This is a genomic window from Pseudomonas putida, assembly GCF_028682635.1.
In the GTDB taxonomy this organism is placed as follows: domain Bacteria; phylum Pseudomonadota; class Gammaproteobacteria; order Pseudomonadales; family Pseudomonadaceae; genus Aquipseudomonas; species Aquipseudomonas putida_AE.
This window is the reverse complement of record NZ_JANHLK010000030.1, coordinates 1-57,504: the sequence shown is the minus strand read 5'-3', so window position 1 is coordinate 57,504 and position 57,504 is coordinate 1. Positions and strand designations below refer to the sequence as shown.

At 57.0% G+C, this 57,504-nt stretch carries 50 protein-coding genes and 7 pseudogenes (1 of these 57 only partly in view); 19 read left to right on the top strand and 38 right to left on the bottom strand.

The annotated features are described in order from the left end of the window. The 4 genes from NPS56_RS26520 to NPS56_RS26505 all read right to left on the bottom strand — a co-directional run. Nucleotides 1-798: the 5' portion of a thiolase family protein gene (locus tag NPS56_RS26520; RefSeq protein ID WP_274077383.1), read on the bottom strand. The gene continues 444 nt to the left of window position 1, outside the view; the window shows 798 of its 1,242 coding nt (coding positions 1-798); the start codon lies at nt 796-798; the stop codon falls past the left edge of the window. Beyond that, complete coding sequence (locus NPS56_RS26515) at nt 795-2,678, bottom strand: feruloyl-CoA synthase (protein ID WP_274077382.1); 1,884 nt, start codon at nt 2,676-2,678, stop codon at nt 795-797. The genes NPS56_RS26520 and NPS56_RS26515 overlap by 4 nt, the downstream gene beginning before the upstream one ends. A gap of 115 nt (nt 2,679-2,793) precedes the next feature. After that, on the bottom strand, nt 2,794-4,242 hold the full coding sequence (locus NPS56_RS26510) for an aldehyde dehydrogenase (RefSeq protein WP_274077381.1): 1,449 nt from the start codon (nt 4,240-4,242) through the stop codon (nt 2,794-2,796). Between the two features lie 96 nt (nt 4,243-4,338). After that, a complete protein-coding gene (locus NPS56_RS26505; protein WP_274077380.1) occupies nt 4,339-5,169 on the bottom strand; it encodes a p-hydroxycinnamoyl CoA hydratase/lyase in 831 nt (276 codons plus the stop codon). Nucleotides 5,170-5,378: 209 nt separating this feature from the next. Between NPS56_RS26505 and NPS56_RS26500 the strand changes: the two genes are divergently transcribed. Continuing rightward, on the top strand, nt 5,379-5,867 hold the full coding sequence (locus NPS56_RS26500; protein ID WP_274077379.1) for a MarR family winged helix-turn-helix transcriptional regulator: 489 nt from the start codon (nt 5,379-5,381) through the stop codon (nt 5,865-5,867). A 46-nt stretch (nt 5,868-5,913) separates the two neighbouring features. Here NPS56_RS26500 and NPS56_RS26495 read toward each other — a convergent pair whose 3' ends face one another. Continuing rightward, complete coding sequence (locus NPS56_RS26495; protein ID WP_274077378.1) at nt 5,914-7,236, bottom strand: OprD family porin; 1,323 nt, start codon at nt 7,234-7,236, stop codon at nt 5,914-5,916. 332 nt (nt 7,237-7,568) lie between these two features. Here NPS56_RS26495 and mhpT point away from each other — a divergent pair, with 332 nt between their 5' ends. Continuing rightward, nucleotides 7,569-8,786 (top strand): 3-(3-hydroxy-phenyl)propionate transporter MhpT, encoded by a 1,218-nt coding sequence (gene mhpT / locus NPS56_RS26490; protein WP_274077377.1) that lies wholly within the window; start codon nt 7,569-7,571, stop codon nt 8,784-8,786. A 123-nt stretch (nt 8,787-8,909) separates the two neighbouring features. On the opposite strand, the gene NPS56_RS26485 is transcribed toward mhpT, so the two are convergent. From NPS56_RS26485 to yecR, 5 genes are all read right to left on the bottom strand, one after another. Next, nucleotides 8,910-9,638 carry a polyphenol oxidase family protein gene (locus NPS56_RS26485; RefSeq protein WP_274077376.1) on the bottom strand — a complete coding sequence of 243 codons (729 nt, stop codon included), beginning with the start codon at nt 9,636-9,638 and terminating at the stop codon, nt 8,910-8,912. Nucleotides 9,639-9,678: 40 nt separating this feature from the next. After that, complete coding sequence (locus tag NPS56_RS26480) at nt 9,679-9,921, bottom strand: hypothetical protein (RefSeq protein ID WP_274077375.1); 243 nt, start codon at nt 9,919-9,921, stop codon at nt 9,679-9,681. Next, nucleotides 9,915-10,106, bottom strand: a complete 192-nt coding sequence (locus NPS56_RS26475) for a hypothetical protein (RefSeq protein ID WP_274077374.1) — start codon at nt 10,104-10,106, stop codon at nt 9,915-9,917. Before NPS56_RS26475 ends, NPS56_RS26480 begins: the two co-directional genes overlap by 7 nt. A 312-nt stretch (nt 10,107-10,418) precedes the next feature. Further along, a complete protein-coding gene (locus tag NPS56_RS26470) occupies nt 10,419-11,621 on the bottom strand; it encodes a PD-(D/E)XK nuclease family protein (protein WP_274077373.1) in 1,203 nt (400 codons plus the stop codon). 190 nt (nt 11,622-11,811) lie between these two features. After that, complete coding sequence (gene yecR, locus NPS56_RS26465; protein ID WP_274077372.1) at nt 11,812-12,282, bottom strand: YecR family lipoprotein; 471 nt, start codon at nt 12,280-12,282, stop codon at nt 11,812-11,814. Between the two features lie 223 nt (nt 12,283-12,505). Here yecR and NPS56_RS26455 point away from each other — a divergent pair, with 223 nt between their 5' ends. Next, nucleotides 12,506-12,709 (top strand): hypothetical protein, encoded by a 204-nt coding sequence (locus NPS56_RS26455; protein WP_274077396.1) that lies wholly within the window; start codon nt 12,506-12,508, stop codon nt 12,707-12,709. 39 nt (nt 12,710-12,748) lie between these two features. Here the strand turns inward: NPS56_RS26455 and NPS56_RS26450 are convergent, their stop codons facing one another. Next, on the bottom strand, nt 12,749-13,135 hold the full coding sequence (locus tag NPS56_RS26450) for a hypothetical protein (protein ID WP_274077371.1): 387 nt from the start codon (nt 13,133-13,135) through the stop codon (nt 12,749-12,751). 1,136 nt (nt 13,136-14,271) lie between these two features. Between NPS56_RS26450 and NPS56_RS26445 the strand changes: the two genes are divergently transcribed. Then, nucleotides 14,272-15,687, top strand: coding sequence for a tyrosine-type recombinase/integrase (locus tag NPS56_RS26445; protein WP_154862909.1), 1,416 nt, complete (start codon nt 14,272-14,274; stop codon nt 15,685-15,687). A 318-nt stretch (nt 15,688-16,005) separates the two neighbouring features. Here NPS56_RS26445 and NPS56_RS31440 read toward each other — a convergent pair. Further along, a pseudogene (locus NPS56_RS31440) lies at nt 16,006-16,452 on the bottom strand (LysR substrate-binding domain-containing protein); the annotation flags it as partial. 730 nt (nt 16,453-17,182) lie between these two features. Here NPS56_RS31440 and NPS56_RS26435 point away from each other — a divergent pair. Continuing rightward, a pseudogene (locus NPS56_RS26435) lies at nt 17,183-17,401 on the top strand (IS5/IS1182 family transposase); the annotation flags it as partial. On the opposite strand, the pseudogene NPS56_RS26430 reads toward NPS56_RS26435, so the two are convergent. Beyond that, nucleotides 17,395-17,889: pseudogene (locus tag NPS56_RS26430) on the bottom strand (transposase); the annotation flags it as partial. The pseudogenes NPS56_RS26435 and NPS56_RS26430 sit on opposite strands and share 7 nt — an antisense overlap. Nucleotides 17,890-17,960: 71 nt before the next feature. Between NPS56_RS26430 and NPS56_RS26425 the strand changes: the two are divergent. Continuing rightward, nucleotides 17,961-18,280 (top strand): annotated as a pseudogene (locus NPS56_RS26425) (hypothetical protein). A 195-nt stretch (nt 18,281-18,475) separates the two neighbouring features. Here the strand turns inward: NPS56_RS26425 and NPS56_RS26420 are convergent. The 5 genes from NPS56_RS26420 to NPS56_RS26400 form a co-directional block, all read right to left on the bottom strand. Continuing rightward, nucleotides 18,476-19,288, bottom strand: coding sequence for a hydroxypyruvate isomerase family protein (locus NPS56_RS26420; RefSeq protein WP_274077369.1), 813 nt, complete (start codon nt 19,286-19,288; stop codon nt 18,476-18,478). A gap of 81 nt (nt 19,289-19,369) precedes the next feature. Then, on the bottom strand, nt 19,370-21,772 hold the full coding sequence (locus NPS56_RS26415; protein WP_274077368.1) for an efflux RND transporter permease subunit: 2,403 nt from the start codon (nt 21,770-21,772) through the stop codon (nt 19,370-19,372). Next, nucleotides 21,769-22,893, bottom strand: coding sequence for a WD40/YVTN/BNR-like repeat-containing protein (locus tag NPS56_RS26410; protein ID WP_274077367.1), 1,125 nt, complete (start codon nt 22,891-22,893; stop codon nt 21,769-21,771). The genes NPS56_RS26415 and NPS56_RS26410 overlap by 4 nt, the downstream gene beginning before the upstream one ends. An 88-nt stretch (nt 22,894-22,981) precedes the next feature. Continuing rightward, a complete protein-coding gene (locus tag NPS56_RS26405) occupies nt 22,982-24,331 on the bottom strand; it encodes a DUF1329 domain-containing protein (protein ID WP_274077366.1) in 1,350 nt (449 codons plus the stop codon). 24 nt (nt 24,332-24,355) lie between these two features. Further along, nucleotides 24,356-26,008, bottom strand: coding sequence for a DUF1302 domain-containing protein (locus NPS56_RS26400; protein ID WP_274077365.1), 1,653 nt, complete (start codon nt 26,006-26,008; stop codon nt 24,356-24,358). A gap of 487 nt (nt 26,009-26,495) precedes the next feature. Between NPS56_RS26400 and NPS56_RS26395 the strand changes: the two genes are divergently transcribed. Beyond that, nucleotides 26,496-27,182: a GntR family transcriptional regulator gene (locus tag NPS56_RS26395; protein WP_274077364.1), complete on the top strand. Its 687-nt coding sequence runs from the start codon at nt 26,496-26,498 to the stop codon at nt 27,180-27,182. A gap of 73 nt (nt 27,183-27,255) precedes the next feature. Here the strand turns inward: NPS56_RS26395 and NPS56_RS26390 are convergent, their stop codons facing one another. From NPS56_RS26390 to NPS56_RS26380, 3 genes are all read right to left on the bottom strand, one after another. After that, nucleotides 27,256-28,902 carry a bifunctional 3-(3-hydroxy-phenyl)propionate/3-hydroxycinnamic acid hydroxylase gene (locus NPS56_RS26390; RefSeq protein ID WP_274077363.1) on the bottom strand — a complete coding sequence of 549 codons (1,647 nt, stop codon included), beginning with the start codon at nt 28,900-28,902 and terminating at the stop codon, nt 27,256-27,258. A 103-nt stretch (nt 28,903-29,005) separates the two neighbouring features. Next, nucleotides 29,006-29,566: a VOC family protein gene (locus NPS56_RS26385; protein WP_274077362.1), complete on the bottom strand. Its 561-nt coding sequence runs from the start codon at nt 29,564-29,566 to the stop codon at nt 29,006-29,008. Nucleotides 29,567-29,606: 40 nt separating this feature from the next. Then, nucleotides 29,607-30,458, bottom strand: coding sequence for a fumarylacetoacetate hydrolase family protein (locus NPS56_RS26380; RefSeq protein WP_274077361.1), 852 nt, complete (start codon nt 30,456-30,458; stop codon nt 29,607-29,609). Between the two features lie 126 nt (nt 30,459-30,584). Between NPS56_RS26380 and NPS56_RS26375 the strand changes: the two genes are divergently transcribed. The 4 genes from NPS56_RS26375 (at nt 30,585) to NPS56_RS26360 (ending at nt 33,565) form a co-directional block, all read left to right on the top strand. Further along, nucleotides 30,585-31,166 (top strand): amino acid synthesis family protein, encoded by a 582-nt coding sequence (locus NPS56_RS26375; RefSeq protein ID WP_274077360.1) that lies wholly within the window; start codon nt 30,585-30,587, stop codon nt 31,164-31,166. A gap of 69 nt (nt 31,167-31,235) precedes the next feature. Continuing rightward, nucleotides 31,236-32,351, top strand: coding sequence for an alcohol dehydrogenase catalytic domain-containing protein (locus NPS56_RS26370; RefSeq protein ID WP_274077359.1), 1,116 nt, complete (start codon nt 31,236-31,238; stop codon nt 32,349-32,351). A 70-nt stretch (nt 32,352-32,421) separates the two neighbouring features. Further along, nucleotides 32,422-32,973, top strand: a complete 552-nt coding sequence (locus NPS56_RS26365) for a cupin domain-containing protein (protein ID WP_274077358.1) — start codon at nt 32,422-32,424, stop codon at nt 32,971-32,973. A 34-nt stretch (nt 32,974-33,007) separates the two neighbouring features. Next, a complete protein-coding gene (locus tag NPS56_RS26360; RefSeq protein ID WP_274077357.1) occupies nt 33,008-33,565 on the top strand; it encodes an NADPH-dependent FMN reductase in 558 nt (185 codons plus the stop codon). A gap of 745 nt (nt 33,566-34,310) precedes the next feature. Here NPS56_RS26360 and NPS56_RS26355 read toward each other — a convergent pair. The 8 genes and pseudogenes from NPS56_RS26355 to NPS56_RS31435 all read right to left on the bottom strand — a co-directional run. Then, nucleotides 34,311-34,745 carry a RidA family protein gene (locus NPS56_RS26355; RefSeq protein ID WP_274077356.1) on the bottom strand — a complete coding sequence of 145 codons (435 nt, stop codon included), beginning with the start codon at nt 34,743-34,745 and terminating at the stop codon, nt 34,311-34,313. An 11-nt stretch (nt 34,746-34,756) separates the two neighbouring features. Then, complete coding sequence (locus NPS56_RS26350) at nt 34,757-36,340, bottom strand: flavin monoamine oxidase family protein (protein ID WP_274077355.1); 1,584 nt, start codon at nt 36,338-36,340, stop codon at nt 34,757-34,759. 22 nt (nt 36,341-36,362) lie between these two features. Next, a complete protein-coding gene (locus tag NPS56_RS26345; protein ID WP_274077354.1) occupies nt 36,363-37,310 on the bottom strand; it encodes an ABC transporter substrate-binding protein in 948 nt (315 codons plus the stop codon). A 29-nt stretch (nt 37,311-37,339) separates the two neighbouring features. Beyond that, nucleotides 37,340-38,125, bottom strand: a complete 786-nt coding sequence (locus NPS56_RS26340; RefSeq protein ID WP_274077353.1) for an amino acid ABC transporter ATP-binding protein — start codon at nt 38,123-38,125, stop codon at nt 37,340-37,342. Further along, nucleotides 38,118-39,089, bottom strand: a complete 972-nt coding sequence (locus NPS56_RS26335; protein WP_274077352.1) for an amino acid ABC transporter permease — start codon at nt 39,087-39,089, stop codon at nt 38,118-38,120. Before NPS56_RS26335 ends, NPS56_RS26340 begins: the two co-directional genes overlap by 8 nt. Nucleotides 39,090-39,144: 55 nt before the next feature. After that, nucleotides 39,145-39,390 (bottom strand): hypothetical protein, encoded by a 246-nt coding sequence (locus tag NPS56_RS26330; protein ID WP_274077351.1) that lies wholly within the window; start codon nt 39,388-39,390, stop codon nt 39,145-39,147. Between the two features lie 795 nt (nt 39,391-40,185). Continuing rightward, nucleotides 40,186-40,368: pseudogene (locus NPS56_RS31220) on the bottom strand (sulfonate ABC transporter ATP-binding protein); the annotation flags it as partial. After that, nucleotides 40,357-40,535: pseudogene (locus tag NPS56_RS31435) on the bottom strand (ABC transporter permease); the annotation flags it as partial. The pseudogenes NPS56_RS31435 and NPS56_RS31220, both read right to left, overlap by 12 nt. A gap of 225 nt (nt 40,536-40,760) precedes the next feature. Here NPS56_RS31435 and NPS56_RS26320 point away from each other — a divergent pair. Continuing rightward, a complete protein-coding gene (locus NPS56_RS26320; protein WP_274077350.1) occupies nt 40,761-41,849 on the top strand; it encodes an LLM class flavin-dependent oxidoreductase in 1,089 nt (362 codons plus the stop codon). A gap of 143 nt (nt 41,850-41,992) precedes the next feature. Here the strand turns inward: NPS56_RS26320 and NPS56_RS26315 are convergent, their stop codons facing one another. After that, the gene (locus tag NPS56_RS26315) at nt 41,993-42,787 is read right to left on the bottom strand and encodes a class II aldolase/adducin family protein (protein WP_274077349.1); all 795 of its coding nucleotides are present in this window, start codon (nt 42,785-42,787) and stop codon (nt 41,993-41,995) included. Nucleotides 42,788-42,902: 115 nt separating this feature from the next. Next, nucleotides 42,903-43,808, bottom strand: a complete 906-nt coding sequence (locus tag NPS56_RS26310; RefSeq protein ID WP_274077348.1) for a LysR family transcriptional regulator — start codon at nt 43,806-43,808, stop codon at nt 42,903-42,905. 229 nt (nt 43,809-44,037) lie between these two features. Here NPS56_RS26310 and NPS56_RS26305 point away from each other — a divergent pair, with 229 nt between their 5' ends. The 6 genes and pseudogenes from NPS56_RS26305 to NPS56_RS31430 all read left to right on the top strand — a co-directional run. After that, entirely contained in the window at nt 44,038-44,637 is a 600-nt protein-coding gene (locus NPS56_RS26305; RefSeq protein ID WP_274077347.1) for a cysteine dioxygenase, read from the top strand. Between the two features lie 5 nt (nt 44,638-44,642). After that, nucleotides 44,643-46,241: a rhodanese-related sulfurtransferase gene (locus NPS56_RS26300; protein ID WP_274077346.1), complete on the top strand. Its 1,599-nt coding sequence runs from the start codon at nt 44,643-44,645 to the stop codon at nt 46,239-46,241. A gap of 109 nt (nt 46,242-46,350) precedes the next feature. After that, entirely contained in the window at nt 46,351-46,848 is a 498-nt protein-coding gene (locus NPS56_RS26295; protein ID WP_274077345.1) for an FAD-dependent oxidoreductase, read from the top strand. Between the two features lie 36 nt (nt 46,849-46,884). Further along, nucleotides 46,885-48,072: an acyl-CoA dehydrogenase family protein gene (locus NPS56_RS26290; protein WP_274077344.1), complete on the top strand. Its 1,188-nt coding sequence runs from the start codon at nt 46,885-46,887 to the stop codon at nt 48,070-48,072. Beyond that, nucleotides 48,069-49,028: a D-isomer specific 2-hydroxyacid dehydrogenase family protein gene (locus NPS56_RS26285; RefSeq protein ID WP_274077343.1), complete on the top strand. Its 960-nt coding sequence runs from the start codon at nt 48,069-48,071 to the stop codon at nt 49,026-49,028. The genes NPS56_RS26290 and NPS56_RS26285 overlap by 4 nt, the downstream gene beginning before the upstream one ends. A gap of 205 nt (nt 49,029-49,233) precedes the next feature. Next, a pseudogene (locus NPS56_RS31430) lies at nt 49,234-49,293 on the top strand (hypothetical protein); the annotation flags it as partial. On the opposite strand, the gene NPS56_RS26280 reads toward NPS56_RS31430, so the two are convergent. The 3 genes from NPS56_RS26280 to NPS56_RS26270 form a co-directional block, all read right to left on the bottom strand. Beyond that, nucleotides 49,281-49,631, bottom strand: coding sequence for an AAA family ATPase (locus NPS56_RS26280; RefSeq protein WP_425313649.1), 351 nt, complete (start codon nt 49,629-49,631; stop codon nt 49,281-49,283). The pseudogene NPS56_RS31430 and the gene NPS56_RS26280 overlap by 13 nt on opposite strands. A 246-nt stretch (nt 49,632-49,877) precedes the next feature. Continuing rightward, nucleotides 49,878-50,351: an ATP-dependent nuclease gene (locus tag NPS56_RS26275; RefSeq protein ID WP_274077341.1), complete on the bottom strand. Its 474-nt coding sequence runs from the start codon at nt 50,349-50,351 to the stop codon at nt 49,878-49,880. Between the two features lie 630 nt (nt 50,352-50,981). After that, nucleotides 50,982-51,971 carry an aldo/keto reductase gene (locus NPS56_RS26270; RefSeq protein WP_274077340.1) on the bottom strand — a complete coding sequence of 330 codons (990 nt, stop codon included), beginning with the start codon at nt 51,969-51,971 and terminating at the stop codon, nt 50,982-50,984. A 511-nt stretch (nt 51,972-52,482) separates the two neighbouring features. Here NPS56_RS26270 and NPS56_RS26265 point away from each other — a divergent pair. Beyond that, nucleotides 52,483-52,920: an Lrp/AsnC family transcriptional regulator gene (locus NPS56_RS26265; protein ID WP_274077339.1), complete on the top strand. Its 438-nt coding sequence runs from the start codon at nt 52,483-52,485 to the stop codon at nt 52,918-52,920. A 363-nt stretch (nt 52,921-53,283) separates the two neighbouring features. Here NPS56_RS26265 and NPS56_RS26260 read toward each other — a convergent pair whose 3' ends face one another. The 4 genes from NPS56_RS26260 to NPS56_RS26245 all read right to left on the bottom strand — a co-directional run. Continuing rightward, nucleotides 53,284-54,717, bottom strand: a complete 1,434-nt coding sequence (locus NPS56_RS26260; RefSeq protein ID WP_274077338.1) for an NAD(P)(+) transhydrogenase (Re/Si-specific) subunit beta — start codon at nt 54,715-54,717, stop codon at nt 53,284-53,286. Further along, the gene (locus NPS56_RS26255) at nt 54,714-55,064 is read right to left on the bottom strand and encodes an NAD(P) transhydrogenase subunit alpha (protein WP_274077337.1); all 351 of its coding nucleotides are present in this window, start codon (nt 55,062-55,064) and stop codon (nt 54,714-54,716) included. Before NPS56_RS26255 ends, NPS56_RS26260 begins: the two co-directional genes overlap by 4 nt. An 11-nt stretch (nt 55,065-55,075) precedes the next feature. Beyond that, a complete protein-coding gene (locus tag NPS56_RS26250; protein WP_274077336.1) occupies nt 55,076-56,197 on the bottom strand; it encodes a Re/Si-specific NAD(P)(+) transhydrogenase subunit alpha in 1,122 nt (373 codons plus the stop codon). A 773-nt stretch (nt 56,198-56,970) separates the two neighbouring features. After that, on the bottom strand, nt 56,971-57,504 hold a 534-nt coding region (locus NPS56_RS26245), incomplete at its 5' end, for an ABC transporter ATP-binding protein (RefSeq protein WP_274077335.1).

Genomic DNA, 57,504 nt, shown 5'->3' with positions numbered 1-57,504 from the left:
GCTGTTGCCGGCGGTTTGCACGCCATCAGCATGAATCGCCTGCAGCCTGGCCAGCGCGGATAAATCGGTGGGCCGGGGATGGCTGTCCTGGGTCACCGCTTCACATCGACGCGCCAGGGTAATCCCCCGTGGCTGATAGCCCTCCAGTTCAAACACCTCAATATCCACCGGGACGATTTCATCGCTGAACCAGCCGCTGGTCTGCGCGTGCAGCGCCCTTTGGTGACTGTCGAAGGCATAGGCATCCACCGCCTCGCGGCTCAGGCCGTGACGCCTGGCGAGGTTTTCCGCCGTGGCGATCATGTCCAGGCCCGGCGCCGGGTCGTACAGCGCTTCCCAAAGGAAATCCTTGAAATCCACCGGCGCCCCGAGGCGAAACCCGCCCCGATGGGTGTAGGCGGCAATCGGGTTGCGCGACATGGATTCGGCGCCCACACACAGCGCCAGTTGCGCGCCCCCTTGAAGCTGCTCGCCGGCCTGGCGCAACAGCTCAAAGCCGGTCGCGCAAATGCGCTGCACCGCCAATGCCGGCACCTGTTGCGGCACACCGCTGTACAGACCGATATGGCGTGGCAGCATGTAGGCGTCGAAGCTGGCCTGGGCCATGGAGCCGGCCAGCACCGTGTCAACTGCCCGCGGATCGAGCCCGGCACGGGCCAACGCTTCGCGACCGACCTTGATGCCCAGATCAATGGGCGATACCTGGGCCAACGCGCCGCCGACATCAATCCAAGGTGTTCGCACGCCTTCAAGAATCGCCACATCGCTGAAGGACGAGTATTGCCCCGGGCCACTCATGACCGTGGCCCTGCACGCAGGATCGACGGGTCTTCACCGCGATACAACGCCTCGACCTGGGCCGCACGGCATTGCAACACCGCACGCTGGTTGATCGAGCCTTTGTCGGTAATTTCACCGCGATCGATGGACGGGGCCTCGTCGAGCAACGCGATCCATTCCAGGCGACTGGCGTTGCCGCTGGCGTCGCGATTGAGCCGCTGCAACCAGTCGGCGAACCACTGCCGCACCGGCGCGCTGGCCAGCACCTGGGCATCGTTGGCACTGGCACCGAGCCCCGCCAGGCGGCGGCATTCGTACATTCGTGGGAACACCAGCGCGCCCAGGCATTCACGATCCGGCGCGGTCACCACCAGGTCCTGAACATAGGGCGAGCCCTCCAGTACCGCACGATTACGCAGCGGCCCGACACTGACGAAGACCCCGGAAGACAGCTTGAAGTCTTCGGCAATGCGCCCATCGAACATCAGCCCCAGTTGCGCGTCATCCGGGTCAGCCAGCTTGAGCGCGTCACCGGAACAGTAATAGCCTTGTTCGTCGAACACCTCGGCGGTCTGCTTTGGTGAGCGCCAGTAACCGGGCATGATGTGCGGCCCACGGAAGCGCCCTTCCAGCTTGCCCTCCCTGGGCACCAAGCGGACCTCACAACCCGGTGCCGGCAGGCCGATGTAACCGGCCATGGACAAGGGCCCGGTGGTAAAGGTGCAGGAGGGCGCGGCCTCGGTCATGCCCAGCCCCGCCATCATCCGGATGCGTTCGCCACAGTGTTGTTCGGCGACCCGGTCAAGCCGATCCCAGACGCTTTGCGACAGCCCGGCAGCGGCGAAGAAGAACAGGCTGACGCGCTTGAAAAAACACTCCCGTAATTGCGCGTCCTGTTCCAGGGCCGAGACCAGTTCTTCCCAGCCCTTGGGCACGGTCAGGTAGGCGGTGGGCGACACTTCCTTGAGGTTGCGCAGGGTCTGGGCAAATCCCTGGGCGGTCGGCTTGCCGTCGTCCAGGTAAAAACTGCCGCCGTTGTAGAGCACGATGCCGAGGTTGTGGCTGCCGCCGAACGTGTGGTTCCACGGCAGCCAGTCCACCAGCACCGGAGGTTCTTCACCGAACACCGGAAAGGTCTGCAACAACATCTGCTGATTGGCGCAGAGCATGCGTTGGGTGGTGATCACGGCCTTGGGCAGCCGGGTCGAGCCGGAGGTGAACAGAAACTTGGCGATGCTGTCCGGGCCGGTGGCGGCGAAAGCGGCTTCGGCCTCGGCGCCGCCCGATTGTTCGAGCAGGCTGGCAAAGCTCACCTGCCGGCGCCCCGCGACCTGGCCACGGACGATAATCAGTGGCGTATCGGCCGGCAGCACGGCGTCAATGGCGCGCTGGTACGCCGGGGCATCACTGACGAACACCAGGCCCGGTTGCAGCAGGTCGCACACGTGGCGCAGCTTGGAGAAATCCTGGGACAGCAGCGAATAGGCCGGCGACACCGGGCAGTAGGGAATGCCCGCATACAGGGCGCCGAAGGCGACTTGTAAATGCTCGATGTCATTGCCCGAGAGCAACACCAGGGGCCTGTCGGCCGACAGTCCATAGCTCAGCAGGCTTTGGGCGATCGCCCGGACGCTGTCGAGCATTTGCGCGTAACTCACCCGACGCCATTCACCGTCGTCCTGGCGGGCGGCGATAAAGGTCTGCTCGGGACGCACCCGGGCCCAATGTACCAGACGGTCGAGCAAGCGCCTGGGCATCTCGGCCAAGGGTTCCAGGGAGCGCATGTGCAGTTCGCCCTGCTGCTCGGTCACCTCGACCGCCGCGCAACCGATGGACACGGGGCGATAGCGCGGTGCGCTGGCCTGGGCTTGGGCTTGTAAACTGAATTCGGAACTCAAGTGCATGTACTCCGTCGAGGCACGCTAAACCCAAGTCACCCACAGGTGACTCAGCGATAGCGTGGCAGCCGTTGGCTGCAGCCTTGTTATTGTTATTTCGGCCTTGCCCGCCTGTTCAGATCGGGTAGTGCCGCGGTCCGTTCTGCAAGGTGACCCAACGCAGCTGGGTGAAATGCTCGATGGACGCCTTGCCGCCGAAACTGCCGTAGCCGCTGGACTTGACCCCGCCAAAAGGCATTTGCGCCTCGTCGTGCACGGTCGGGCCGTTGATATGGCAGATGCCCGACTCGACCCGTTGGGCCAGGGCCAGGGCACGCCCGGTATCGCGACTGAAAATCGCCGCCGACAAACCGAACTCGGAGTCATTGGCCAGCTGCAGCAGCGCTTCATCTCCCTCGCCGCGCAGCAGGACGGCCACCGGCCCGAAGGACTCCTCGCGGTACAGGCGCATGCTCGCGTCGACACCGTCGAGCAGGGTCGGCTGCAAAATGCTGCCATCCAGTTGCCCGCCGACCACCAGGCGCGCGCCCTTGGCCAATGCATCGTCGATCAAGCCCTTGATGCGCGTGCCGGCGCTGGCGTCCACCAGCGAACCGAGCACCGATTGCGCATCTGCGGGGTCGCCCGCGCGCAGGGTGGCGACCTTGGCCGCCAACTTGGCGACAAAGGCATCGGCCACCTTGGCATCGACGATCAGGCGCTCGGTGGACATGCAGATCTGTCCTTGATTGAAATAGGCGCCAAAGGCGGCCGCCTCTACCGCAGCATCCAGGTCGGCATCGTCGAGCACCAGCAGCGGCGCCTTGCCGCCCAATTCCAGCAACGCCGGCTTGAGGTGGCGCGCCGAGAGCTCGCCGACGATTCGTCCGACATGGGTCGAGCCGGTGAAATTGACCCGGCGCACCGCCGGATTGGCGATCAATCGCTCGACAATCGCCGGGGCATCCTCAGGTGCGTTGCTGATGACATTGACCACGCCATCGCCCAGGCCGGCGTCCTGCAGTACCTGACCGATCAAGCGGTGCACCGCAGGACTGAGCTCGGAGGCCTTGAGCACCACGGTGTTGCCGCAGGCCAATGGCATGGCGATAGCGCGGGTGGCAAGAATCACCGGGGCGTTCCAGGGCGCGATGCCCAACACCACGCCGCAGGGTTGGCGCAGGGCCATGGCGAAACTGCCAGGCACATCCGAGGGGATGACTTCGCCATTGATCTGCGTGGTCATCGACGCCGCTTCACGCAGCATGTTGGCCGCCAGCCGCACGTTGAACCCGTACCAGTTGGCCATGGCGCCGGTCTCCCCAGCCGCCTCGATGAACTCGGCACTGCGCGCCTGCAATTGTTCGGCGGCCTTGAGCAAACGGGTGCGACGTTCATTGGGGGCCAGGGCAGCCCAGACGGGAAACGCCTTCTGCGCAGCGGCCACCGCGGCGTCGGCATCTTCCAGGGTGGCGGCGGCAACCCGCGACACCAACTCGCCGGTCACCGGGTTGCGGCGCTCGAAGGTTCGACCGTCGCGGGCGGGGCACGACTGGCCGCCAATCAGCAGGGGCACGTCCAGCATGGTGATTCCTCTTTATAGTCTTTGTCGGGAATACATTAAGAACGATGTAACCGCAGTACCGGGACGCAACTGCGCCCGGCTACCTACCGCAGAACCTCAGCGTTTGTACGCTTGCAGGCCGGGCTTGATGCTCTTGTCGTCGAGGAATTGTTTCATGCCCTGCTCACGGCCGCCTTCGGTGTCGAGCAGGCGCGACTGATCGAGCTTGGCGTACAGGTAGTCCTCGTTCTGCTCCCACGTCAGTTCGCGGCAACGTTTGAAACCATGCTTGGCCGCACGCAGCACCACTGGGTTTTTCTCCAGCAGGTTACGCGCCAGCTCAACGGTGGTTTCACGCAGTTGCGCCAACGGGACGCTTTCATTGACCAGGCCCATCTCGGCGGCTTTCTGCCCGCCAAAGGTCTTGCCGGTCATGATGTAGTACAGCGACTGACGGTGGCCCACGGTGTCGGCCATGGCCTTGCTGACCAGGTTGCCGGGCGGGATGCCCCAGTTGATTTCCGACAGGCCAAACGTCGCTTCGTCGGCGCAGATCGCCAGGTCACACGCCACCAGGGGGCTGAAACCGCCACCGAAGCACCAGCCGTTGACCATGGCAATGGTCGGCTTGGCGTACATGCGCAACAGTTTCCACTGCCATTGCGAGGCTTCGCGACGGATTTTTTCCTGAAGGATCTCCGGGCCGGCGTCCACTTCGCGGAAATACTCCTTGAGATCCATGCCCGCCGTCCAGGCTTCGCCCGCACCGGTCAGCACCAGGACACCGGCGTCCGGATCCTGCTCGAGGGTTTCCAGGACATCGATCATCTCGCGATTCAGGGTCGGGCTCATGGCGTTGCGTTTTTCCGGGCGGTTGAGGATGACCCACGCGATGCCTTCCTCGATTTCCACTTTGACCGTTGTCCAGCGACCTTCGTAATTGCTCATGACGATGCTCTCTTGTTCTTGGTTTGAAGATGACTGGAAATTAAACCGGTAAATTAGTTATGTCAATTAACTATTAATAAAATTAACCAGTTTCCCGCTGCGCAGCGCCCTGCTGTCCGAACGCCAGCGATTTTGGCCATAGCAATCACCGGTCAACGCCGGCAAAATAGATAGTCTTGTTAACCCAAAATCCCCAGGACTCACCCGCAATGGCCAAGCCCTCCCCCCTCGCCGAGTCGATCGAGGCACCGTCGAACAACGCCGAGATGCAGGCACCACTCGATTCGGCCTTGAACGACCTGATCGGCTACGCCATGCGCCGCGCACAACTCAAGCTGTTCCAGAACCTGATTGGCCGCCTCTCGGCCCACGATCTGCGACCTGCCCAGTTTTCGGCCCTGGCGATCATCAATCAGAACCCCGGCCTGATGCAGGCCGATCTGGCCCGGGCACTGACCATCGAGCCGCCTCAGGTGGTGCCGCTGCTCAATAAGCTGGAAAGCCGGGCGCTGGCAGTGCGCGTGCGCTGCAAGCCGGACAAGCGCTCGTACGGGATCTTCCTCAGCAAGACCGGCGAGACCCTGCTCAAGGAACTGAACCAGATCGCCGCGCAAAGCGACCTGGACGCCACCGCGGCGCTGGACACCCAGGAACGCGAGGAGCTGCTGCGCCTGCTGAAGAAGATTTATCAGGAGTGACGCACGCCCCCCCCAAGGGGCGTGCCGGTGAGAAGCTTGCAGGCGGTTACCAGATCGGCAAGGTGTAGGTCACCAGGAAGCGGGTCTGGTTTTCATCGCGAAATGCCGCGCCACTCGGGAAATCGTTGCGGTAGATCGCCTTGCGCGCCACCAGCGCGACGTTTTTCAGCGGACCGCTCTGCACCACATAGCCCAGCTCCATCTGGAATTCTCGCTCCTTGCGGTCCTCGGCGTTGAAGGCTGCCAGCTCGATATTATCACCACGCAAATAACGCAACCGCCCCCTCAGCCCGGGCACTCCGGACGCGACGAAGTCGTAGTCATAGATGGCCTGCCACGTACGCTCCTTGGCGTTGAGAAAGTCCGACGCCATGGTCAGCTCACTCATCCCCATCAACTCTGTCCCGGAGATGTAGGGCGTCGCCGAGTCGCCACTGGAATGCATATAGCCGATGCCCAACTTGTGTCCGCCGTAACGGTAGCTGAACAGCCCCGAGACGTTGCGGTTATCCACTTCACCGCCCTTGGCGCTGCCATCCTCGCGACTGAAAAAACTGCGCAGGTCGCTGGTCAATGTCCCGCCGCCCAGGGGCAGGTCATGCAGCAAGGCAAAGGTGTCCTGTTGGTACAAGTCGGCCACTTCCGCGTGGTAGGCCCGCAGGCTCAGCGTCTTGCTGACCTGATAATCGCCCCCCAGGTAGGCCATGTGCGAGGTCGTGGCAGTGGCGTTGAAGCGCCGGTTGGGCGAAGCGATGGTCATCGCCTCATAGTTGGTGGAATTGCGCTTGTCGATGCGATCGATGTACCCGGTGTTCAGCGTCAGGCCATCGAAGTCCCTGGAACTGAGGGTGGTGCCGCGAAAGGTCTGTGGCAGCAATCGCGAGGGGCTGGCAAAGGCAAACGGCAGGAAGATTGACACGTCCCCGGACTTCACCGTGGTCTGGGCAAAACGCAGCTTGGCGGTCGGGGCCAGGCGCGAGTACTCATCCGCCGCACGATTGTCGCTGGCCGACACCGGCAGCAACTCGGTGCCGCTGCGATCCGGCGCGGAGTCGAGCTTGACCCCCAGCAGCCCGCGAACGTCCAGGCCAAAACCCAGCGGCCCTTCGGTAAACCCAGACTCCATGTTCATGATGAAACCCTGGGCCCACTCCTGGGCGGCGGTCTTGGCGCCATCGTCCTTGTATTGACGGTCCAGGTAGTAATTTCGCAGGGTCAAGGTGCCGTGACTGTCTTCGATAAAACCAGCGGCGCGAAGCTGGGTGGGCAGGACGCTCAAGCCGAGCAGCGCCAGGACCAACCCTCGGTTGATACCGGGCACACAGGTGGCTGACGCCGTCGCAACGTCGTGCGTGGGGAGATTTGGCATGTTCGATTTCCATTTTTTATTGTTGTTTGTGCTGCCGGGGGAGCGCACTGCAGCCGGCTTCGCGAACAGAGAATGGAAACAGCCGATGACAGCTGTCAACGGCGAATGACCGATAATCGAACATTAATATTATTATCTATTTTCCAGTTAGCCGCTTCATCATGATCTTAGTAGTTGATTTATAAGCCTTATCGGCTGATTTTTCGGATTTTCATGAGGCAGTTCATTTTTTAGTTATCTTTGTTATCTTATTCATCGGCAGTCATCTTCCGCGTACCCTGTGCGATGGGACGGCTCGACTCCACAACAAAAACAACAATGAGGTTTCACCCATGGACAGCCCATCGCGTCGTTCGACGCTGACAATCGCTTTGTGCTTTATCGTTGCGCTGATCGAGGGTTTCGATCTGCAGGCTGCCGGCACCGCTGCCGCCGGGCTGCGCCAGAGTTTTGCCCTGGACCCGAAGATGATGGGTTGGGTGTTCAGCGCCGGGATCATCGGCCTGCTGCCCGGAGCATTTTTTGGCGGCTGGATCGCCGATCGCATCGGCCGCAAGAAAATCCTCGTCAGTGCCGTGCTGCTGTTCGGCGTGTTTTCCCTTTGCACGGCCTACGTCGAGAGCTACTCCAGCCTGTTGCTGGTGCGCTTCATGACCGGCCTGGGCCTGGGCGCCGCCCTGCCCAACCTGATCGCCCTGTGCGCCGAAGCCGTCAGCGAACGCAACCGCGGCACCGCCATCAGCGTCATGTATTGCGGAGTTCCCCTGGGCGGTGCACTCGCGGCGGTGGTGGCGATGTTTTCCAGTGAACACTGGCAGACCACCTTCATCATCGGCGGCCTGGCACCCTTGCTGGTCGTACCGCTGATGGCCCTGCTGCTGCCCGAATCCAGCGCCTTCCGCCAGCAACATTCAGCCACTGGCAACCTGCGCCCCTCCAGCGCACAGGCACTGTTCGGCGAAGGTCGCACACGCAACACCCTGGCCTTGTGGCTGAGCTATTTCTTCACCCTGACCGTGATGTACATGCTGCTCAACTGGCTGCCTTCATTGCTGCTGGAACAGGGCTTCAGCAAACCCCAGGCGGGCATGGTGCAAATGCTGTTCAACATCGGCGGCGCCCTCGGCTCGCTGCTCGGCGGCCTGCTCCTGGACCGTTGCAACGGCGTCAAGGTCGTGCTGTTCGTCTATGCCGGGTTGCTGACGGCGCTGGCCGGGGTCGGCTTGGCCGTGGGTATCGTACCGATGGCGATCGCCGGGTTTGCCGCCGGGTTGTTCGTCATGGCGGCGCAACTGGTGCTCTACGCCCTGGCGCCACCGTCCTACCCAACCGCAGTGCGCGCCACCGGTGTCGGCGCCGCCGTGGCCATCGGCCGCCTGGGCTCGGTGGCAGGCCCCTTGGCCGCCGGGCAGATCCTCGCAGCCGGTGCAGGCACCACGGGCGTGCTTCTGGCGACCTCACCAGGGTTGGTGATTGCTGCCCTGTCGATCCTGACCGTGATTGCGCGCACCGGATCGAGCGCGCAAGGGCAACTGAAGACCGCCAACTAAGCGGTTGATCCCATACTAGTGTTGCCTTCACTGGTACGAGATCGAGAATTGAAGCGAGGGTCCTGCTAAGGGCCCTCGATCCTCCTTTGCATTCCCACGACCTTCGCATTCATGATGACGCCTTCAAGCATCAACATCCCCTAGGCAGATCCATGAGTACTGATAGGTTTTTTCCTCTACTCGATGAGTTCGTCGCCTGTAACTGCCCCAGTTCTGCCCTGCGCAATAAGTGCATACGCCTGCTGTCTGCACTTGAGCACGATCCACTCCCGACGCCTCCAGCAAATAAAGACAATAAAGAGTGAGATCAAACCAGGCCTCGCCGTGACTGGCGGGCGCTTGACGGAAATTGGAGGTCATCCCTGACATTTCGCGAGTGGTTGACCAAGGGGCCTGCCTCCCGCGCCACAAGTACCCATGCACCTGTTCTATCTTGTCGGCAAGGGCGCTTCCAACCTCATAGCAACATGTCTGTATGGCTGGGCCTATTGCCACCTGCAAATTGTCCAAAGAAATGCCAGCTAGACGGAAGGCATTGAAGGAGTTTTCGATTATCCCTGCCGTTAATCCCTGCCAGCCGCCATGTATGGCTGCAACGAACTGATCCGTTGTAGAACCAATGAGTATGGGCAGGCAATCTGCCGTCACGATGCCTATTGGACGTGTTGTGCGGGTGAACACCGCATCCCCAGCGATGATTCCAGCCAGTTGCTCATCACCGACCTCAATAACGTTGGCACCATGCTTCTGGGCACAATAAAACAGGCCCGCGGGTGTGCGGGTATCGCAGGCTTCGTCGAATGCATGCGCCAGCCCCGGCAGAGCGTTCAAATTGTCGGAAAAATAGGCCATTCAACCCTCATCAATAAAGTTGGCTGCTCGATTTCCGAGCTCATTTGGCAGGATGAAAGCTCGCGAACATCATACCGAACAGCCAACCACCGATCATGGCCAGGTAAAGGGACTTGTATACAGGGACTGTATAGGCCAACGAATAGGTGACCGCGGTGACCGCGATGCCAGCAAAGAAAAACTGCTTGCGGGTAAACCTGCTGAGAAAACGTTCTGAGGCTGCGTTCAGGGCCTTGAGTATTTCATTGGCTTCCTCCTTGAAAAAACGCAGCCATCCTAGCAATCCTTGATATTGTCGCCCCTGTCCTCTTGATCAATCGAATCAAGAAAATCAAGGTCATCATCTTCTTCGTCTTCATCGTCAAGAATGCCCTGGGCGTCTTCTTCAACCCAGGGTTCATCATCGTGGAATTCATGATCGAGCAGATGGTCGTGCTCGGGCTCAGGAATATCAATCTCATCGCTCATTTACGTTTCCTGCGTTGACTAAACTGTGCAAAGGGCACCTGTATATGCGTGCCCTGCCCCTCAGTCAATGCTCAGGCGATGTCCTGGACCTTGAGTCGCGTTTCGCTGCTTCTCTTCCTTCCAATCCAGTTCACTGTTGAGCGGGCGCATCGACGTATGGCAAAAAATCCGCTTGTTTACCCTTATCCAAATGGTAAATCGTGGTCTCCAGCGGAGGTTTTGCACAAACCGTCTTTGTCCTGGCTGACAATTGCCCCTCGATATAAGCCTTCCAGAACAAGACCGTTATGGCTTACGGATTCACGTGCCCAATCAGGCAATTGACAATTCGGCGGGCAAGGAATGCGTCGCATTTAGTGCATCGTTGATCTCCACAATGCATTCACGTACACGAGTAAGGGCCGCGTTGTAGTCAGAATCTGCAGCGCGATTGCCGTTCTCGCTCACTGCCCGATCAGTTTTCAGCTGAAACCTGAGGGATGCATACTTGTGACCAATCCAGTCCGGCACATCGCGTGACGATGTGCAGAATTGCTCAAGGCGTTGAGAAACCATTTCGCTATCCTGTGCAAGAAAAAACGGAAACACCCCGAGCCAGTTGTGCTTGTAGAGCTTTACCCACACACCATCAGGCCAAGACTTTAGCCTGACATCTAGATCGAAATAGGGGTTATCGCCCTTGCTGGCCTCTACGATCCGTGTCTGGATCTCGTTGCCCCATTCTTTGAACTGGCTGCCTTGCCTTATCTCGAGTTCTAGAGCGGTGAATCGCGTTGCGAACTTACGTTGCCGGCAATAAAAAAGGTGTTTTGCCATATGCTCGTACGCTTCTTCGCTCTTTTCGAAGACACCCCAGCAGAGGGCCTTGATTTCGGAACTGTCGGTCATGGAGCGCTCAATATGGCTGGTGAACTGGTCAATAAAAACACCGGCCGGTGGACTAGCCAAGGGGCGGCACCCCCTAAGCAAGGCTGCGATCATTGCATAGGACTGGTAGTAAATAGGGACACGCGAGCAATCCAGGTTTGCAGTTGGGGAGTCACGCCCGGTGGGTGTCAGATAGACTATTGCTCGGTGCTCGTAATACGGGAAGAGTTCACACAGTGATTCTTGATAGCGTTTCAGCTGTTTGGGTTGATCAATCGCGTGAATTTTGTTCTCGATTGCAAGGACCAGTCGCAAGTCGGGAAAGTCGAGGAGGATATCGATTCCCGCTAGTTCTCTAGCGACCTTGGCATGAGCGCCGACAGCGTTTACCAGTATTGTTGCATTGATAGGTCGCGCAGCCCCTACCTGACGGCAGTTCATTAGTGACGCCACGTACTCGTCACGAAAAGTGCTCCCTAGACCATGAGGTTCGTTGGCGCTGAGAAACGCTGCTATAACCCTGGAGTGCAGTAGCTCCTTGGTGCTTACCCCCATCACCCTAAACGGGTCGAATGCCCGCGTGTATTGAGTTAGTGCCAAGAACTCATCGCACGCAAATAGCTCATTGAGCTGCGGTGTGACTTCCATGTGTTGTGACCTGCGGATTCGGATTTGATTGCTGAGTATGTCTCGAAGCACCTTGAACCACCACGTCGCCTCCATTTCACGCTGTTGCGGAGAGGCAGTTTGTTTCGAATGAAGAACTGGCTCAGTTCCCAAACGGCCGCAAAGAGATGCTGAGAAATTGAGCCGAACAGTAAAACCAGCGTTGTTAAAATTACTCAGCCATTATCACCTGATACTGCTTTTGGTACTCGGCGTAGAGGAGATTTTGATCCATTAACGCTTTGACGCGTGATTCTTTGTACTGAGCAGGGGTCAGCAGTCCAACCGGAACAGTGGTGAGCGTAGGAACTGTGGTCTGGTTAGATGGCGTGATGTTTCCAATGCATTGATATTTGACGATCATCTGGCCAGCCGTGCAGTTACCCCAGCCATCGCGAACCTGGCAATTCTGGGTTTGCCCGCCGAAAGGTTCGGCTCGGTTGTAACCCCAAACCGCACATTTACTATTTGCAATCGATTCTGCTTGCTTATAGTCAACGATCGGAGTCTCAAAGGGTTTGAAGTCGTAAGCCATGTCGATCGAACCATCCGCCCGGCTCCCACCGGTTGCGTAAAAGTCTTTACGGCTGGAGCAGCCGGTTACCACAACAGCCAGCATTACAAGAAAAAGTAGCTTACGCATGGAAAAAATCCGGTTCAGGTACAAGACGCGTGATAGTGGCAATTAGACATGAGAGTGTCTACAAAAACGATGCGCGCCAAATGTATCTGTGGTCTGTTATGAATGCCTGGAGTGTCGGATTCAATCTGGCCATTACGAGTCACGTTACGAGATAGTGGCTTCCACTATCTCCCCGCTGCGCCTGTGGCACACGCTTAAAATCGAGCACGGAGCAATATTGAAAATGCCAAAGAAGCGGCAGACAGACACACCCGCAGCAACCGCTGCAGACATTGAAAGGTCTATCCAGGCCCTGAACAAGATGGCGGAAAGACTGTGGGGAGATGGCCGGGAAGCTGAGGCGAAAGCTCTCCTCGATGCCTTGGACGCATTAAATCGGGCGCTTGATCGGATCAGGATTGGAGAGAGTCGCAGGGTTTTGCATTGAGGTCAGTTTTGCGTTTTGCACCCCGCGACGGTTTTCGCTTCACTGGGGAGACCGGGTGAACTGATAACGCACCTCGCCGCTGTCTGTACTGACAAACCAGTAGTCATCTTTGTCCGCTTTCACTCGCGCACATTCCATGGGGTAGCCCGGGGATTCAATACATAGAATTCCGTCTTTGACTTTCCATCGTTCCGTCAGAGGCTCAGCCCCAGACCTTTTGAAGATTTCCGACCCGTCAGCGTTAAAACTCAACGATGATGGTTTGTTGACATTGTTCAGTTTATATCCGGTCAAGGCCGCTCGAATCTGCGCGTCGTCCAGGGTCACCGCAGAAGGCGGTACAGGCTTCATGGGCTCGCTGCCGGAATTGACGCAGCCTGATAACACAAGGACAATGATCGTAAAGCTAGTGCTTTTGATACTCACGCTGCACCTCGGCCTTTAATTGTTATGGAAGCTGGGTTGAGCTTAGGCGCGTTTCCCTTGCATCGTCAGAAATCAGGTCTGCACCTGATATGCGCACTCCCGTCACGCCTTCGTCACACTTGCCAAGCACAATGCAGTCAGCCAAAAGGAATTGGCTACGTGATTGGAAAGCCCGACCCAGTGTCGGGCTTTTTCATTTGCGGTCAGCGCCGGCCCTGCGCCGTGCAGTACTGTTGACGCCATGCAACCCTCGCATATGTCCGAGAAGCTGTTGGCAAGACATGATCCTCCTGTCTATAGCAGCCCCGCTCTACTTGCACCGACTCATCTACAACGGGCCATAAATCAGGCGACCCTTAACGACTCGACACTTACTCGCCCATCAGCCATGAGCTGAAGATACTCTCGCCATTTTTGGAAGGCTTGCTGCTGCCTGGTGGAAGCCGCCAGCCACTCTGTGCCACCGATTAGTTCGACCGGGATGGCCATCATCTGCCCGATTGCAAGATCAAGTTCATTTGCGAGCTCACGCCCATTCGGCAAATCGAGGATTAGTGGTCGCATAAGAACCTGTCTTTTTTTTGGGCTACTTCATCGACTTGGCAATTTGTTGATCGTGCGCGAGCGCCGACGAACGGTCCCCCCACTTGGGGCGCCTGATTGGAGACAACGCCAATTACTGCCTGGATTACATCACCAATCCAACGATCCACGCGCAGATCATGCGAGCGAGGGCATGACCAAAAACTACCAGCGCGACCACGAGGAGGCCATCTGGGGGCCGAGGCAAATCGGGACCTGAATATCAGCGAAATCACCGGCTAGTTTTGCGCGGGTTTTGCGCAGGCACAAAAAAGCCGATCTAGATGATCGGCTTAAGTGTCTGATTTTAATCAGGAATAATGGTCGGGACGGAGTGATTCGAACACTCGACCCCTAGCACCCCATACACTTAAGGTCTGGAATTCCATGGACGAACGTACACTCTCATGGAACGCTTTAACCTGGAATTTACGGGGATTCAGGCTATATTAACGTCTATAATGATCCACTAATATCCATCGACAGCCAAGTGATTCGGTGGGGCAAAAGTGGGGCAAAATTTCAAGACGCTGGAATCAGACATTAGGTCGACAGTGGCAAAACTAACGGCGAAGCAACTGGAGGCGCTCACCTCCGCGGATGACGGGAGGACGCTACGCGAAGACGGTGGCCTGACTGCCAAGGTTCGCGCCGGTGTACGCGGCATTACTCTCCTATTTCGCTACGAGTTCAAACTGCACGGAACCAAACGTGATCACCGTTTGGGCAGTTGGCCGAAGAAATCGCTGGCGCAAATTCGTGCCGAGCGTGACGAAATGAGAGTGAGCATCACTAAAGGCATAGACCCCATCACCGCCCGCAAGGCCGCCAGAATCGAAGCCCAGGCTGCCATTGTCGCCACCATTGCCGAGGCCGAACGTCAGGCGGGAGAGAACAAGACAGTCACTGATCTCTTCGAGGAGTGGATTCGCGACGGCGTATCCCGCCAGGACGGAAACGCTGAACTGCGCCGCAGCTTCACCAAAGACGTGTTACCAGTCATTGGCGATAAGCCGCTGCGCAACCTCACCGAGAAAGATCTGCTCACTGTCCTACGCTCGGTCAAAGCCCGCGGCCTGAACCGCGCCGTTGTGATTCGCAGTAAGGACATCGGCCAGATGCTGCGCTGGGCTGAGAAACGCAAGCCGTGGCGCACCCTAATGGTCGATGGAAATCCGGCCTACTTGATAGACGCCAACAAACTGCTCGATCACGACTACCAAGAACAACGCGACCGCGTACTTTCTCCTGATGAAATTCGCGAGTTGCGCGACATCTTCGCGCGTCTGGCACACGACTATGACGCCCTACCCGCCGGCCAGAAATACTCTGGTATCCGCCCAGTAAACCCACGCGTGCAATGCGCAGTCTGGATCTGTCTGGGTACCCTCTGCCGCATCGGAGAACTGCTCAAGTCTGAATGGAGACACGTGGATCTGGAAAAAGGGACCTGGCTCATTCCAGCCGAATCCACCAAAGGACATATGGGCAGACGTCAGGATCACCACGTGTTTATGTCCTCTTTCGTGCTGACACAATTCAAGCTATTGCAAAGGGAAAGCGGACATACACCGTACTGCTTCCCCAGCAAAGTCGAGAAAAGCCATGTCGATACGAAGACAGTTAGCAAGTTAATCGGTGACCGGCAGTGCCGATTCAAAAAACGCAGTAAACCACTTATTGGCCGCCACCACGATGACTCATTGGTGCTCAACAAGGGAAGCAAAGGTGAATGGACCCCTCACGATTTGCGCCGAACAGGCGCAACTATGATGCAAGAGCTCGGTATAACAATAGAGATAATTGATCGCTGCCAAAATCATGTACTTGGTGGATCAAAGGTTCGTCGACATTATCTTCATCATGATTATGCCAAGGAAAAAACCGAGGCTTGGAGATTGCTAGGGATACGTCTTGAAAAAATTTTCGCAACTACTTCTAGCGATCAATTGCCTCTGTTCCCCAATTAATTAGCATTCAGTGGAGCTCCGAAAAATAATATCTTGAACAGATACATTTCTGGCGTCTACTTGGGGAGTCATCCACCAGGCGCCATCCATCGATGACATCGCCTCCGCCATCTTTATACGACAAAGCCCTGATTTTTCGGGGCTTTGTCGTTTCTGGGGTAAAAGTCTGCTAGCCCACACTACAGCCTACACCCTGGATAAAGTCTTGCTTTTAGCCGGACGGATGGATTTTCAAATTGCCTGTCCCCTTCACCTAGATTCCGGACAAACGGACTCGCAGGTAGCAGATTGCTAGGACTGCTCAGTATTAAACTCCAGTCTGCCCGGCAAGAAACGGTGTTCAGCGAAATAGATAGAAATGTAGTTTCATCGAGATTTCATTCCGGCAATACCGTCTGCAATGTCCCCCGCCTCCAGATAACCTGCGGCAAACGTCATGCTCACCAGCGCGATGCCTAGGCCTTGGATCGCCGTGGCACAGACCGCTACCGAGTCGCTCATGGTCATCCGAACCTTCAGCGGCAACGGACTGACCAGTCTGCTTGGAACGATTGAGGGTGCAATCGTGAAGTTTCAGATCTTGGTGTCCGACGATGGCCTAACGCGCTGCCCAATAGTCAGTTGAAACCTTGAACACAATTGGTCGGTGTCGGATTGCGGGCTTCCACGCCATGGGACGTTCGAATCCGCCGTAAATCGCGGAATCGCCCCCCTGACAGATCAGGTCAACCCGTAGTTCGTGAAATGACAGTCCGGGTTTATCGCTGAAATTATTGCGAAAACTCTAAAAAAACGAGCGATCGAAGAATAGCCCAAGAGTTTTTCTCCACGTCAGTCATCCGAAATAGCCAAGAGGCACCCTGCTGGGTCTCATGATCGAAACTGACTATTTAATAATCAAAATGCTCAACGCACCCAGGCAAGCGTCGGATTGTGCCCTGCCGGGGACATAAACCAGCCATGAGTTTTCACTACGATTGGAATTCTTTTCATTAAGAATGGAATCCGCCAACCATAGCCAGCCGTGTCGCGGGAACGTTAAAGGCCAGCATAGGCGCCGTATGTGAAATGTTTTATGTCGTGATGTCGGGCCGTTGCTAGAGGAATATCCGCGGTGCGGTGCTAAACACCCGCACTCCGAAGCACACCTCCAGCTTGGCGACACTGTTGGCCCCGCAGTCGGTATCGCGCTTGCATCAAGCGGCCTTCGCGACACTGCCGACCCCGGCACTGCGCACAAATCATTCGATACTCCTGAAGGTTTCCATAAAGGTCACTATAAACTTTTGGTTTACACAGCTTATTGCAATTACCGCCTACCTTCCCTTCAGTGGTCATTAGAAAATAAAATGAAGTCATTAGTTCTTAAAAACGGTAAGCGTGTTCGTCCCCTTTTTCGACAGGCAATAATCGGCCGATTCTGTTGAAAAAGTAGCTCTCCTGTCTGGCCTGCGGCAAAACCCTCGCATCGGCCAGCAGAGAAGCTCGCAGCACGATGGGACAGTTATCGAGTGGGCAGGAGCGGCTGTTCTACTCGTTCAACCTTGAAAATCACATCCCAGCCAATCACCTTCTGCGCAGCATTGATTGGTGTCTCGATCTGAGCGACCTGCGCCCTCAGCTCGCCGATTTCTATAGCCCGATTGGGCGTCTGTCGATTGATCCCGAACTGATGATTCGAATTCTGATCGTGGGTTGTTGCTACGGCATTCGCCCGAAGGGATGCTCAACTGTCCGTTCTCGGACGCGCCATCTCCGGTGCTTTGCTCAGCCGAAGATGCATTTCCTCCAATACAGATTCATGCTCCCAGCGTCGAACTCGTTGTTCTGTATTCGGAGTGCACTGCGATTTCAACTCGCAGCCTTGGCATTTCGAACTCCAATAACGATGCAACTTCAGGACTTTTTCAACCTAGGAGTAGTGCCAGATCAGCGCCTCGCCAGCTGGACAAAGGTATTCGTTTTTTGCCGCATCATAGATGAAGGCATCGTTATTGGAACGCCCGTCAGCCTTGGCTCCAGAGGTCATCGGCTTGGGCACATAGGCGGTAATGCCTGCATTGTGACAACCCAGGATTTGTTCGCTTTTGAAGTAACCTCGGTCAGCACTACCGACAACGTATCTGACGCCATCGCTTCGCGGGCCTGCTTGTCCATCTAGCTTAGTTGATCGTGGTCGGAACCGACGTTAGTCACCTCGTGAGGGGGGCATGCGGTCCGGCCATGTTGGAGTTGTTTTTGAAGCTTGCGATAAAGGCTTTGGAGATTCAAAGATGAATCCGACAATACCTGACGGTCGCTACTTCGTAGTCAAAAGGCAGCTGTGGCGTTGCGCCAATCCATATCTGGATGAGGATGCGTGACAGCTCCTGGTCAACGACTTGATGGTTGCACGTCGCGAGGTAAAGGCAGCGAGGCTTCTGATGATCATGGGTTGTTGTTGTCGGCGGCAAGGGCGAAGGTACAGAAGGGGAAGATAGCGCTCGGCGAGCGCGGGTCAGTCTGGTGGGACGACGGGAGCCCTGACTTTAATAAACGACAGGTCACCAATACGCCCTATGTTGATTGGTACCTTTCCATACGGCGTCGGTAGATTTCTACCGTCGCCTTTAGATTTATCGACGCGCAGAAATACGATAAGCGTCCTTTCAAATGCACCTGATCACTGATCACGGCCTGTACGCCTTCAATCAAAGCCTCTATGCCACAGCTGGCGTGTTCATGCAACCGCATCCTCGAATCATTGAGTTACCCGGCACATTGTTGTGAGCCACGAACCTGTTCCAGATTAGTGCAGCGCTGTTAATCGTGCCAGCAACCTACTTTCACTGGCATCTTGAACTCCACAAAAACTATCAAGCCAGCCAATACCTTCGAGAGTCCCAATAGCAGGCTGATACTCACATCCAACCCAGCCTGTATAAGGATGTGCATCTATCGAATCTAGAACTCTAGCCAGGTTCAAATTACCGATATTAGGCTCGTGCCGTCCTGGGTAGCCGGCAATCTGTAAATGGTCGGCTTGAGGAAGAAGGAGATCGAGGCAAGCAAGAGGATCCAACCGCTCCATCGCAGCATGATAAAGATCCAGAATCAGGCCTAGCCCTTCAAGTCTTTGCGTCCAGCTGACGGCTCCCGCCAGTGTCCGAATAAAATAGCCTGGCACTGAAGTTTGATTGATGGCTTCAATCACAACCTTTACGCCATGACGGGCAGCCTCCTGGATGGCCCAGCGCATGTTGTCGTCAAATTGCCCTCCTGATACAGCGTAATTTTTCTGCTCAACCACTCCAGATAGCACATGAAGCAGTGGACTTCCTCCTTCGACGGCATATTCAAGTCCCAGGTTGAAATCCTCACGAAAGTCACGAGCCTTTCCGGACTGAGCAGCTAGCCCCTTACTACCAGGTCGTAGAGGTACTGTTGCCAATACTTGTTGAAGGCCTGTGCGACGTAAAGTCCCAGCTATTTCTGCTGCCGCCATGTCGCGAGGAAAACTGAACTCAACAGCCTCAAAGCCAGCGTCCCGTGCGGCGCTAAATCGATCCTCGAAAGACCATTCGGTGAAGAGCAAGGTGAGGTTCGCTGCATATTTGATCATTCAGTTAATCAAGCCATCGTGTTTGAGATACACAACGAAGAGCGGATTCAGCGCTACTGAATCCGCACTCGTATTTGGAAATTACGCTGTTGCAGGAAAAGATTTTGGCTTGAGCAGAAAGTGCGCCAGTGCCGGAACCAGTACAAGCGCGCCCACCATGTTCCAGATGAACATGAACCCGAGCAAGATGCCCATGTCAGCTTGGAACTTGATAGGTGACAGCACCCAGGTGAGGACGGCAATGCCCAGCGTGATCCCGGTCATCACCACCACCTTCCCCGTAGAAAGCAGGGCCAGGTAGTAAGCATCCGACAGGCTTGAGCCATTTCGCAGATTGGTGAGTGTTACGCTGAGGATGTACAACGCATAATCCACACCAATACCCACCCCCAACGCGATCACGGGCAACGTCGCGACCTTTACGCCGATGTTCAGTCCCACCATCAAGGCCTCACACAGAACGGAGGTCAGCATCAGCGGCAGTACCGTGCACACGACCGCTCGCCAGGATCTGAACGTAATGAAGCACAGCGCGATGACGGCCGCGTACACCATGAACAGCATCTGCACGTTCGAACGGTTCACCACGATATTGGTGGCCGCTTCGATGCCGGCATTGCCCGCCGCATTGAGGAACTGGATCTGATCTGAGTTATGGGACGCCGCGAACTGTTCGACGGTTTGAACCACGCTGGTGAGCGTGTCTGCCTTGTGATCCTTCAGATAGACATACACCGTCAGCAGATCGCAATTCTGGTTGAACAGCTCTCGCGGCGCCCGGGTGATGATTGCATTCAACAATCCCTGGTTAAGGGGTATCTCGTACCAGGTCATGCTGCCTTCATTCATGCCCGCTGCGGCCTGTTTGCTCAGTGCCGCCAACGATGTCGTGGATACCACCCCTGACAGCTGTTGAAGCTGCGCTTCCAGTGCATCGACTGACACCAGCGTCTGGTAATTGGCGCAGAAGTACTGCGGCGTTTTCACCATCACCACATACTTGTCGCTGCTGGCAGAGAAGTTGCTGACCATGAAGCGGTTGTCGCTGTTGTAGCGAGATTCCGGACGCAGTTCTGGCGCCCCGGGATTGAGGTCACCGATCTTCACATGCAGGCTGACCGTAAAGCCTGCCGCCCCCAGCAGGACGGCGATAATGATCGCACTGCTCGCCCATTTTCGCTCGGTAAAGCGATCCAGAAAAGCCCAGAATGGATGCCGGGTATGCTGAGCGTCCAGCTGCGAAAACTTGTCGTTCGCCGCTTCACGTTGCGCCGCCGCTTTGCTGACACCGGTGTACGACAACAGAATCGGCAACAGAATCAGGTTGGTGAAAATCAAGGTCAGCACCCCTATCGTCGCGGCGACCGCCAGATCCTGGATCACCGGAATCTTGATGATCATCAGCACCGCGAAACCCACGGCATCGGCCACCAGCGCCATCAAGCCGGTCAAAAACAAACGACGGAAAGTGAAGCGGGCCGCCACTAGTTTGTCGGCGCCGCGCCCGATGTCCTGCATGATGCCGTTCATTTTCTGCGCGCCATGGCTCAACCCGATGGCAAACACCAGGAACGGGACAAGGATCGAGTACGGGTCGAGGTCAAAGCCCAAGGTTGGCAGCAAGCCGAGCAACCAGACCACGGCAATGATCGAGCACAGCAGCACCAACAATGTGCTGCGCACGCACCGGGTGTACCAGAACAACACGATGCCACAGATCACCAATGTCGCTGCGAAGAACAGCTGCATCTGCCGCATGCCGTCAATCAGATCGCCCACCACCTTGGCGAAACCGGTAATGTGGATTTTGATGTTGTCGGTTTCATACTTGGCCCGAATCTGTTCGAGCTGGCTTGAGAGCGCGTTGTAGTCGAGCGGCTGACCGTCGTCAGAGGCAGTTTCCTGAAGAGGTAACAGCACGATGCTGGACTTGAAATTAGAGGCAACGAGCCGGCCGATTTCACCCGATTTTTCAACGTTCTGCCGAACCTGTTCCAGGCTACTGACCGAACCGTCATAGTTGTCAGGTATGACCGGGCCGCCGTCGAAACCTTCTTCCGTCACACCAATCCAGCGGGTCGCTGGGGTCCACAGTGACTTCATGTACGAGCGGTCGACGCCGGGGAGCAAAAATACCTCGTCGTTGATTTTCTTGACCGTCTCCAGGTACGCGGCATCAAAAATACTGCCCTGCCTGGCTTCGACTGCGATCCGTAGGGTGTTGCCGCCCTCTCCCAACTGGCCGCGATTTTTCAGGTAGTTCTGCACATATGGGTGATCCGTCGGGATCATTTTTTCGAAGGCGGCATTCAGTTTCAAACTCAGCGCCTGGTAGCCAAGCACCAAGCTGAGCAAGACACAGATGCCCAGAATGATGCTGCGGTGATTGAACAAAAGCCGTTCAACCAGGGTACCGGAAGCAGGATCGAACTTGTCCTTTCGAGGGACGGTGTGATGCTTGGCAGAACGAGTAAAGCTGTTCATTGATCGTGCTCCGACGATTCAACTGCAACGGCTAACGACAGCATGCCGCGTGCACTACTGATGACGAGGTCGCCGTTTGCGGCTTGCGCCATGCCTGTGAAGTAACCGGGTTGAGTGATCCGAATAGCAGAGCCTTTGGTGTCGCCATTCACAAAGCGCAGCACCCTGCCCGACTCGTCGGCCAGGAGCACCGCCCCATCCGCAAGACGCAGACCACTGGTCAACGTGACCGGCTGCAAGGTGTCGAGACGCTGCCAGGTATCGCCGCGATCTTTGGACTCGAAGGCTTTGCCACGAAGCCCGAACGCCAGAATCGATCCGCTGTTGGTCGATTGAAGTCCGAAGGTCGTGCCCTCATAGGGAGACGTCAGCGACTCGAAGGTCTGCCCCTCGTCACCTGAGCGTAATAGCGTTCCCTGCTCGCCGGCGATGAAGAGATCCGCCCCGACCCGCTCGATGCTGTACAGGTGCAATCCGTTTGGATTGTCGATACGGGAGCGGATGGACTGCCAACTCAGCCCACCGTCATGGGTGACAAATGCGAGTCCGTAAGCCCCTACGACCAGCCCGTTTTTGGCGTCCAGAAACAGCAGGTCGAGCAAAGGTTTGTCGGGGCCATCATCCACGAGTTGCTGCGCTTGAGACAGACGCTCTTGTGCCTTTTCGGAATCAGCAGAGCTGTCCATGGCCTGCCTGGCTTCCTGTAATTCGATCCCGGCTGCCTGGACACCATCAAGCTGTTTGTTCCAGCTCAATCCACCATCCCGAGTATGCAAGACAACGCCGGCGTGCCCGACTGCCCAACCTTCGAGATCATCGATGAAGCGAACCTTGACCAGGGTCATGCTGACGGGAGACCCGATTTGCTTCCAGGTACTGCCATTGTCGTCAGAAACAATGATGAAGCCTCTTTCGCCGACGGCCACGAGGCGTTGCCCTGCCCTCGCGACACTCAGCATCACCGATTGCGCCGCCATGGCGCTGGTGATGGCGGGTTGTACCGGCAGTCCATCGGTGGCTGCCGTCGCTGCTGTACCAGAAAGCGCCGTCAAGATCGACACGCTCAGCATGAACGCCTTGAACGGTTGTTTATGTAGATGCCTGGGTGCTTGAATACGCATTGGCGAGCCTCGATGATCAGGTTCAGTGGACGCCCCGCCAGTGGCGCGACGTCCATTCAACACAGGTTTGAAAAAGTTGTTGCGAGGCTCAGCGCACCGATCCGGACGCTACCGAGTTACCGGTAAAGAAGTTCTCGGGTTTGCGCGGTATGACGCTGTAAGTTTCGCCGTTCAGGCTTTGCACGACGCTGTACGTCTTGGCTTGCAGGTTGTAGATCACCACCGGCTTCACGACTACTGCCGGAATGGAAGGCACAACGAATGGAAGTACCTGGGAAACGCGCCAGAGTTTGCCTTCGGCGTCGTAGCCATCGACCAGCGAAACCGTCCAGCTGTCTTCATCAATGAAGAATTTGCGCTTCGGCACGGCGTGACGTTTGCCCGATGCGACGGTGGCTTCCAGCTCCCAGACACGGTGAAGTTCCCAGCGCAGCTTGTCGGGATTGAGGTGGTTGGCGACAAAGGCATCGTCACGTTTTTCGGCGTTGAACTTGTTGTCGTTGTACGGGATGTACAACTCTTTCTTACCGACCAGTTTCCAGTCATAACGATCAGGGTGACCGATGAAACCGTGGACTTCATCGAAGTAGTTGGCTCCCGAAGCAACGAAGTCTGGCGTGTCATAACCCACCGTAGGCGCACGACGTACACGGCGTTGACCGACAAGATACTGCCAGGCTTCCCGCGGCTCTTCGACATTGATGCTGTCATGTGTCACCAACGATTCCCCCGCCTTGAACGGTGGTTCGTTGGTCAAAAACCGCAGCAGCGCATATTGGCCCGACCACCTATCGGCGGCGCCGTCCTTGTAGTAATACGGGTACTGCCAGTTCTCGACGCCACGACTGGCCAGCGTGCGGGTTCCGTCAGCATTGCCAATGACGTTGGCGTAACCCATCTGAATGGATTCGGCTTCTACGCGCAGCAGGAAATTCCAGATAACCTCATTGCCGGTTTTCGGGATGGGGAACGGAATGCCGCCATAGCAGCCCTCCACCGACAAGCCATTACTGGTCGTCTTGCAATTGGTCGCGTTGGCAAATGTCTTTTGATAGACGCTGTCGGGAGCCGCCGCCGTGCGATGAGTCGGGTAGACATCAAGATGGAAAGTGTCTGGATATTTGGCGAGCAAGGCTTTCGTCCCTTCGCTCAACTTGTCCGCATACTGCGCTGCGTTTTTCGCGGTGATCTGCAACAGCGGCTTCTCGCCGGGGAATGGGTCGACCGGCATATCGCCGGATTTCTGCCCGGCCACGTCCTTGGTCAGCCCGCCAGTCCAGGCCGGAATGGTGCCGGCGGAGTTGCCGGCTTTTTCGGCACCCATCGGAGTCAGGGTAGTCTTGAGTTTCGCCGCCTCCTCAGGACTCACCGCTGCAAACACGGTGCTGGCACACAGCGAGATCGACAGGGTTGAAAGCAGCAGTTTAATTTTTGTCATTATCAAGGCCCGCCTGTTTTCTACTTAAAAGGTTCGCTGGATCGAGAACGCGACGAAATCCCGGTCCTTCATGTTTTGCTGGTACGTGAACGAGTTGGAGGAGTTGATGACTGGCCCGGCCTCACCAAAGAAATTGGTGTAGCTCAGCGAGGCGTACCACTGTTTCTTGTAATCAGCCTTGAGACCCAACGTCAGGTCGCCGCCATGCTCCGGGCCAAACGCCTGAGGCGTCACGGAAGAGCGTCCGGACGGGTTGTAGCCAATGGTGATCGGTGCTTGAACGTCGATCCCAGGGAAGACCTGGAAATACTGAGGTTCGAACGTGAAGCGCAGCGCAAAGGCGTCGCGAGTGGTGTTGGGATCAAGTTGGTCAGCGTTCTTGGTCACGCTCAGCCGGCGGTTGAACGCCAGCTCACCGATGAGTGAAGCGCCGTCCCACAGCGCGGATCCACCGTAGACATTGACCATCGACACCTGCGCATGCCACGACCGGCCAATGGGGTACGCGGGATTGGAATCGTTGTCGGAATCCAGACCGGTAATGATCGTTCCGCCGACACCCGCCAACGGCGTATCAACCCGAATCGAGGTTTCACCGGCAATGTTGGCTTCGCCAACCAGCGTGCTGAAACTCGCGCCGAACACCTTGACGTCCTCGGGATACACATTGACGAACGTATCATCAGCACCCGGCACCAGCGCGGCCGGGCGGAAGTAAAAAACCGGGGTCTTTTCGTGATATTTCGCGGCGTAAAGACCGAACTCCCAGTCCTCGACAGCGAACTTCAGTTGGGCACCGAACTGACCGGAATCCCTGGCCTCTTTGTCCTTGCCGTGGAGCAACGGGCCGGTAGGAAAGAACACCCGTTCCCCGCCTTCGCCGACAAAGTCCGCCCCACTGAAGTAGCTGCCCGCGGAGGGAAGACGTGTCTTGTTCCACTCGAATTGGTAGTAAGCCCCGACACTGACCGTATCGCTCAACTGCCAGTTACCCGACACCTGTTTGGTGGGCATCAGAATTTCTTTGAACTGAGAGCCGGGTACCGACTGAAGTTTTACCAGGTCGACGGTGGATTGCGCATTTGCGATGCCGTTGGCACCGAAGAACAGACTCTCTCCGTAGATTTGCGTGAACTGCCCCAGCCGCCCGGACAACGAAGTGCTGCCGATTTCCATGGAGCCGTAGACAAAGGCATCGAGAATTTCAGTGTGCTGTTCGTGGATGCGCCGAGTGTCGCTGGTGAACTCATCGTACGGGACGCTCACCGAGTTGGCGGTGCCGGGCGAGTCGTTGTCGTTGTCGTGGCTGTAGACATCGTCGTACCAGGAGGCCGCACTGAGGCGGGCGCCAACGTCTTTGTATTTGATATCGAATTCGGACAAGACATCCAGGCGATTGGAGATCAGTCCGCGATCAAAATTGCGGTCCCCGTCATCCAGGTTCGGGTTGCTGTTGGACGTGCCTGGGCCGACCGCGACCTTGTGATCAAGTTTGTTCACGCGCCAGGCGTTGCTGTACTTGATCGTGTTGTCCCAGGTCGCCGAAAGATCGGGATTGCCGGTGTCGATCTGGAAGGCGTGCGATGGCGTTGACAGGCCCAACAACACCGTTGCGCTGACCGCACAGGCGATGCTGGAGACCGGCAACGGGCAGAGCCGCTGGTTGGCTTTTTTCATCAAGATGTTCCTGTTTTTTTGTTTTTGTAAAAAGGTCATCCATTCCCGGCAACGGGCTGCGAACCCACGGGGACTGCGTATCGCTCGAGGCTACTACCCTGTCCGACCTGGCCAGCTCAACAAGCTCGATGATTATGCGCAAATTATGTTTTATTGCATTCAACATAACTTTGTGCACAAAACGTAGACCTGCAGAAATTCAAAGTCAAGAACATTTGAAAGAGCTGTTCGGGCCCTGAGGCATGCCCTTACGACGGCCAGACACAATCGAGCCATTGAAAAACCAAGCAGAGGGGTGACAATCGAGATAGATGGCGGGAAGGTGGTTTGCCGACTTAAGGCCGTTCTAGAGCGGCCGCCAGGCTGTTAAAGAATTTTCCCCTTGCGACGCAGGAAAATTTATGCACAAAGAGAAGATTCATCCTTTGCACTAAATCACTTTTTGCGCATAAAATCCGTTTAGTGCAAATTTCAGGATGACTTCACCATGATTCCCTCCCCCAACAGTCCGCTGATCGATGTCGCGCTTACGAAGATGAAAAAAGCGATCGTTTGTTGCGAGTTGGCCCCTGGCGAAAAACTCAAGGTCGCCGAGCTTTCCAAAATCTACGGTCTCAGCAGTTCTCCAATTCGTGAGGCGCTTAACCGGTTGACTCAGGACGGTGTCGTCGAAGCCAGCGATAACAAGGGGTTCAGGGTTGCCGCGATTTCCACCACGGACTTTCGCGATATCACGCGGATGCGTTGTTTGCTGGAAGGAGAGGCGCTCGGCGATGCCATCCAATATGGCGACGACGAGTGGGAGGCGGATGTACTGGGTGCGTTTCACCGTTTGAATCTGATCGAGAAAAAACTGGGGAGCGGTGTGCTGGCGCTCGACGATGAGTGGTCCGCCCGGCACAAGGCTTTTCACTTCGCGCTGTTCGCGGCGTGCCCATCGCCGCTAATGCTCAGGATGATCGACTCACTGTTTGATCGGGCAGAACGCTACAGACGCTATTCGGCCAAACAGCGAATCAGACAACGGCACAAGGGCAATGAGCACCAGGAATTGATGGACGCAGCGCTGGCGCGCAACACTGACAAAGCGGTGACGCTGCTGCGCAATCACATTCAGGACACCTTGGAGCGAACCATCGAAGCCATCGAGCGTCAGCAAGCCACGCTTCAATAGATTCAAAAAAAGCCCCTCGCCTCGCCTCGCAACTGTTTTCGTGGACAGTGCGAAGCGAGGGGCTTATTGCTTCTTACTGGCTTAGCCCTTGCGCAAATTTGATCATTGGGTCGCTGGTACCACCGTCACCTTGTGCAGCCTGCTCAGGCTTCCTGCACCAAAGCGCCAACTCCATTCCCTCAAGCAACTCCATCGCCCAAGCGACCGTCACCGCCCCGCCATACACGTAGTGATCCGGCCGTACGATGACGATATTGCAACCGCGCTGCTCCAGCCACTGCGCCAGCACACCATCGACTTCCTCGTAATCATCCGCGGTGCGTGGACCTGACTGCCGATCATTCACCAACCGCACCACGTGCAGGGGCAAACCTTTAAGCGATTGACTGCTGCGCAGGCATCGCAATAACGCGCTGGCGTCAAACCCGGGGGCGATGACCACTCGGAAAGACTGGCCGGTAAACTCATCCAGCAGCGCTTTCTTGCCTGCATGGTTGATCACCATCGGCTGCGGAAACAGCTCACCGGCAGGCGCGACCTGTGCGACAAACCCTTGAGACAGCCCCGGAATCAGCGATTGCCGGATGGTGCCTGCGGGGTTGTCCGCCATTTGCTGGATCAACCGCGCATCCCGAATGGCCGCTTTCTTGCTATCGCGCTCGCAGATCACTGTGCCAAACTCTTTGGCGGCCAGAGTGGTTTGACGGACATGGGGAATTCGTTCACTCTGGTAAGTATTCAGGAACGCCGGTGCCGCCAGCCCGCATTTCACCAGTGCGAGCTTCCAGACCAGGTTCAGCGCATCGCGAATCCCCTGGCACATGCCTTGTGCCAGGAAAGGTGGTGTCATGTGCGCCGCGTCGCCCAGGAAGAAAACCCGATCAGACTGCCACTGCTCCAGAATCAACGCGTGGAATCGATAGGCGGATGCGCGCCATAGCTGATAGTCACCCTCGGGCAGCCAACGGGAGATCAACTTCTTGATCACTTCGGGTTGCGAGATTTCCGCCGGCTGTTCGTCAGGATTGATCATGAACTCCCAGCGTCGATGCTGCCCGGGGCCGACGACAAAAGTGCAAGGCCTGGCCAGCTCGCAAAACTGCACGTTGGTCTTCGGCAGCTGCTCGCCCGCCCCTTCATTCAGGATCACATCGACCACCAGCCATGGCTCGTCGAAGGCCAGATCCTCCATCTTCAGTCCCAGGCGTGTACGAATCGGGCTGGTGCCGCCGTCGCACGCCAGCACATAGTTCGCCGTCACCGTGCGCTCGGTCCCGTCTTTGGCCTGAATACGCACCTCTGCATGCGAGTCCATGGAATTGACCGATAAAACGTCTGAGCCAAGCTCGACCGTGACAGATTTCAGATCGGCAACTTTGCCGCGCAGCGCACGCTCGACGGGCGGTTGCGAGAAAACATAATTCGGTGCCCAACCCAGGGGGAAAGGAGGCTTGGCAGCATCAATGCGCTTGATCAGCTGCGAACCGGTAGTTCGGTACTCCGAGGGACGATAAGGCATGACGTGCCCGGAGATCTCATCGGCCAGGCCGATATTGCCGAAGACACGCATCACTTCGTGGTCGAAACCCATGGCCCTGGGGTTGACGTATACCGTCTCGGACTTGTCCACGACGAGCGCGTTCAGCCCCCACATACCGGCCAGGTTTGCGCACACGGCACCCACCGGACCCATTCCAACAATGATGACATCGTAGTCCATCGTCTACTCCGCTTTTTGTTCTTATCCAGTGCGACTTCTGGCTGATGAACACGCCGATGCGCAGCCATCAACCAGGCTTCAACATCCACAGATCATTGCGCGGTCAGCCGATTCGAACCCGCTGTTCCTCGATCTTCGCCCGGATGGAATTCTTCCAGTCCTCTCGCGTCTGGAAGCCAGGACGGCGCCGGCACATGGCTTCGGTCTGAGCCAGGATAACTTCGCTCGGCAGCTCCAGATCGAGGGGCTCCTTGCACGGTTGAGCCGTATAGAAAGGCGCATCGACGTACATTTCGATGGGGTTGCCTTCAGGGTCTTTGAAATACATGGACCAGGCGTTGCCGTGATCAACCTGGGCGATCCCTTCGATGCCGCTGTTTTTGGCGAATTGGTAATAGGTTTTCAGGTCATCCAGCGAGTCCAGCAGAAACGACAGCTGGTTGATAGGGTTGAACGGCAGGTCGACTGGTTTGCCGTCGAACAGCACGACCTGGTGATGCAACTCCGGGTTCTGCGTCATGAAAAACAACCGATGCCCTGTCGAGGCGACACCTTTGTCGCTGACGATGAAGCCCAGGACACGGCAGTAGAAATCGACCATACGATCAAGGTCTGCGCAAAACACGCCGGAGTGAGTGAAATTGATAGTCGGCAATGCGGGCATCTGGAACCTCCAGTTTTTATGATTGGGTAGAGGACAACGTTTAGGCTTCGTCAATAACGCCGTTCGATAGCGTCCCGATCTCGGTGATGACTACTTCGAAAACGTCACCGGGCTTGAGGAAAATCGGTGGATTCCTCTTGAAGCCAATCCCGCTGGGCGTGCCGGTTGCCAGAATATCGCCCGGGTTCCACGGCAGTGCTTTGGACACGTATGCAATCAAATGCGGAATGTCGAAAGCCAGCTCTGAAAGACTACCTTCCTGCAACTGCTCTCCATTGAGCACTCCACGCACCACCAGCTTACGGTAATCGGCAATTTCCGAAGCAGGAATGAGCCATGGACCCAACGCCCCGGTTTTCCTGAACGTCTTGCCCATGCCGTACTGGTGCGTATGGAACTGCCAGTCGCGCACGCTGGCGTCGTTGAAGCAGGTATAACCCGCGACGTGATCCATCGCATCGGCCGGATCGATATGCGCACCTCCTTTGCCGATCACCACGGCCAACTCGGCTTCGAAGTCGAATTGCTCCGACACCTGTGGCCTTACAAGAGGCTCGCCGTGGGGAAGCAGGGTTTCGGCGAAGCGCTGGAAAATAACCGGGAATTCTCCGACCTTCCTTCCGGCCTCTTCGGCGTGAGCCACATAGTTAATGCCGACGCAGATAACCTTGCCGGGATTGGGTATGACGGCCTCCAGCTCGACACTTGAAAACGGGTAATCGGGTGGCGAGGCTTCTACGATCTGACGGGCCTGCTGCATCAGCGACGGCTCGGCCAGGAACGACGCGAGGTCCGGAACCCCAGCAAAATGACGGGTCAATTCGACCACCCCGTCGCCAGAAACGGCGCCGAAGTGAGCCTTCCCCTCTTTGCGATACGAAATCAGCTTCATGTTCTTCTCCTGTTTTTTGTGCACAAAAACTAATTTCTTGCACCATACATCATTAAATGCATAATGCAAAAGGCCGGTTCAAAAAAATAACGAGCTGCATAAGGCTCTCGGTTCTGGAGGTTAGGCATGTCGCTTGTGATGGTTCGTAAGATCAAACTGGACGTTGAAGAGGTGTTCCACGAAGGGGGGCCTCGCGCGTCGGTCCCGCTCAGGATTGCCGTCGCCACCGCCATCGTCACCAATCCCTATGCGGGAAAGTATGTTGAGGATCTGCTGCCGTTCATGCAGGAATTGAGAAGTTTAGGCGCACAACTGTCCGAGCAACTGATCCATGCGCTGGGTGGCGCCAGCCATGTACAAGCTTATGGCAAGGGCGCAGTCGTCGGCGAAGACGGCGAACTGGAACATGGTGCGGTCTGGCATGAAGCAGGCGGCTGGGCGATGCGTGAAGCGCTCGGTAACCCGAAGGCGATCGTGCCCGCGGCGAAGACCATCGGCGGCCCCGGATGCCGGGTAATGATCCCGCTTGGGCATATCCAGGCGGCCTATGTTCGCAGCCACTTTGGCGTTGCAGAAATGACCGTATGGGACGGCCCCCGCCGTGGCGAAATCGCGTTTGGTCTGGCCATGGCCACTGGCGGCAGGATTCATGCGCGGTTGGGCGGCCTGGCTGCCGCCGACGTGAAAGGCGAAGACGGCCTGCGTTGATTGCCGACGATTTAAAGCATGCTCCAAGTTATCAGCACTACAAAAACAATATGTGTATCGGAGAACATCATGACTGCAAAAACCATGCGCGCCGCACGCCTGTATGAAGGCGGTAAATCGATGGTCATCGAACAAGTGCCCGTTCCGCAGATTCGTCCAACCGAGGTGCTGGTGAAGGTCAAAGCGTGCGGGATCGTTCCTAACCTGCACAATATCCTCACCAATTGGGTGAAATGGTTCCCTCAGAATCCCTTGCCCAAACTCCCGGCGATTTTCGGACTGGACCCTTCAGGCGTCATCGAGGCGGTCGGCGCCCAGGTCTATGACTTCAAGGTTGGTGACCGGGTGTACGTCAACCCCGGCAGGCATTGCGGATCATGTCGGGCATGCCGCGCAGGCAACACCATTGCGTGCACCGCCTATACGTTCAACGGTTACTTCGGGTTCACACCTAAAAGTCCGCGCATGTTTGAAGACTATCCTTACGGTGGTCTTTGCGAATACATCCCTGCCCCGCAATACAGCCTGGTCAAACTGCCGGACAACCTCGGTTTCGAGACCGCTGCACGCCTGGGCTATACAGGTACGGCCTACAAGGCATTGCTCAAGGCCAATGTCGGTCCCGGCAGTACCGTGTTGATTAACGGGATCAGCGGTACGCTCGGTCTGGGCGCCGTCGTTCTGGCACTGGCCATGGGCGCTCGTAAAATCCTCGGCACCGCCAGAAACCAGGATCTGTTCCAGAAGGTGAAAGACCTTGCAGCCCCGGGCCGGATCGAAATTCACACCCTCGGTACAATTCCCACCAACGAATGGGCCTATGAAGTCACCCATGGCGAGGGTGTTGATGTGGTCATCGATGCCCTGGGTCCGGGCGCTCCCCACGAAAGCCTGACTCAGGCCCTGAAATCCCTTCACCGTGGTGGGCACCTGGTCAATATCGGGGCCATTGCAGGCGAAGTCCCTATCGACCTTCACTGGATAATGGACAACGACATCCAGATCAGCGGATCGGCCTGGTTCACCACCGGACAAGGTCAAGCCATGGCCGACATGGTTGAATCCGGCGTACTTGATCTGTCGTTGTTCGAAAACACAGCGTTCAGTCTGGAAGATGTCAACAGCGCCATTTCCGGTATCGAAAACCGCCATGGCGGCTTCAGTAACTACGTCATCTGCCCTTGAATGAACGTAGCGAGCGGAGTGGTATCTGCCCTCCCTCGCTGCCTCCCTGTCCGCTCATTGAGTAATGCGCATGAAAATAAGAAGAATCGTGACCGGCCACGACGAACAGGGTAACTCCGTGTTCGTTTCAGATGACTTTGCCCCAAGGGCTCAATCTTTTGCCTCAATCCCCGGGCATGCCATGGCGCAGTTGTGGGCGACACCAGCAAATCCGGTTCGCCTCGATCAAGAGCGAGATCCCACCATGGATTACTCTTCGCTGATTCCTCCGCAAGGTGGCACAAGCATCGCCATGTTCGATTTCCCACCAGACTCGATCATGCAGAACCCCGTCGATGGTGTCCGGGCCTATGAAGAGTTGGGGGCGGCTTTGCCTGGCCTGATCGAAAGCTTTGAAGCGGAAAATCCGGGCATGCACACCACCGCTACCATCGATTACGGAATCATTCTGGAAGGTGAGATGTGGCTGGAGCTGGATAACGGTAAGAGCCGCCTCGTTAAGGCGGGCGACATCGTCATTCAAAATGGTACACGGCACGCTTGGCGCAACAGAAGTGAGGGGATTGCCCGGGCACTGTTTGTGATGATCGGTGTGTCACTCCCAAAGAAAGAGGCTGTGTGATTTTTGATTATTCATCTCTCTGGTAAGGACTCTTATGGCCACTCTCGCCCTTCGACTACTCGGCATTTCAGGCAGCCTGCGTTCACAGTCTGCCAATACAGCGGTACTCAATACCCTCTCCAATCGATTAGGCCACCAGGCAGAAATGAGTCTCTTCGCACTGAATGACATCCCCCTTTACAACGCAGATCTCGAAGCACAGATGCTGCCTGCATCGGTGGCAGCGCTGAAAGAGGCCATCGCCCAATCCGATGGACTGGTCATTTGTTCGCCTGAATATAACTACGGCACTTCCGGCGTACTGAAAAATGCGCTGGATTGGGCATCCCGCCCGGGATTCAACTCACCGCTGAAAAATAAACCCGTGCTTATCATGACGTCTTCACCTGGCGTACTGGGCGGGGTGCGCGCTCAGGCACAGCTGCGGGAAACGCTGTCGGCAACCCTTTCCAGAGTCATTTGCAGCCCACAGATAGTCATTCCGGGTGTCAATCAAAAGATTCAGGACGGCAGTTTCATTGATGAAAAAACGATTAAGTTCATGCTTGCCGCCGTTGATGATTTGATTCGTGAAATCAAGGTTATCCCGTAGAAGTTCATCCGAGGCGATACCTATACCTCAGTCCATATACTTATCGCCTGTCAACCAAACCGGAAACACCGACTCTCAAAATCTGTGTCTGCCCTTCTTGCCTCTTTCCGCAGGACTCGATGGACTTAACCCTCAATCTACGCCTGCACTGACTGTTGATACCTGATCAGAGTATGCGCAGCGGAAGGGGGACGCTGCCATCAAGACGCAGCTCCATTGAGGGTTAAGGAATGTCGAGTGTAACCGTCCGGCGAAGTCATCTACCCGACTCTAGGGATAAGGGTGATGTTCTCCACTTAAAAATACGTGGACACCATCGCCCTTATCTTCCGGATTGAATTTAGAGAATTAAAACTGTCGCAATTGAACCCCGGAATCCCTGGGCTTCAGCCTTGTTTGGAGAAAGCGCAAAACAGTCGCAACGGGCGGAAATGCAGCTTGGGCGCCAGATGCTAGAGAATTAAAACTGTCGCAGCCTCCAACCACGCCGCTCCTGGCGGCTCGGCTGCGATTGGTCAACCTGTTGTGGCTCGTCGCTTTGCGCATCTGCTCGATTTCGGAGGAACAGTCAGAAGCCTATTCATCGTCGTCCCGCTTCACAGTCTTTCCTACTAATTAGCGCCCCAGCAGGTTGCGGCCAGGCTATGCCGAGCATGACATAAAGTCTCAGCTACGGGGCTTGGGCGCAGTGGCGCCGAAGCCCGGTATCCGGTAGTGACAGGGTCAGAAAGACCGACGCCTGCGATCAAGCGATTCTGGCGGCGACTGCTTCGACTTCCACTAGCGCGCCGGCCAATGGCAGGGCCACCACTTGCAAGGCCGTGCGCGCCGGCTTATTGGGCTGCTCGGGGGTACCGAAAAACTGCGTATACCCGGCTTGCAGCCCGTCGAAATCCAGCTTGCCGCCGGTTTCCTCGGCGCCGACCAGGAATACCCGCAACTGCACGATATCGCCCAGGTCCAGGTGTTGCTGCTGAAGGATCTTACGCAACTTGTTGAATACCGAAACCGTCTGCACTTCGGTGTTGCCATAAGCCGCTGGCGTGCCTGCCGGGGCTTGTGGGTCAGCGAGGTCCGGCAAGGTGCCGCTGACGAAGAACAGGCTGGCGGAGGCCGGTACGGTCACGGTTTGCGAGATCGGGAAATTGCCGACGCTGGTGCGTTGAATGCTGTCGCTCATGCTATGTCTCCTTAGGACGCGGCGAGGGCCGCTGTCTGTCGTTGTTGAACAACCCGTTCTGCCAATTGACCAACCACATGCCTCGCCGAGTTGGCCGCCGACTCCTGCCAGATGCCGACGCCGCTCTGCACCAGGCCATCGCCGGCGAAGTACACCCGACCGTAGGGCTCTTCCAGCAAGGCGCTGGCATCCGCCGGGAAATGCTCGCGTTGCAGCCAAGGGCCTTCGCTGTAGGGGATCTTTTCCCAAGACACCGCCAGCGGGTTGCACAGGTGGCGCGAGTAACCCGGGTGCAGCAACTCCACCGCCTCCCTAGAAGTGGCGTACTGTGCGTCGAATGGTTGCGCGCCAAACACGTCGGCGCCCTCCCCGGTCACATAACCCGCCACCAATAGACCGTCGCGGGTGTTCAAGTCGTTGCTGGGGTACCACAGTAGTCGCGCCGGGTGCTCGATCCAGGACAAGCCGCCGTAGGTGCGGTAATCGGTCTCCCAGAAGCGCGGGGATTGCCACGCCACCTTGGTTGCCTGGTCATTGCGGGTGCTGAGCAGGGCGGCCTTGATCGGGTCGCTGAAATCAGTATCGAGCATGGCCAGTAGCGGCAACGGCAAGGTGGAGACCAGGTAATCGGCGCGCACCACCTGTTCGCGACCGCTGTGTTTATCGTGGTAGGTGACTGCTACGCCGTCTTCGAGTTGGCGGATCTGCCGTACCTGGGCGCCCAGTTGCACCTGCTCGTTGACACGCTGGTAGAACGCATCGGTGATACGGTCCATGCCGCCGACAGGCTGGAACATCGTGGCCGAAAATTCCGGAAATTCGGAGTGCATCAATGCGCCCCATAACTCGGGATGCAACAACCGCTCGAGGTCAATAGGATGCAGGCTGGCCGGCAATGCCCCGGGGTGCGCAGGCGATTCCAGATGACCGGAACGCAGGCTGCCTTCATACGCCAGCTCCTGCGACAGGTCGCCATACACCTGCAGAAAAGCCAGCAAACGGGCTCGTTCTTCACTGCTCAATACATCGTCGAGGGCATCTCGCTGCACCGCCGTGGCCAGCAAGCCTGACAGGTGCCCCCGCGCATCGTTGCTTGCCTGGCCCACGGTGAATGCGGGCTGCGCCAAGTCTGGACGTACCTGGGCGCCATGGCTGCTGTTGACCAGAACTTCCAGGGGCACGCCCAGCTCACTGCAGTAGTCGAGGATCGTGCGGTGCTGGCTGGGGATCCGTGCCGCCCCGGCATTGAAATACAGGCTTGGGTCAAATGCCGCGGTTTGCGTGCGGCCGTCCTTGTAATCCACCCGGTCACCATTGCGTAGGGTCCAAGTGCGACCGCCCACCCGATCACGGGCTTCCAGCACTTGCACGGAGAACCCGGCGCGGGTCAGTTCCAGGGCGGTGACCAGCCCGGCTATCCCGGCGCCAAGCACCAGCACGCGGGTGCCCTGCCCCAAGCCTTCCTTGAGTTTCAAAGGTTGCGGTCGCCGGTGTGACGACGGCCCCAGCCCCAATACCGCCAGTGCATCCTTGACCGCTTCCCCCCCCCCTACGGCGGCGATGCTGGACAGCGCTTCACGTCGTGTCAGTCCCATATCCATTGCTCCCTTGTAGGATTCAATCCGGCAAGCCAGGTGGGTTGATCAGCGACTTGTCGACGCGCTCCACTTCCAGGCCCCAGCGCTGCAGCACCTGCTCGTATTGGCCCCCGGCAAGCGCGCCTTCCAGGGCGGTATTGATCGGCCTGACCAGGCCGTTGTCCTTGCGCGTGGTCACGGCGATATCGGCCTGCAACGGCCAGCCACCATTCACGGTGCCCACGCGTTTGATGCCGCCAGTGATCGCGGCCGAGTAGGCGTACACCGAGTTAGGGCCGAACAGCGCATCGCTGCGACCGGACTGCACGGCCAATTGCGCGGCGGCTTTGTCGTCGAAGTACTGCAGCAGCGCTGGCTTGAGGCCGGCCTTTTCATTGGAATCGTTCCACGCCAACAGGACTTTTTCCTGGTTGGTGCCGGAATCGACGATGATCTTCAGCCCAGCAATGTCCGACGCCTGTTGAATCTCGCTTATCTTGTTGGTTGTCTTGACGTAAAAACCCAGTACATCCTGGCGGTAGGTGGCAAAGTCAAAGCGTTTTTTGCGCGCTTCGGTCACAGTGACGTTGCTGATCACCGCGTCGAATTTGCCCGAGCTGACGCCCAGGGGCCAGTCCTCCCAGCTAGTTAGCACCACGTTCAATTGCAGCCCCAGGCTGTCGGCGATCAACTGCGCGGTATCGGCTTCGCTGCCGATGATGGTTTTGTCGTCGTTGGCCAGCAGCGCCAGTGGCGGCCCAGCAGTGGCGGAGACGGCCACGGTGAATTTTCCGGGCTGGGCGAACTTGAAGCCCGCCGGGATCTGCGCGATGGCGGCCTCGTTGCGTGGCACATGGATGCGCTGGCGGTCAGGGCTGAGGTCGACCTGTTGCACGGTGGAAGCGATGGCGCTTGGTGTAGCGATCAGCGGCAGGCCAGCGCTGACGGCAATCGCCAACAAGGCCACACGGGCGGTATTTACTAACATGGGCAGTACTCCTTGAAGGAATGGAAAACTCACAGCACCTTGCCGAGAAAGGCCACGGTGCGGGGATGTCGGGGTTGACGGAAAATCTGTTCGGGCGGCCCTTCCTCGATCAATTGGCCGTCGCAGAGAAACACCACGTGGTCGGCCACTTCGCGGGCAAAACCGATTTCGTGGGTGACGATCACCAGGGTTACGCCCAACTGTGTCAGGCCCTTGATCACGTCGAGCACCTCGCCGACCAGTTCCGGGTCAAGGGCTGAGGTGGGTTCATCGAACAGCAGGACTTTGGGGTCCAGCGCCAGAGCGCGGGCGATGGCAACCCGCTGTTGCTGGCCACCGGACAGCTGGCGCGGGTAGGCATCGACCTTGTCCGCGAGGCCGACCTTGGCCAGCAGCTCACTGGCGTTGGCTTGTGCCTGAGCCTTGCTCCAGCGTTTGTGGGCCAGAGGAGCTTCGGCGATGTTTTCCCAGGCGGTGAGGTGCGGGAACAAATTGAAGTTCTGGAACACGAAACCGACGTCGATGCGACGCTTGAGAATCTCGCGCTCCTTGAGCTCATAGAGCAGGTCGCCTTTGCGTCGATAGCCGACGTATTCACCGTCGATGGTGATGTGCCCGCTGTCGATTTTTTCCAGGTGGTTGATGGTGCGCAGCAGCGTGGATTTGCCCGAGCCGGACGGCCCGAGGATTACCGTGACCTTGCCCGGTTCAATGGTCAGGTCGATGTCCTTGAGCACCTGCTGGTTGCCAAAGCGCTTGCCCAGACCCTGGATCTGGATGCGCCCGGCGCGCAAGGCGGAAGCGACTTCACTCATGGGACTTCTCCTTGAGCCAGCGGCGCACGCGCTGCAACGGCGTCGGCGGCAACACTCTCGCGGTGCCCCGCGCAAAGTGGCGTTCGACGTAGTACTGGGCGCTGGTGAGCAAGGTGGTGATGATCAGGTACCAGACCGTCGCAACGATCAGCAACGGGATCACCGCCTGGGTGCGGTTGTAGATGACCTGCACGGTGTAGAACAGCTCCGGCAAGGCCAGCACGTAAACGATGGACGTGCCCTTGACCAGGCCGATGATTTCGTTGAAACCCGAAGGCAGGATCGAACGTAGCGCCTGGGGCAGGATGATACGGAACACCCGTCGCGTCGCCGGCAGGCCCAAGGCGGCAGCCGCTTCATGCTGGCCGGCGTCGACCCCAATCAACCCGCCGCGAATGATCTCCGCCGCGTAGGCCGCCTGCATCAGGCTCAAGCCCAGCACCGCCACGGTAAATTGACTGAGCACATCCACCGTCGACCATTCGGCGAAGACCAGGTCGGTGAACGGCACACCTAGGACGATGTGGTCGTACAGGTAGGCAAAGTTGTAGAGGATGATCAGCACCAGCAGTGCCGGCATCGAACGGAAAAACCAGATATAGCCCCAGGCCAGGCCCGCCAACAACGGCGATCCCGACAGCCGCGCCAGGGCCAGCGCTGTGCCGAAAATGATGCTGAACACCGTGCTGAGCAAAGTCAGCAACAGCGTCTGGCCTAGGCCGCGCAACACCGACGGCGAGAAGAACCATTGCCCGAAGACGTCCCATTCCCAGCGCGGGTTGGTGGCCAGGGAGTACACGATGGCCAACAGCACCAGCGCAGCGAAGATCGACCCCGCCCAGCGCCAGGGGTGCCGGGCCGGCACCACTTGCAGAGCCTTGATCGGGGTTGATACGCGGCTCTGGGGTACAGGGTAATCCGAAATCTCATTAATCAGGTCGTAGGGTTTGGCGACAATGGGCATGTTCTATTCCTCGCACGCTATGCGGTGCTTTTTCAGGTGCTAGCAAGTGCTGGCCTTAGTAGACGTGGGTCAACCGGTTGTAGTGGTACCCGCCGGCAAACCGCAGCGCGAATAGGCGCCGTAGCTGCTGACCATGGTGCTGCTCGGCGTCCTTTGTTTCTTCCTGCGCCTCAACTGTGCCTGACAGCATGTCCAACGCCAGCAGGGGCTCGATGCCAAGGCACGTTGTGAAACTTGCTTCATATCCACTCCAACAGTGGCTGGCATCGCAGCCACGAAACAAAATCGTGAAGTCGGGCATTCGCGCTGTCGTCGCGACAGCGCGGTGCGCGCAATTTCCAAGGGTGTATCAGCAGTCTGGACCACGTGTGAGGAGAGAGGCCGGCGAGGGGGCGGAGCAGTGCCCGTTGGCGATCGGGCTAAGCAGTTGAATAGGCAACATAAGCTGAACTCCCTTCCTACGTTTCTGTAGCGCGTGCCAGGGATTGATTGTCCTGGCAGGCGGCAGAATTCTGATCACGACGGGTACCATCCGAGGTAGGGGTAGGTTGTTGTAGCCAAACTTAAAGGAATCAATAACAAAAATATAATGCCTTTTTGCCATAAGCTAATATTCTTTTTTATCATTATTACTTTGATATTTTATTCATATAAATAATATTATAGTCATTAGTAAATTCTATTATTCTTGGGGCGCGGGGCCATATTTGCTTCAAGGCCCCACGAAACCTGTGACCGGTAGATTGCCCACTTCAAAAATTTCGCTCAGGTTGCCGCACCCCTCCTCCGATAGTCTTCGTGTGCATGGCCACTTGGACTTGCTACTCTTTAAATCTTGACGCCAAGAATTGCACCATCGGTTTCATTTGGAAGTGCGCACCATCGCCCTGAGATTCAGCAGAAGACGGCTATAGCACCTAACAGGTCAGCCCTAGGGGCGTCTTCGGGTTGGTGTAAATTAGCAACACCCGTGGTGTATGAAGATGTGATGGAGATGGGCATGGGCATGGGCATGGGCATGGGCATGCCCTGCGAGCGTACGCGCAGCATTATTCACACGGGTGATTTTTTGCGCGCCCATTCAAAAAACCCGTCTGTTCCTTCGGTGGGCCAACCCTACTTCGGTCAAGGCCTGTATCGCGCTCGCCTTGGCATCAGAAATGCGCAAACCGAGAATCACGTTTTTCCAGGCGCGCTTCCATGGCATCAGTCAGGGTTCCGGAAAAACCGCAGCGCGTTCCTTGGACACCAGCAACTGTTCGCTGTCGATGCTATCGATCAATAAGCCGAGGACGCTGTACATAAGCAGGCAGATCACGATCCCATCGGTGCGCATGAAGTCTCGTACGTCGATGGCCAGATACCCGATGCCGGCTGTGGTGTTGATTTGCACGATAAACACTAGCGCCAGCCAGAAATCCCCAGGGAATAACGCAAGCCAACGAAGATAAATAGGCCCTGCCCTTACGCCGCCGGCGTCTGAAACAAAGACCAGGCTTAAAATGCATATTGCTGATATCACCAATTTTTTATGATTCATTAATTTAATAATTAACTTAGAACAAAACGGCATTTCACACGACTGACTCGAGCGCCTACTTTCCACACCACGTCCGACCCCACGCCAGGAGGAGGCTTTCATTACACCTGCACAACGACAAGGAACTCCTCATGAGTATTGAATTCATCGGCTACATCGGCGGCCACCACGCTTCGGAAATTCACCCTCGCAGCGGCCCTACCCTACAACCCGACTATGTAGAGACAGTCGCCCGCGCCCATGAAGAAGCCGGCTTCGACCGCGCCCTCGTGGCCTTCCACTCGGACAGCCCGGACAGCACGCTGATTGCCTCGCATGCAGCCAGCGTGACGAAAAAATTGCAGTTCCTGATTGCCCATCGACCAGGCTTTGCTGCGCCAACGCTCGCTGCACGCCAGTTCAACACCCTCGACGTGTTCAATGGCGGGCGCACTGCAGTGCACATCATTACCGGTGGCGATGACCGTGAACTGCGTGCCGACGGCAGCTACATCGGCAAGGACGAGCGCTACGCCCGCACCGATGAATACCTGGACGTATTGCGCCAGGAATGGACCAGCGAAAAACCTTTCGACTATCAGGGCAAGTATTACCAGTTTGAAGGCGCGCACTCGGCCGTGAAGTCACCACAGCAGCCGCACATCCCACTTTATTTTGGCGGCTCGTCCGCAGTGGCCATCGAGGTCGCGGGCAAGCATGCCGATGTCTATGCGCTGTGGGGTGAGACCTACGAACAAGTGCGTGAAGTGGTGAATCAGGTGCGCGCCGAAGCGGCCAAGCATGGTCGCAGCATTCGTTTCAGCCTGTCGTTGCGCCCTATACTGGCGGACACCGAAGCACTGGCATGGGAACGCGCCGAGCACATCCTGCAACAGGCGACTGCACTGGCAGAGAAGAATGGTTTTGTCCGTCGCGAACCTCCCAATGAAGGCTCCCGGCGCCTGCTGGCAGCCGCGGAGCAAGGTTCGCGCCTGGACAAACGTCTGTGGACCGGGATTGCCGGCCTGCTTGGTGCTCAAGGCAACTCGACCTCACTGGTCGGCACCCCGGAACAAGTCGCCGAAGCCTTGCTTGATTATTACGACCTGGGCATCACCACGTTCCTGATTCGAGGCTTTGACCCGCTTAACGATGCCATCGACTACGGCAAACGCTTGATCCCCCTGACCCGCCAATTGGTGGCACAACGTGAACGCCAGGCGGCGGAAAAAGTCGCCTGATCCTCTCAATAAATCTGAGGGCCTCAAAAGATCGCAGTCTGCGGCAGCTCCTAGCCGGCAATGGATACACCCCTTGATTCGCGCTTGTTTCCAGGACCTGTAGGAGCTGCCGCAGACTGCGATCTTTTGATCTTTACCGCCAATTACTCTTTATAAGCCGTATCCGTCCGTTCCAACTGACGGATCAGCGCATCCCAATGACGCGCAACACCTGGTCCATCACCGCTTTTAAACACTTCAGCCTGCTTCTCGACCTTGGCCACGACCTCCGCCGGCGGGAAAATCAACTCAGCGTTACCGCCAGCCTGTGCCGCGATCTGGATGTTGCAGGCGCGCTCCAGACCGTGCAGCTGCTGGAACGCATGCTCGACACTGACACCTGCGGTCAGCAACCCATGATTGCGCAGGATCAACACACTTTTGTCCCCCAAGTCGGCCACTAGGCGCTCGCGCTCGTCGAGGTCCAGCGCCACACCTTCGTAACCGTGATAAGCCACGCGCCCGGAAAAACCAATGGAATGCTGCGAGATCGGCAATAACCCGTCACGCTGGGCGGACACGGCGATACCGTCACGAGTGTGGGTGTGCAGGACTGCTTGCAGATCCGGGCGCACGCCGTGAATGGCGCTGTGGATCACATAACCGGCGTAGTTAATGCCCAGGCCGGTAGGGTCATCGACGATCGTGCCGTCGATGTCGACCTTGACCAGATTGGAGGCGGAGATCTCGTCGAACAACAGCCCGTAGGCATTGATCAGGAAGTGCTCGTCGGGGCCTGGCACCCGGGCGGAAAAATGCGTGTAGATGTGGTCTGTCCATTTGAACAGCGCCGCCAACCGATAGGCGGCGGCCAGTTTTATACGCACCTCCCATTCTTCCGGGGTGACACGCTGACGAACATTTTTCGAGAGGCTCGATAACGGACTGACACTGCTCATGGCAAAACTTCCTGGATGGCCTTAAGGATCTCCAGCAAGCCTATGGGAAGCCAAATAATAATAAAAAGCACATTTTAATCTAAGCTAATTATCATTTATTTTTATGATATTTTCGTCACGCTGCGCGCTTGATCTTCTGCAGCGAGCCCGCGACCAGTTTGCCAAAAGTGTCGACCGGGCCTTGCAGGTTGCCGAGGAAATGCGGGTAGATCAGCCACAGGTCCATCACCGGTTTGAAATCCTTGAGCGGCATGGCGGCCAGTTGATCGAAATGCGCGCTGCGCTCCAGCAAAGGACGCGGGACCAGCCCCAATCCAAGACCGTCGGCGACGAGCCCCAACTGCAATTCGGTGCCGAAGGTTTCCAGGTTGACCCTCAAGGCCAGCCCCTGGTCTGACAGGGTACGTTGCAACCCGGCGCGGAAACCGCAGCCATCAGGGTTGAGAACCCAGCCACTCTGGTAAACGTCGGCCAGTTTGCACGGGCGCTTGGGCAATTGAGACTTGGCGCACACCACCACCAGCTCCATTTTGCCGATCGACTCACCGACAATATTGTCCGGGAAAATCTTGCCGGCCGGGAACAGTGCAGCTGCAGCGTCCAGCTCACCGCGCTCGATCTTGCCGACCAATTGACTGCCCCACCCCGTGACAACCTGGGCTCGCAGGTCAGGGTATTCGACGCGCAGATGCTTGAGTGCGTCGAGCAGCACCACATCGCCGATGGTTTGTGGCACGCCCAATCGCAGCAAGCCCGTAGGCGGCGCATCCGTGGCAACCAGCTCGCGCAGCGCGTCCATTTCCCGCAGGATCAAACGGCACTGTTCATACACTCGCGTACCGATCAGTGTCGGCCGCAACGGCTTGGTATTGCGATCGAACAGCTCCACGCCCAGTGCCTGCTCGAAGTTCTGCACGCGCCGCGTGATGGCCGGCTGAGTCAGCTGTAGCGACTCGGCGGCATGGCTGATGGACTGGCAACGAATCACCTCGACGAAGGCATCGATATCATCAATTTTCATTTGGCCCGCACATAGAGAACAGTCAATAAGATGTTTGAAAAGCATAGTTCTATTGTTGGGATCTGGATAGCCCGATGCGCTGAAGTGGAACATTGATAACGTCAGAAGCTAGATTTAATGTTTTAAATTCCATTCAGCTATATGCTAATTATTAAAAAATAGCATATTAACCATAATCATTATGCTTAAATTATGGCATCTACTTTTCAACACGAACAATGGAATCGCCATGACCCAGGTCCGACACCCAGAGAGACTCAGAGCGTTCATAGGCGCCTTGGCGGAATTGATCGACAGCAACCCTCGTGAGGGCGACCTTTTGCATCGGGGTGGCAAGCTGCTGTCGCAACTGGTCAGTCATGACGACTGGTTGCCGGAAGAATTCGCCCAGGCAGACCCGGAGCGCTATCAACAGTTTTTGCTGCACGCCGACTCCCGGCAGCGTTTCAGCATCGTCAGTTTTGTCTGGGGGCCGGGGCAAAGCACGCCCATTCATGATCATCGAGTTTGGGGGCTCATCGGCATGTTGCGCGGCGCAGAATATTCGCAAGGTTTCGAACGCCATACCGACAGCAGCCTGATCGCCGATGGCAAACGCGTTCATCTGCTGCCCGGCCAGGTCGAAGCCGTGTCGCCCAAGGTGGGTGACATTCATCAAGTCAGCAATGCCTTCGACGACCAGGTCTCCATCAGCATTCATGTGTACGGCGCCAACATCGGTGCCGTGCGGCGCGCGGTGTACCAACCCGACGGCAGCGAAAAACTGTTCATTTCCGGTTACTCCAACACCTTTCTACCCAACATCTGGGATCTGTCCAAAGAGAGCTAAACCCTATGAGCCCAACGCCTGACAAACGTGTACTGAACCGATCCTTCGCCGACATTCGCAAGGCACTGCTGAACAAAGAAGAACTGGCGTTAGTGGATGTGCGTGAAGAAGCGCCCTTCGCAGAGTCGCACCCTCTGTTCGCGGCCAATATTCCCCTGTCCAAACTTGAGCTTGAAGTGTATTCGCGGATTCCGAGGCTCGACGCGCCGGTGACGGTCTATGACAACGGTGAAGGTTTTGCCGGCACCGCCGCCCAGCGTCTGCTGGACCTGGGGTACCTCAATGTCAGCCTGCTGGAAGGAGGGCTGGACGGTTGGCGCAACGCCGGTGGCGAGCTGTTCATCGACGTCAATGTGCCGAGCAAGGCTTTTGGTGAACTGGTGGAAAGCCGGCGCCACACACCGTCCCTGGCCGCCGAAGAAGTCCAGGCGCTGCTCGACAGCAACGCCGATGTGGTGGTGCTCGATGCACGGCGTTTCGATGAATACCAGACCATGAGCATTCCCACCGGCATCAGCGTGCCCGGGGCGGAACTGGTACTGCGTGCCCGGGAACTGGCACCCGACCCGGCCACACGGATTATCGTCAACTGCGCCGGTCGCACCCGCAGTATCATCGGAGCCCAGTCGTTGATCAACGCCGGCATCGCCAACCCGGTTTCAGCGCTGCGCAACGGCACAATTGGCTGGACCCTGGCCGGCCAGACACTGCAACACGGCCAGTCGCGCCGGTTCGCGCCGACCAGCGAAGAACATCGACACAGTGCCGCCCAAGATGCTCGTCGCGTTGCCGACAAGGCCCTGGTCGGTCGCGCAAGCCTGGCAGACTTGCAACGCTGGCAACAGGAACCGACCCGCAGCACTTACCTGTTCGATGTGCGCACGCCAGAAGAGTTTGAAGCCGGTCACCTGCCCTCCGCCCGCTCGACGCCTGGCGGTCAACTGGTGCAGGAAACCGATCATTTCGCCAGTGTGCGTGGCGCGCGCCTGGTGTTGGCCGACGACGATGGCGTGCGCGCCAACATGTCAGCCTCATGGCTGGCGCAACTGGGCTGGGAGGTGCACGTGCTGGATGACCTACAGCCTGAGCACTTCAGCGAACACGGCGCGTGGCACGCGCCGGTCCCCGCACCGCAACAGGCCGAGGAAATCAGCCACGAGACCCTCGCCCAATGGCTGGCCCATGGCGATACGCGGGTACTGGATTTCACCAGCAGCGCCAACTACGTCAAACGCCATGTTCCCGGAGCCTGGTGGGTGTTACGGGGTCAGCTACGCGAAGCATTAGCCAGTGTGCCCACCGCACAACGCTATGTGCTGACGTGTGGCAGCAGCCAGTTGGCGCGGCTGGCGGTTGCCGAAGTCGAGAGCCTGACCGGCAAACCGGTGTTCCTGCTCAAGGGCGGCACCGCCACCTGGATCGCCGCGCAACTGCCGCTGGAACAAGGCGAAAGTCACCTTGCGTCGCCGCGCATCGACCGCTATCGCCGTCCTTACGAGGGCACCGATAACCCGCGTGAAGCCATGCAGGCTTACCTGGACTGGGAGTTCGGGCTAGTGGACCAACTGGCCCGCGACGGCACCCATGGTTTTTTCGTGATCTGAGCCACCCATTAGCCTACGCCTAGACCGGCGCGGGGCAACGTTCCTCATCGACCCCTTTCTCCAGGCGGAGGTGACAAACGTAGCAAGACCCGCCTGGAGCCTGCATCCAATGACGATCACCTCGGCACACACCGCCGCCCAATCAACCTTAGATCTGGTCACCGATGTATTGGTCATCGGCGGCGGGCTGGCCGGCACATGGGCGGCTGTGAGCGCGGCCCGTGAAGGCGCCCGAGTGCTGAAAACCGCGCTGGGTTATCTGTCGGGCAACTATTTGATTGCCGCACGACATGCCGCTCTGGAGGACCCGCTACGCGCCCAGGCCTTCCAGGATTACCTGCCGCGTCAGGCACGCACGCTGGAGTGGATCAACAACAACCCAGAGCCCTGGGCTCCCAAGACGGCGCAGCTGCTGGGGGTCCACAAAGCGATGTTTCTCGACATATACAACAGCCGCAGCCATCCATTGAGAATCATCGAGGTGAACAACCTGGCCATAGCCTCGCACCAGGAAGTCGCCGACCTGTTCGTCGACGCCGGCGTCTTGTGCGAACGGTTCGACGTAAATCCGCTGTGGGACAAAAATTTCCGGTTGCTGCCGTCATGAGCCGCCTTCCAACCTTTTTGATCGAGTGATTTCACCATGAGTCTTTCTTCTCAATCGGCCTCGCACGTGCGATCGGTCGACGTGGCCAAATTCGAGTTGCTGCTGGACAGCATCAGCCAGGAACTGGGCGCTACGGCACACCTGTACGACGAAAGCGGCGCCTTCCCCCATAACAACTTCAAGTTGTTGCAAGCACATGGGCTGGTCGCGCTGACCGTACCCAAAGTCCTTGGCGGTGGCGGTGCAACCTTGCTGCAGGCGCGCCAGGCCATCAGCGCGATTGCCAAGGGCGAGCCTTCAACTGCGCTGATCCTGGTGATGCAATATATTCAGCATGCGCGTTTACAGGACAGTAAAAACTGGCCCGAAGCGCTGCGCCTGCAAGTGGCTCAGGACGCCGTTGAGCGAGGCGCATTGATCAACGCATTGCGCGTCGAACCCGACCTAGGCACCCCGGCCCGAGGGGGATTGCCGGCGACCATTGCCAGGCGAACGTCGGCAGGTTGGCGTATCAGCGGCCGGAAAATCTACTCCACCGGCAGCCATGGCCTAACCTGGTTCAGCGTCTGGGCTCGCAGCAATGATGAAGATCCGCTTATCGGTGCCTGGCTGGTACACAAGGACACTCCTGGCATCAGTATCATTGAAGAGTGGGACCATCTGGGCATGCGCGCCACCTGCAGCCATGAAGTGGTGTTCGACAACGTGCTGGTGCCGCTGGATCACGCCGTCAACGTCAGCCCCTGGAGCGCACCGCAACCGGAAATGGATGGCGACGGGTTCCTGTGGATGTCGGTGTTGCTGTCGTCGGTCTACGACGGCGTCGCTCAAGCGGCGCGCGACTGGTTCGTCGAGTGGCTGGAACAACGCAAGCCGTCCAATCTTGGCGCGCCGCTGTCGACCCTGCCGCGCTTTCAGGAAACCGTTGGCCACATCGAGACTTTGCTGTTCGCCAACCGCAGCCTGCTTGACGCCGCCGCCGAAGGTCACACATCGGCGAGCCACGCAGCGCAATTGAAATACCTGGTGACCGGCAACGCGATTCGCGCTGTCGAGTTGGCCATCGAGGCGTCAGGCAATCCCGGCTTGTCCCGTCACAACCCCCTGCAACGGCATTACCGCGATGTGTTGTGCAGTCGCGTCCACACCCCCCAGAACGATGCCGTGCTGCAAGGCGTCGGCAAAGCCGTCTTTACCCTGCGCCAACAAAAGGAACGCCCATGAGCCAACTCGTTATCGCCAGCCAACTAGATACAGATTTCAACGAAGTCATCCGCCAGCGCCTCGCGCTAACCCACCCCGGGGCCGAGATACTCGACGTGCCAGCCGGTGTCCCCAGCGACCTGCCGACAGAGGTGAGTATTCTGCTGGTACGTCCAATCAATGTGCGCGGCTATCTCGCGCCGGACACCGCGCCGCCTGGCTGGCCCTATAGCTTGAAGTGGATTCAGGTGGTGTCTTCCGGTATCGATTTCTACCCGAAATGGCTGTTCAACGGCCCACCGGTGAGCACCGCGCGCGGCAGTGCCGCCGATAACGTCGCCGAGTTTGCCCTGGCCGCGATCTTCGCCGCCGCCAAGCACCTGCCGGACATTTGGGTGCATGACTCCCAGTGGAATTTCACCGCGCTGACACCGCTCAAGAGCTCCACGCTGGGGATTCTCGGGTTCGGCGCAATTGGCTGCAGCCTCGCGACCAAAGCCCAGGCACTGGGCATCAACGTGCTGGCGTTGCGTCAGAGTCAAACGCCGTTCGAGGTCGAAGGCGTCGAAGCCGCTCAGGACATCCATGACCTGTTTGCCCGCGTTGATCACCTAGTGCTGGCCGCGCCACTGACCGCCGAGACCCGGCATATCGTCAACAGCGCGGTGCTCTCCAGCGCCAAGCCCGGCCTGCACCTGATCAACATTGGCCGGGGTGGCTTGCTTGACCATGGCGCGTTGCTGGAAGCGCTAGACAGCGGCTCCATCGGCCTGGCCTCGCTGGACGTCACCGAGCCCGAACCGTTGCCCGACGGACATCCCCTATATTCCCACCCAAGGGTTCGCTTATCGCCCCATACCTCGGGGGATTCCACCAACAGCCGTCATGAGATCGCCGACATCTTCCTGGCCAACCTTGAGCGCTTCCTTACTGGCCTGGCACCAGAGAATTTGGCGAACGTACAGCGAGGGTATTAAGCACAAACAATTATAAATGTAGGAGCCAACGGTGCGACGATTCGACTCGCTCGCGATGTCGTTCTGCAAACCAACGCAATTCTCCCGGATCTACCCAGATAGAAAGTAAGCGTTCGGCGATCTCACCTTCCGGACTCTCGCTCTAAGGGCGATGGTGTCCGCGTATTTTTAAGCGGACGCGATCACCCTTATCGCGAGGAATTCCATGCGCCAACGAAGCTCTTATCCGAAACCATTCAAGGCCCAGGTCGTTCAGGGATGCTTGCAGCCCGGAGCATCGGTTTCCAGCGTCGCCATCAGCCACGGAATCAACGCTACGTCACCCGCAAAGCCGTCTCTGGTGTGCACGACGTAGAGTTCTTCGATCATGAGTTCGCGCAGCACTACGGGCGAGTGAGTCGTAAGGAAATACTGTCCGCGCTTATCTTCCCTGATGTGCTTGATTAGCCGGGTTAGCTCCAGGCCAAATTCCACTTCGTCGAACAAGGTGATATGGCCTTCCTCCAGACCCACTTTCTGGATACCGCACAGAAGCATGCGCTTTGATCCAAAGCCCAGCTGACGCAACGGCATTTCACCATCATGCAGGACAAGCCCACCCACCTTCAGATTTATCGAGCTCAGATCGAGGTGCGCCTTATAGGCGCCGACCACGGGCTCCCCTAGGAGCTTGGCGATTTTCTGCGACTTCAACGCCGCAACGTCGAAATTCTTCAGGGTGGCAGACCGGTCAACATCCAACGACGATCTAGCCGTTCTCGAAGCGTCTGCTAACAGCTCATTCAGGCTTTGTGCTGTTGTCAGCTTTGCCAGAGCAGTCCCCGTGGCCCACGAAAGCTGCTTCTCACTTTACGCGACAATCAAGCCCACGCTCACGGTGTTTCGGTCAGCTTGCTCGAACGGAATACCTTCAGGACTTCGGTCACAGACCACGACCCACTTCGGCTCCAAATCCTTCTCCACCGTGAATCGTATGGTCAGTACATTTTCCAGATGGTCATCCGGCTCGTCCGTGAGCTCGAGCGCGTCTCTGTCCCAGCCTCGAAGATAGTACCCATATTTGTTGAGCGAGCAGAAGTCGTCGACAAGGTCGCCAATGGTTACTTCGATAGAGATGGAGTCATCAATCTTGCACTGGTAGAAGTCAGAGTCACTGAGCGTGAGGTTCCATTGGGGGTGGAACGCATAACGGATCGCATCCAGTATCGTTGACTTGGACGAATCGCCTTTCCCAATGGGGCAGAAAATGCGAGCTTTCGGAAGGCTCCACTCTAGTTTTCTAACCCCTCGAAAATTCTTGATCTTCAGTTTTCTAATCTTCACCGAGCAGCGCCTCCTTGCACCTCATCTGTCAAAGTGGCGCTAGATACCGATGCCGCGCCCCACTGACTCCCCTAAGCACAGCCAGGAAAGGCCGTTCGCCCCGCTCATCATAGATGCATCTTGGAAACGTGGGTAAACGCTCTGCAAGATGTATCCAGCCCTCCCCCACCGTAAACCCGTATGCTGGAACGTTCGGCGAGGTGTGTTGAGCGCGAGCTCGCGCCCTATTAATAATTAATGTCTGAATCGCCCCATTTTTTGCACACGAAGCCCGTGAGGCGCTCCAGTTTGAAAGCACATCCGGCATGAAGGGTGTGATTTAACTCGCAATCAAGCTCCGCAACCAGTCGATAAAATCTCGGGCGGTTTGGCTCAGTGGGTTTTGCCGGCTGCTCAATCAAGACAGGCAAAGCCAGATGTAATTTTAAAAAAAAAATATATTGAACGAAATTTTTAATCGTTCGATCTTAAACGCTCTAAAGTTTAGTGCGTGCGCAAGGATTTGTTCAATACCTGCTGCATTTGAGAACATGAAGTGCCGACGCCGCCTAAACCAAGTGACTACGCGAAAGACTTGATGGCAGCGTCGGCTTTTCTATGTCATTTTCTGACAGAGACATTTTCTAAGTATTACCGACCAACTAACTCCAGATTGCCTTCGTTGTATCGATTACCCGCAGTTTTTCCTACCGGAATAACCGCATCCAGCATCTCCATTTCCGATTTCGAAAGGGCTATCGACGCCGCTGCTGCATTCTGCTCAAGGTACAATCGTCGTTTCGTTCCAGGAATTGGTACGATGTCTTGGCCAATGTGCAACAGCCAAGCCAGAGCGATCTGACCAGGAAGCACTCCTCGATCAGAGGCGAACTCTTTGATTTTCAACGCTGCTCGCATATTTTCATCAAAGTTTACGCCTTGCAGGCGAGGGTCATTGGTCCTTCGGAAATCACCTTCCGGATACTCTTCTGCCCGCTTTGCCGTACCGGTGAGAAAACCTCGACCCAATGGGCTGAATGGGACAATTCCGATACCCAAGGAACGAGCGACAGGGAGGACATCAACTTCAAGGTTTCGCTCCCAAAGAGAATATTCACTTTGTAACACCGACACAGGAAATACCTTATGTGCACGAGTAATAGTTTCGGCATTCGCCTCAGAAAGACCGAAATATTTGACTTTTCCGGCCTTTACAAGATCGCCTACCGCACCAGCAACATCCTCAATTGGAACTTCAGGATCGACCCTGTGCTGGTAAAGAACATCGATATAGTCCGTTTGAAGTCTCCGAAGAGCTGCCTCAACGACTTGACGGATATGTTCCGGCCGGCTATCAGTCGGCCCACGGCTTGGATCTTCGATGGAAAATCCAAACTTAGTTGCTAAAATAACTTCCTTCCTTCTCCCAACAATTGCGCGACCTATTAACTCTTCATTTGTGTAGGGGCCATAAGCTTCAGCGGTGTCGAGAAAGTTACAGCCAATATCAATCGCGTGGCGAATGGTGGAAATGGACTCTGACTCGTCAGCGTAACCATATTCGCAGGACATACCCATACAACCTAAACCAATGGCAGAGACTTCCAATCCTTGCTGCCCGAGTTTTCTTCTAGGTACCATTTATTTTAACTCCTGGGTTGGGCCGAGCGGCAGCTCGACCATAAATCAGAAAGATCCGTAATAGTCAGGCCTCAAGGATCGCTTGTTTGACGATAGGATCCCAAAACACATACTAGAACCTGCCATCAACAAGGGATGATCAGAGAAGTCATTTGATCTGACCTCACGATGCTTCGCCCATGGTCTTGCACCTTCGAATGCCAAAATCGGGGGGCCCCTCAAAAAAACCTTAAAAATTTAAGCTCCGCCCGAACGCGCAATTTTGCCCACCCACCAAGCTCTCATTGGCGTCGACGTGGGGCCTGAGCACCTCAATCCAGCACCTTAACCAAATTATGCGCTGCTACTTCGCCGCACGAGTCAAAGGTTACAGGTCGGAAATTATCAACTCATTGTTGAATAATCAACAGATATTTGAAATAAATGCGAAAATGAGAAGCGAAAGAAGCTAGACTCGGCAACCGCCCTCCTAATAGGCGGACTGAACCAATTGACTATTAAAGGTTTTGCCATGACTGATGATATTGACAACGTGTTGATCACTGCGTTAATGGAAGACTCACAGCGCTCACTCAAAGCTCTGTCGCAAATCATCGGACTTTCCGCGCCAAGTGTTGCCGAGCGCTTACGCCGTCTTGAAGAACGTGGCGTACTCAAAGGCTATACCGTCGAGATCGACCCCAAATGCTTTGGCTACCAATTGCAGGCCATCGTCCGCATCCGTCCCTTACCGGGCCAGCAACAGGAAGTGGAGCGTCAAATCCAGGCGATTCCCGAATTCATAGAATGCGATAAGGTCACCAGCGATGACTGCCTCATTGCGCGCCTACATGTACGGACAATGGAACAGCTGGAGACCTTACTCGACCGACTCAATACCCATGCACAAACCAACACTGCCATTATCAGGAAGACTCTAATCAAGCGCCGGTTTCCACCGATGGCATGAAGCGCTGTTTGAATTTCAATGGCGCGTTATCTGAAGGGACAAAGGTGCATTAGCCGTAACCACTGAAGGCCTTAGCACGGGTTCAACTAATGCATTTATGAGGCAATAATCTTGTACCAGCTTTCAGGGCGTGCTTCTGTATCGCACTCTTGAAAAACCACTTCTCCCAACTTCCGGTGCTATTGAAAAAGCACAAGCTGGCCATGGCATTTTGCAGGTCATCAATAACCATCTGGGCGCCCGTGCTTTTAAACTGAATGAAAGCCTGAGCTTCCCAGATAAAGCTCACAAATCTCAATCTTCATTTAGTGAACATCTAATTTACCCGTACGCCACCAAACAATCGTGATCAACGAAGGAACGCTACTCCACCGCTCTGACCATGTCTTCGATGACTTTCTTAGCGTCGCCGAATACCATCATGGTTTTGTCCAGGTAGAACAGTTCGTTGTCCAGACCAGCATAGCCGCTGGCCATCGAGCGCTTGTTGACGATGATGGTCTTGGCTTTGAACGCTTCAAGGATCGGCATGCCGGCAATCGGCGATTTCGGATCGTTCTTCGCGGCCGGGTTGACCACGTCGTTGGCGCCCAGCACCAGCACCACGTCGGCCTGGCCGAACTCGGAGTTGATGTCGTCCATCTCGAACACCTGGTCATAAGGCACTTCGGCCTCGGCCAGCAGTACGTTCATGTGGCCAGGCATACGGCCAGCAACCGGGTGGATCGCATACTTCACGGTCACGCCGCGATGGGTCAGCTTCTCGGTCAGTTCCTTAAGTGCATGCTGGGCCCGTGCTACCGCCAGGCCGTAGCCCGGAACGATGATCACGGTGTCGGCGTTGGTCAGCAGGAAGGTCGCGTCGTCAGCCGAACCGGATTTCACCGGACGAGCTTCCTTGGCGCCTGCGGGACCTGCGTCGGCGGTATTGCCGAAGCCGCCAAGCAGTACGTTAAAGAAAGAGCGGTTCATCGCCTTGCACATGATGTACGAGAGGATCGCACCGGACGAACCTACCAGCGAGCCGGCAATGATCAGCATCGAGTTGTTCAGCGAGAAGCCGATACCAGCCGCTGCCCAGCCGGAATAGCTGTTGAGCATCGACACGACGACCGGCATGTCGGCACCGCCAATCGGGATGATGATCAGCACGCCAAGCACGAAGGCCAGCGCCAGCATCACGCTGAAAGCGGTGTAGTCGCCGGTGAGCATGAAGGTCACGCCCAGTGCCAGTGTGGCCATGCCCAGCAGCAGGTTCAGCTTGTGCTGACCGCCGAACTGTACCGGCGCGCCCTGGAACAGGCGGAACTTGTACTTGCCCGCCAGCTTGCCGAACGCAATGACCGAGCCGGAAAAGGTGATTGCACCGATGGCTGCGCCGAGGAACAGCTCCAGGCGGTTACCGGCCGGAATCGCATCGCCGAGGTTCTGGACGATGCCCAGCGACTGTGGCTCGACTACCGCGGCCACGGCGATGAACACCGCCGCCAGGCCGATCATGCTGTGCATGAAGGCGACCAGTTCCGGCATCTTGGTCATTTCAACGCGTTTGGCCATGATCGTACCGACAGTGCCACCGATCAGCAGGCCGACGATTACGTAGATGATCCCGTCATGGGCCAATTCGGCACCCAACTTGTAGATCAGGCCGACCGTGGTGAGGATCGCCAGGCCCATGCCGAGCATGCCGAACAGGTTGCCGCGACGCGACGTGGTTGGGTGCGAGAGTCCCTTGAGCGCCTGGATGAAGCAGACCGAGGCGATCAAATACAGGGAAGTAACCAGATTCATGCTCATGCTTGCTGCACCTCAGCCTTGACTGCTTCGGCCTTGGCGACGGGAGCTTTGGCCGCTTTCTTCTTGAACATTTCCAGCATGCGCCGGGTGACCAGGAAGCCACCAAACACGTTGACGGCGGCCAGGGCCACGGCCAGGGTGCCCATGGTCTTGCCCAGCGGGGTCACGGTGAGGGCGGCGGCAAGCATGGCGCCGACGATGACGATGGCGGAGATGGCGTTGGTGACGGCCATCAGCGGTGTGTGCAGTGCAGGTGTCACGTTCCAGACCACGTGGTAGCCGACATAGATAGCCAGCACGAAGATGATCAGGTTGTAGATACCGTGAGAGATCAGCATGTCTTCCATTGTTTTTATCCTCAGCCGTTCTTGCGCACGATCTGGCCGTCGCGGCACATCAGGCACGCGGCGACGATATCGTCTTCAAGGTTGATCACCAGTTGTCCTTCTTTATCGAACAACAGTTTCATGAAGTCCAGCAGGTTGCGGGCATACAGTGCCGAGGCATCGGCGCCCACCGCGGCTGCCAGGTTGGTCGGGCCAACGATGGTCACGCCGTTTTCGATGACTACCTGATCGGCTACGGTCAGCGGGCAGTTACCACCTTGAGCAGCCGCCAGGTCGATGACCACCGAACCCGGTTTCATCTGCGCTACTGTTTCTGCGCTGAGCAGTGTCGGTGCCTTACGACCCGGAATCAGTGCCGTGGTGATGACGATGTCCGCCTGCTTGGCGCGTTCGTGCACGGCTACGGCCTGGCGCTGCATCCAGCTCGCTGGCATAGGGCGCGCATAGCCGCCGACACCGACGGCGCATTCACGCTCTTCATCAGTCTCGTAAGGCACGTCGACGAACTTGGCGCCGAGGGATTCGATCTGCTCCTTTACTGCAGGACGCACGTCAGACGCTTCGATAACCGCACCCAGACGCTTAGCCGTGGCAATCGCCTGCAAGCCGGCCACGCCCGCACCGAGAATCAGCACGCGCGCCGCTTTCACGGTGCCCGCAGCGGTCATCAGCATCGGCATGAAGCGTGGATAGTGATGAGCGGCCAGCAGCACGGCTTTATAGCCGGCAATGTTGGCTTGCGAAGACAGCACATCCAGGCTCTGGGCGCGGGAGGTGCGAGGCGCAGCCTCCAGGGCAAAGGCAGTAATGCCGCACTCGGCCATCTTGGCGATGGTTTCGTTGTTGAACGGATTGAGCATCCCCACCACAACGGTGCCGCTCTTTATCAGCGCAAGCTCGCTGTCGCTGGGGGCGACTACCTTCAAAATCAGCTCTGCACCAAACGCCTCACTGGCGCTGCCAATGACCGCTCCAGCGGCTACATAGGCACTGTCGACAACGCTGGCATTGACGCCGGCGCCGCTTTGTACAGTGACCTTGTGACCCTGGCCGATGAGCTTCTTGATGGTTTCGGGAGTTGCAGCAACCCGTGTTTCACCGGTCTGGGTTTCGAGAGGAACACCAATGTGCACGTCAAATCTCCAATGGATATTTGGGCGCCAAAAAAGAGGCGCAACTTTTCCTACGGACCTTCAATAAATACTTTCAGGGAAAGCGAGCTCTTGCATCTGAGACAATATGTAGCTGGTGTAGTTAATGAGAGGTTTCTGGTACCAAAAACGCGCCAGCCAACTCACCAAAGGTAGTAGCGGACTACCCGGTACTCCCAAGTGACACTGCATCTCGCACAAAATTAGTTGCCTTGGACGGTTGCTAATAAGGGATTCCGGTTAGACAAACCTTCCCCTTTCACATCGGCCGCCGAGGACTCAAGGCACTGCCCTTCATCGGCTTTTTGTGTCGGTATGCTCTACGTCAACTAGCGGGTGGTGCATCCTGTCGACATTAGTCAAGCACCGGTAGGAAAAGTCGCTTTTGCACCTTGGCGAACCGACGGATCTGGAACGTTCAGGCGTGGCAACTCATACACTCGGTTCACAGCTTCTATGCTCGATTTTAGGAGTTTGTTAGAAATGTGCGCGACGGTTATTGGCGACCATTCCACCAGCAACTGGGTGTCTTCCCAAAACCTAAGATACGCCCTCCGCAGAAGAATTTTTTTCTTTTTTTTTTGAATTAATGTCATTAAAAGTCAAAAAAGCAATTTTTAATCAACAAATAGGTGAATTATAGCTTCATTACGAACAGAGGCCGGTTCAGGGAGGAGTTTGGTCACTAAATTTCGTTTGAAACCTCACTTAAAAAACGGCCCGCGGAGGCCGTTTTTTTTGTTTAACGTCAAGGCTTAGCCGCCGAGGTACGCATCACGCACTTTCGGATCAGTCAGCAGCGCTTCACCGGTGCCTGTCATCACCACTCGGCCGTTTTCCAGCACGTAGGCGCGGTCAGCGATTTTCAGGGCCTGGTTGGCGTTCTGTTCAACTAGGAACACCGTCACACCGTCCTTGCGCAGCTGTTCGATGATATCGAAGATCTGCTGGATGATGATCGGGGCCAGGCCCAGCGAAGGCTCGTCGAGCAGCAAAAGCTTGGGCTTGCTCATCAGCGCGCGGCCGATGGCGAGCATTTGCTGTTCGCCGCCGGACATGGTGCCGCCACGCTGGCTGAAGCGCTCTTTCAGGCGCGGGAAAAGTCCGAGAACCTTGTCAATCTGTTCCTGATAATCGCCCTTGTCGGTGAAGAATCCGCCCATGGCGAGGTTTTCTTCAACGGTCAGACGGGCAAACACCCGACGACCTTCCGGGACCACGGCAATGCTCTTGCGCATGATGTGCGAAGAATCCTGCCCGACCAGTTCCTCACCCATGTAGCGGATGCT

Excerpts from the sequence above, each read along its gene's own strand:
- NPS56_RS26310 (WP_274077348.1), bottom strand. The coding sequence starts at position 43,808 with ATGAAAATTGATGATATCGATGCCTTCGTCGAGGTGATTCGTTGCCAG.
- mhpT (WP_274077377.1), top strand. The coding sequence starts at position 7,569 with ATGGACAGCCCATCGCGTCGTTCGACGCTGACAATCGCTTTGTGCTTT.
- NPS56_RS26415 (WP_274077368.1), bottom strand. The coding sequence starts at position 21,772 with ATGAACAGCTTTACTCGTTCTGCCAAGCATCACACCGTCCCTCGAAAG.
- NPS56_RS26405 (WP_274077366.1), bottom strand. The coding sequence starts at position 24,331 with ATGACAAAAATTAAACTGCTGCTTTCAACCCTGTCGATCTCGCTGTGT.
- NPS56_RS26335 (WP_274077352.1), bottom strand. The coding sequence starts at position 39,089 with ATGCCCATTGTCGCCAAACCCTACGACCTGATTAATGAGATTTCGGAT.
- NPS56_RS26475 (WP_274077374.1), bottom strand. The coding sequence starts at position 10,106 with ATGAGCGATGAGATTGATATTCCTGAGCCCGAGCACGACCATCTGCTC.
- NPS56_RS26510 (WP_274077381.1), bottom strand. The coding sequence starts at position 4,242 with ATGCTGGACGTGCCCCTGCTGATTGGCGGCCAGTCGTGCCCCGCCCGC.
- NPS56_RS26355 (WP_274077356.1), bottom strand. The coding sequence starts at position 34,745 with ATGAGCGACAGCATTCAACGCACCAGCGTCGGCAATTTCCCGATCTCG.
- NPS56_RS26380 (WP_274077361.1), bottom strand. The coding sequence starts at position 30,458 with ATGAAGCTGATTTCGTATCGCAAAGAGGGGAAGGCTCACTTCGGCGCC.
- NPS56_RS26375 (WP_274077360.1), top strand. The coding sequence starts at position 30,585 with ATGTCGCTTGTGATGGTTCGTAAGATCAAACTGGACGTTGAAGAGGTG.
- NPS56_RS26455 (WP_274077396.1), top strand. The coding sequence starts at position 12,506 with ATGCCAAAGAAGCGGCAGACAGACACACCCGCAGCAACCGCTGCAGAC.
- NPS56_RS26495 (WP_274077378.1), bottom strand. The coding sequence starts at position 7,236 with ATGCCAAATCTCCCCACGCACGACGTTGCGACGGCGTCAGCCACCTGT.
- NPS56_RS26385 (WP_274077362.1), bottom strand. The coding sequence starts at position 29,566 with ATGCCCGCATTGCCGACTATCAATTTCACTCACTCCGGCGTGTTTTGC.
- NPS56_RS26390 (WP_274077363.1), bottom strand. The coding sequence starts at position 28,902 with ATGGACTACGATGTCATCATTGTTGGAATGGGTCCGGTGGGTGCCGTG.
- NPS56_RS26260 (WP_274077338.1), bottom strand. The coding sequence starts at position 54,717 with ATGAGCATGAATCTGGTTACTTCCCTGTATTTGATCGCCTCGGTCTGC.
- NPS56_RS26485 (WP_274077376.1), bottom strand. The coding sequence starts at position 9,638 with ATGGCCTATTTTTCCGACAATTTGAACGCTCTGCCGGGGCTGGCGCAT.
- NPS56_RS26265 (WP_274077339.1), top strand. The coding sequence starts at position 52,483 with ATGACTGATGATATTGACAACGTGTTGATCACTGCGTTAATGGAAGAC.
- NPS56_RS26270 (WP_274077340.1), bottom strand. The coding sequence starts at position 51,971 with ATGGTACCTAGAAGAAAACTCGGGCAGCAAGGATTGGAAGTCTCTGCC.
- NPS56_RS26300 (WP_274077346.1), top strand. The coding sequence starts at position 44,643 with ATGAGCCCAACGCCTGACAAACGTGTACTGAACCGATCCTTCGCCGAC.
- NPS56_RS26410 (WP_274077367.1), bottom strand. The coding sequence starts at position 22,893 with ATGCGTATTCAAGCACCCAGGCATCTACATAAACAACCGTTCAAGGCG.
- NPS56_RS26505 (WP_274077380.1), bottom strand. The coding sequence starts at position 5,169 with ATGAGCAATTACGAAGGTCGCTGGACAACGGTCAAAGTGGAAATCGAG.
- NPS56_RS26420 (WP_274077369.1), bottom strand. The coding sequence starts at position 19,288 with ATGATCAAATATGCAGCGAACCTCACCTTGCTCTTCACCGAATGGTCT.
- NPS56_RS26500 (WP_274077379.1), top strand. The coding sequence starts at position 5,379 with ATGGCCAAGCCCTCCCCCCTCGCCGAGTCGATCGAGGCACCGTCGAAC.
- yecR (WP_274077372.1), bottom strand. The coding sequence starts at position 12,282 with ATGCGTAAGCTACTTTTTCTTGTAATGCTGGCTGTTGTGGTAACCGGC.
- NPS56_RS26290 (WP_274077344.1), top strand. The coding sequence starts at position 46,885 with ATGAGTCTTTCTTCTCAATCGGCCTCGCACGTGCGATCGGTCGACGTG.
- NPS56_RS26345 (WP_274077354.1), bottom strand. The coding sequence starts at position 37,310 with ATGTTAGTAAATACCGCCCGTGTGGCCTTGTTGGCGATTGCCGTCAGC.
- NPS56_RS26370 (WP_274077359.1), top strand. The coding sequence starts at position 31,236 with ATGACTGCAAAAACCATGCGCGCCGCACGCCTGTATGAAGGCGGTAAA.
- NPS56_RS26350 (WP_274077355.1), bottom strand. The coding sequence starts at position 36,340 with ATGGGACTGACACGACGTGAAGCGCTGTCCAGCATCGCCGCCGTAGGG.
- NPS56_RS26330 (WP_274077351.1), bottom strand. The coding sequence starts at position 39,390 with ATGCCCGACTTCACGATTTTGTTTCGTGGCTGCGATGCCAGCCACTGT.
- NPS56_RS26255 (WP_274077337.1), bottom strand. The coding sequence starts at position 55,064 with ATGGAAGACATGCTGATCTCTCACGGTATCTACAACCTGATCATCTTC.
- NPS56_RS26365 (WP_274077358.1), top strand. The coding sequence starts at position 32,422 with ATGAAAATAAGAAGAATCGTGACCGGCCACGACGAACAGGGTAACTCC.
- NPS56_RS26320 (WP_274077350.1), top strand. The coding sequence starts at position 40,761 with ATGAGTATTGAATTCATCGGCTACATCGGCGGCCACCACGCTTCGGAA.
- NPS56_RS26315 (WP_274077349.1), bottom strand. The coding sequence starts at position 42,787 with ATGAGCAGTGTCAGTCCGTTATCGAGCCTCTCGAAAAATGTTCGTCAG.
- NPS56_RS26400 (WP_274077365.1), bottom strand. The coding sequence starts at position 26,008 with ATGAAAAAAGCCAACCAGCGGCTCTGCCCGTTGCCGGTCTCCAGCATC.
- NPS56_RS26395 (WP_274077364.1), top strand. The coding sequence starts at position 26,496 with ATGATTCCCTCCCCCAACAGTCCGCTGATCGATGTCGCGCTTACGAAG.
- NPS56_RS26470 (WP_274077373.1), bottom strand. The coding sequence starts at position 11,621 with ATGGAAGTCACACCGCAGCTCAATGAGCTATTTGCGTGCGATGAGTTC.
- NPS56_RS26360 (WP_274077357.1), top strand. The coding sequence starts at position 33,008 with ATGGCCACTCTCGCCCTTCGACTACTCGGCATTTCAGGCAGCCTGCGT.
- NPS56_RS26285 (WP_274077343.1), top strand. The coding sequence starts at position 48,069 with ATGAGCCAACTCGTTATCGCCAGCCAACTAGATACAGATTTCAACGAA.
- NPS56_RS26340 (WP_274077353.1), bottom strand. The coding sequence starts at position 38,125 with ATGAGTGAAGTCGCTTCCGCCTTGCGCGCCGGGCGCATCCAGATCCAG.
- NPS56_RS26295 (WP_274077345.1), top strand. The coding sequence starts at position 46,351 with ATGACGATCACCTCGGCACACACCGCCGCCCAATCAACCTTAGATCTG.
- NPS56_RS26305 (WP_274077347.1), top strand. The coding sequence starts at position 44,038 with ATGACCCAGGTCCGACACCCAGAGAGACTCAGAGCGTTCATAGGCGCC.